Source organism: Pantoea sp. B270 (genome assembly GCF_018726825.1).
GTDB lineage: Bacteria > Pseudomonadota > Gammaproteobacteria > Enterobacterales > Enterobacteriaceae > Pantoea > Pantoea dispersa.
On record NZ_JAHCSX010000001.1, the window covers coordinates 2399670 to 2442500 of the forward strand.

The following is a 42831-nucleotide window of genomic DNA, read 5'->3' on the forward strand; positions in this document are numbered from 1 at the left end:
GCGGCCTACATCGCCCAGTGCCTGCAGGATTAAGGCCAGTAGCGCTGCAGCGCCTGCCACGCCTGACGCGCGGCCGCTTCCGGCGGCTGTGCTTTGAGGCGATCGTTAAACACTTCGATGCCCACCGGACCGCGATAGCCTGCGCTTTTCAGCTTATCGACAAAGCGTTCCACTTCAATGATGCCGTCGCCGGGCAGTAAGCGCTGATGGCGCGCATAGTCGCTCAGCGCCTGCTTTTCCTGCGGTGGCATCTGCGCCATATCGCACAGCTGCACTTCATAAATGCGGTCGGCCGGAATGCCGTCGAGCTGAGAGGCATCGCCACCGCGTGCGCAGATGTGGAACAGATCGACCACCAGCCCGATATTGGGCTGATCCAGCCGCTGCAAACGCTGCCACGCCAGCGGCAGCGTATTGTCGACGCTGCACCACGCCATCGGTTCATACATGATGCGCATGTTATAGCGCGCGGCTTCCGAGGCCAGCCAGCGCAGATCTTCATCAATGCGCTCCGCAACGCAGTCTTCGCGCGTGGTTGCCGGCGCCTGAATGGTATCGCAGCCCAGCGATTGCGCGACGCGAATGAAATCACGCAGTTCGGCGCGCTTTTGCAGCCGTTCGCTGTCCGGCGCGCCGGTAAAGTCACGCAGCACCTGCAGATTGGTAAAGCCCAGGTTTAGCTGCGCGGCCAGCGCCGCCGTATGCTCAGTAACCTCTTCCCGCCACATTTCAACCTGATCGAACCCGGCGGCACGCGCCGCCTGCAGCTTATGCGCCGATTCACCGTTTAACAGCACCAGGTTAAGGAATTTCGGGTTTGCAGACATCAACAGCTCCTTAATCGTCCGGATAAAGCGGTGACAGAGGCTGTGCGCCACCCGCACAGCATCCTGATCAGTATCCCCCTCTTAAGGGTGATTTCAAGCGTGTCGTTTAGCCCAGCAGATTCACCACGGCGAAACCGGCAAAGGTCATCAGCAATGAACCGATGACATGCACCATCACGCTCGACATTGCCCACAGGTATTTTCCTGATTGTAGCAACACCACGATCTCGGCCGAGAAGGTCGAAAACGTCGTCAGCCCGCCGCACAGGCCGGTGACGATCAGCAGTTTCCATACGGGATCGATGTGCGGATTGCGCACAAACCACGCCATCGCCGCGCCAATAATAAAGCCACCGACCAGATTAACGATCAGCGTACCTGGCGGCAGGTTGGGGAATAACGTATTGAAACGCAAAGAGATAAGCCAGCGCAGCGTGCAACCGATGGCACCACCGATCATGACCGCGAACAGCGACTTCAGCATAGTCTGGAGCTCCTGAATTGAGATACGCGCAGGGCCGCGGCAGGACAGAAACTACACCTGACACACCGCCGTCTCCCGCGCAGGGATAAGCAAGTTGTCAGGCGTCATCAGCCGTCTGTAACCAGAGGGCGGTTGGGTAAGGTGGCACGCCATCACCTCAGAGGCACGATAATACGCTGGCGCGGCGGAGGTGACAATATTCACCTGCCGTCAGCGTATCGTCGGGAACGATTATGTTTTACCGTGGCAGACATCATCAGCAAGGAGATTCCGATGCGTACCCTGATTTTTGATACTGATATCGGCGTGGATGACGCCTTTGCGCTGGCGTATGCGGCGCGCACGCAGCGGCTACTGGGCATCACCACGGTGTTTGGTAATGTCGCGGTTGGCCAGGCGGTAAAAAACGCCCGGCTGTTCTGTGCAAAGATGAACATCAGCGCGCCGGTGTATCGTGGCTGTTCGCGTCCGCTGGCGCTGGCCCCTTCCGCACCGGCCACCCTGCACGGCGCAGACGGTCTCGGCGATGCCTACGATAACCCGTATAGCGATGTCGCCGACAGCGCGGTGCAGTTCATCATCGACAGCGTACGCGCGCAGCCGCACGCGATTACCCTGGTGGCAATCGGGCCGCTGACCAATATCGCCTGCGCCATCAACCAGGCGCCAGACATCATTCCGCTGGTGAAAGAGCTGGTGATCATGGGCGGCGCGTTTGGCACCGACGGCCACGCCGGCAACGTGACGCCGTTCGCCGAGTTCAATATCTGGAAAGATCCGCATGCCGCCGATCAGGTGCTGGCCTCGGCGCTGCCGGTGGTGATGCTGCCGCTGGATGTGACGCACAAGGTGCTGATCAGCGGAGAGGAAGTGCGCCAGCTGAATCAGCCGGTGTTGAGTGCCATCTGCCGGCCTTATCTGGCTTACAGCCTGCAAAAAGAGGGGTTTGATGGCATGGCGCTGCACGATACCCTGACGCTGTCATGGCTGGCGCTGCCGCAGGCGTTCAGCGTGACAACAGCGCCGGTGCGCGTGGTGACCGAAGGCATCAGCCGCGGCCAGACGCTGCAGCGCGTGAGCACTCTCGCCTCGCGCGACGATCCGTTCGCCGGCCTGCGCGCCCAGCGGTTGTGTCTGGGCGTCGATGCCGAGGCGGTACGGCAACATTTTTTTGCCACGCTGCGCGCCTGACACTCTCTCTAGCGGGCGAAATGGATGACGCCTTTGATCAGCTCAGGGTTGTTGATCACCCCGGGCTCAAAAGTCTCGGCCAGCGTCGAGAAGTCGTAATGGCGGTTGAGCATCATATCGGCCCGCAGCTGACCGCTGGCCATCAGGGTGCGCACCTTGTCGAAGTCTTCCCGCGTGGCGTTGCGGCTGCCCAGCAGCGTGGTCTCCTTTTTGTGAAACTCGGTGTCAGGGATCACCAGATCGCCTTTGTGCAGGCCGACAAACACGATGGTGCCGCCGTGACGAATCAGCTGCACGGCGCTGTTCATCGCCGCCGGACTGCCGGTGGCGTCAATCACTTTCGCGGCCAGCCGCCCGCCAAACTCTGCACGCAGCGCGGCGATAAAATCATCGGCCAGCGGATCGATCGTCGCCAGCTGCAACTGCTGCGCAACGTGCGCGCGCCGCTGAGCGCTGGTATCGGCCACCACCACCTGTGCACCGGCTGCGGCGGCAATCGCCGCGACGCCCAGGCCAATCGGTCCGGCTCCGACCACCAGCACCTGCTCATCGGCGACCAGCGCCGCGCGTCGCACCGCATGGGCGCTGATGGCAAAGGGCTCGATCAGTGCCGCTGCTTCAGGCGCCACATCGTCAACCGCCAGCAAATTCGTGTCCGGCACGCTGAGAAACTCGCAAAAACCGCCGTCCTGATGCACGCCAATCACTGAAATCTGTTCACAGCAGTTGGTTTTGCCGCTTAAGCAGGCGTCGCAACGCTGACAGGCCACGTAAGGAATCAGCGCCACGCGCTGCCCTGGCTGAAATCCCTGCGCCGCCGCGCCCAGCGCCACCACTTCACCGCACAGCTCATGACCGAGCACGCGCGGATAGGAGAAAAACGGCTGATTGCCAGCCCAGGCGTGAATATCGGTGCCGCAAATGCCGGCGGCAATCGGTTTAATCAGGACTTCGTGCGCGGCAGGCGTCGGTACGCTGCGCTGCTGCCACACCATGCTGCGCGGTTCGGCGACCACCAGCGTTTTCATGTTCGTCATCGTTTCCTCCTGGGCTGTTCACGCAGTTATGGCGAAAATCGACCGCGGCGGGAGGTTGCGCTGTACGAAGTGTGAGTCAGCGCGATTTTTTTGGGCTTTGTGTGGTTTTTAATGCATAAAAAACCGGAGGGCCGTATGAGCCGAAGCCAGAATCTGCGCCAGAACGTCATCAATCAAATGCTGGAAGCTATTGCCCGCCGCCATGTGCGCTCGCCGCTGCCCCCGCAGGCAGCGCTGGCCGAGATGTTTAATATCAGCCGCACCACGGTGCGCCACACGCTGCAGCATCTGCATCAGCGCGGCGTGCTGGAAAAAGTGGCTGAGACCTACGTGATCGTGCGCGATCCCTGCGAGGAGGATGGGTTTAGCGTACTCAGCCCACCGATCGACCAACAGGCGGTGCAGTTTGAGCAGGCGTTTTTTAACCTGATTAACCAGCGTTTGCTGATGCCAGGCGACAGTTTCACCGAACTGCAGCTGGCGCAGCAGGTGCGGGTCAGCCCGGTAGTGGTGCGCGAGTTCCTGCTGCGCTTTATGCGCTATAACCTGCTGGAACCGGTTAAACGTGGCCACTGGCGGATGAAGAAATTCGATCAGGAGTACGCCGAAAAGCTGTTTGAACTGCGCGAAATGCTGGAAACGCACGCGCTGACCCGCTTTCTTAACCTCGCCGCCGGTGATGAACGCTGGGTGCAGGCGCGCGATCTGCTGGATCGTCATCGCGCGCTGCGCGACACCATCGCCAGCAACTACCGCCAGTTTGCCGCGCTGGATAAAGAGATGCATACGCTGATTCTCTCCGCCGCCAACAATCCGTTTTTCAACCAGTCACTGGAAATTATCTCTGTGATTTTTCACTCGCATTATCAGTGGGATGAAAGCGACCTGAAACAACGCAACATCGTCGCGCTGGAGGAGCATATGGCGATTCTCACCGCGCTCATCAGCCGCCAGGATGTGGACGCGCTGTGCGCGCTGCATGCGCATCTCAGAACCGCCAAACACTCAATGATCCGCTCTATCCGGCAGTACAATTAAAAACCGATTAAAAACCACAAAGCATAAGCGCCCGCACGAATCAGAAACATGTTTGCAACATCTCCCGCGGTTTACTTCTAGTCTCGAAGGCAGCCCCTTAGGGCAGCCCGTTTCGCTGCCGCAGGAACCCCAAGACTGATAACGATAAGTACCCGAACCTGGGAGGTTGCAATGGAAAATACATCAACGCGCGGCGGCACCACCGCGCCAGCACCCGAGCACGCCGGACAGGATTATGTGCCGGCGCGCGCCGATGTGGTGCGCTCTCCGCGCATCCGTAAGATTCAAATCACCGCCATGCTGTTGCTGCTGTTCGCCGCCATCATCAACTACCTTGACCGCAGCTCGCTGTCGGTAGCCAACATGACCATCCGCGAGGAGCTGGGTTTATCGGCCACCGAGATTGGCGTGCTGCTGTCAGCGTTTTCGCTGGCCTACGGTTTAGCCCAGCTGCCGTGCGGCGCGCTGCTCGATCGCAAAGGCCCGCGCATTATGCTGGCCATCGGCATGTTCTTCTGGTCACTGTTCCAGGCGGCGGCCGGGCTGGTGCATAACTTCACGCAGTTTGTGCTGGTGCGCATCGGGCTGGGCATTGGCGAAGCGCCGATGAACCCGTGCGGCGTGAAGGTGATCAACGACTGGTTCAACATCAAAGATCGCGGTATGCCGATGGGGATGTTTAACGCGGCGTCGATGATTGGTCTCTCGGTGGCACCGCCGATTCTGGCGGCGATGATGCTGGTGATGGGCTGGCGCGGCATGTTTGTCACCATCGGCGTGCTGGGCATGTTTCTCGCCATTGGCTGGTATCTCACCTATCGCGACCGGGATAACAACAAGCTGAGCGGTGAAGAGATTCACTATCTGCAGGCGGGCAGCGTGGCGTCACGCAAAGAGCCGCTGAGTTTCGCCGAGTGGCGTGGGCTGTTTAAGCAGCGCACCATGTGGGGCATGATGATTGGCTTCAGCGGCATCAACTATACCGCGTGGCTGTACATCGCCTGGCTGCCGGGCTATCTGCAGTCGACCTATCATCTGGATCTGAAAAGCACCGGCCTGCTGGCCGCCATTCCTTTCCTGTTCGGCGCGGCAGGCATGCTGCTCAACGGTTACGTGGTGGATGCGCTGGTGCGTCGCGGTTTTGACGCGGTGAAAGTGCGTAAAGTGTCGATTGTCAGCGGCATGCTGCTCTCCGCGGCCTTTACCACCTTCGTGACGCGCGCCACCGACACCACCAGCGCGGTAACGCTGATTGGTATGGCGCTGTTCTGCATTCACTTTGCCGGTACCTCATGCTGGGGCCTGATCCACGCTAACGTCACGGCGCGCATGACGGCGTCAGTCGGCAGTATCCAGAACTTTGCCAGCTTCGTTTTCGCCTCTTTTGCGCCAGTAATTACCGGCTGGGTGCTGGATACCACCAAATCGTTCAGCCTCGCGCTGATGATATGTGCTGGCGTCACGGTGGTCGGCGCGCTGGCTTACCTGCTGCTGGTCAGAAAACCGATCACCGATGGGGTGTAACACCAGGGTTTCTGCTTAATGCTCTTCTCCGGGTGCGCAGGTTATGCGCACCCTTTCTTCATCCGCCCGCCACACCTATTCCAGCCGCCGCGTTATCGCCTGATTCTGCATCTGATCAGATAAATTAAACTGCATGATGGCAATTACTATCCAGCACTATTAAGCCCGAAATAAGGAAAATATACTGCTAAACACGCCGGTAATAGTTATTATTTTAAGACAAAACTCAAAGACGAATATTATAAATCACCATCCTCAGCGCATTATTATCCATTAATGCATTAACGAAGGTTAATTAATTAGCCACAGTAAACTTTTGTGGATTAGATCAAAGTTTGACCGGATAATTTAACTTACCGTTCAGTCACTATTAATGTTCAGGTATGAGCGTGGTGACCAAATGGATTTACAACGCAAGGCCCTTTTTATCTCTTTTGATGCCGTGGCATTATCGGGTATTACGGTAGAAGCCACTAAAATTGCCGTTCGTTTACGCGAGCAGGGAATCACCTCCTTTCTTGATATCGGCTACGACATAAAAATTGACAAGGGAAACTTCGGACGCCCCTATTCCGAAAATGAAATCAATTCGCTGAAGCATCATTTTACATTAGTCCGGCATGATGAAATCCGTCAGGTGGAAGGTTATAACCCGGCCTTCCTGCAATATATTCATGACGTGCTGATTAACCATAGCCAGAAGCTGGATGCCGCCGCAGAAAAAATCCTGGTGCAGCAGACAGAAAAGATGGCACAGGCGGTGGCAAACGCGCTGTGCGCAAAATGGCAGGCGCTGGACATCAATTATTTAATCATTGAGAACGGGACGCTGCCGGATAATATTATTTTTACCCGCGCGCTCTATCTGGCGATTGCGCAATACGGCGCCGCAAAACAGCTCGGCCGGTTTGTGTTGTGGCGCGACCATGACCTGATGTGGAACAGCGAATCCACCTCATCGCGCTACGGCAACGCGCCCTGGCCACATGCCGTCAGGCCGCAGCCCTCGCCGCATATCACCTACGTCACGCTGAACCAGGCACTGGCCTCACAGCTGGCGGCCTGGTGCGAACATCAGGTCGAAATCGAGGTGATGCGTAATACCTATCCTTTTGACCCGAGCCATCCGCGCAAAGATTTACGCCGCCAGTTTGGGTTGCTGCCACAGGATAAGGTGATTGCCCGCACCACGCGGATTATTCCGGCTAAGCGGCTCGATCGCGATATTCACCTGTTGCATGCGCTGAACAGTGAACTTATTGCGCAGCATCAGCCGCAGCGCGTTTATTTAATGGTCGCCGGCGATCCGCTGGAAGACAGCGTGCATTATCACGCATTGAAGCAGTTAATTAGCCGGTTCCAGCTGGAGCGTTACGTCATCTTTTTTGGCGCGTTAAATCACGACTTTATGGAGCGTAATCCACAGGCCACCACCATTCAGGATCTTTATCACGCCTGCGATGTGGTGTCGTTTTTAACCGCATGGGATTACGACAGCTACGGTAATCCGATTGGCGAAGCGATTAGCCATCAGCGCTGCTATATCGCCACCCGCTATGAATATTATCACGAGGTATATGGCCAGTACGGTTTTGAAGGCGAACTGATGGCAATTTCCGCCAGCCATGATGGCCTTCCCGATGCCGATTTTATTCAGCGCGTCAGTGCCTTGTTACAGGATGACGCGCGCCGCGACGCCATCGCCACGCGCAATTATCAGAAAGGAAAATCCCTGCTGTCGGATCACATCTTCCGGCAGATATTTAATGTGTAGTTAAGGAGTGACTATGGATAACCGTTGTTTTATTTCTGTCGTGCTGCCGGTTTATAACGAGGCAGCACGTATTAACGCGGTGCTGGAATCAATATTGCAGCAGCGTTCACCCGGCGGATTGTTTAATTTTGATAATCTGGAAGTGATCATGGTGGATAATAATTCCACCGATAATTCGGTCGCGCTGATTGAAGCCTTTGCCGCGCAGCATCCGCAGCTGACGATTCATCAGCTGCAGGAGACGGTGCAGGGCGTCTCTTCGGCGCGGAAAAAAGGCATGGATTTCGCCTCACAGCGCGCCGGTCTGCGCGACGAGGCCAGCGGTTTTCAGCGCAAACATTACATTCTCTCTGCCGATGCGGACTGCACCGTTGATGCACTGTGGATCGACGAACTGGTCGGCACCATGATTGCGCAAAACGGCGATCTGGGCACCTGTAACTACTACTACGAAACCGCGGATTTCCACGAGCGCCCGCGGCTGTATGCGGAGATTGATAAAACGCTGCGCTGCCGCCACGCTTCCTTCTCCCTGTTTGGCGGCTTTCCGGACGGCAAAGGCTTTGGCGTCGAAAAGCAGCTGTACGACGAAGTGGGCGGCATTGAGATTTTTTATCAGCTGAAAAACGGTGAGTTTGTCGAGCATCTGTCAGACGACTGGGATTTTGGCATCAAGGTGATCGCGGCCGGCGGCAAACCGGTGTATGCGCCCAACTCCCGCGTGCAGATCAACAGCCGCCGGGTGGATAACCTGCTGCACGAAGTAATTGAAGGCGTGGCCTACGGCCATAACGGCATCATCATCATGAAAGATGTGCGACCCACGCTCACCGCGCTGACGCCGTTCACCGATGTCAGCGCAGAGCAGGCGCAGCAGGCGTGGCATTACTCGATTAAAGATTACGTGCCAAAAAATCTGGTGCTGCCGGTGTTGCTGAATCCGTCGCTGCTGCGCGACGATGCCGCGGTGATTGATTTCTTCACGCCAGAGGTGGCTGAACGCCTGTTCGCCCGCATTCACAGCATGATGCTGGAGATGAGCGTGACCGATTTCCTGCCGATTCACAGCTACAAAACCCCGGCGTTTCGCCTCTATTTTGAATTCCGCCATGAGCTGTTTGCCGCGCTGCGTCGTGCCGTCGGCGCAGAGATTGGCGAGCCACCGCCGCTGCCGGCCTGCTTTGCCCGGGTGACGGAAAATGATTTCGCCCGCTTTGTCTGGTATTACTGCGAAGATCGCGAATCCGGTGAGGCGCATAACTACTTTGCAAACGGCGGGGTGTTCTGATGCGTGCTGCCTGGCTGCAATCCCTGCAGGATATCGATCGTCACTATCCTCGCCCGGCCATATGCGAGGTGCTTAGCCGGCCGGAAAACGCCGATTTGCTGGAATACGTGGTGCATGATCCTTTTGGCTGCCATGTATTTCCCGGTGATATTGACGATTTCCCGCTGCCGAATTTTTTCCGCGCCATGCAGCACAGCCTGAGCCATGCGCCGCAAATTCATCTGTGGGCGTATATCCCTACCTGCCGCTACAAGTGCCACTTTTGCCAGTTTCCTACGGTGATTGTAAATCCGCAGTCGCCGCGCGCACCTGAGCTGTTCCGCGATATCGTCGATCGCAACATTCAGGAGGCGAAACTGTGGCTGGCGCAGCTGCCGGCACTGGGTGAAGTGCCGGTGGGTGAGTTCAACCTGTTCGGCGGCACGCCCTCGCTGCTGCCACCGGATGAGCTGCGGCGCTTAATGGATTTTTACCGCAACCATTTCAACTTCCGCGAGGCCACGCTGCGCTTCGAAGGCGAGCCCGGCACGCTGACGCGCGAATTCCTCGCGCAGTTGCGCGAACTGGGCTTCAGCAAACTGTCGTTTGGCGCGCAGTCATTCTCAGACCGCCTGATCAAAGGCTGTGGTCGCCTGCATAGCGCGGATGCCTGCTACAAGGTGATTCGTGATGCGCGCGAGCTGGGCTTCGCCCTGGTCAGCGTCGACCTGATGTATGGCCTGCTGGGACAAACGGTGGACGACGTGCGTGACGATCTGCAGCAGGCGCGCGCGCTTGACCTGTCGCATCTGGTGTTCACCAAGCTGCACATGAAGCCGTTCGCCGAGAGCCGCACCGGTGTGTCGGCGGAGGGAGAAAATGCCTGGCAGCGTAAGAATGCGGCGATGCCCAGTCTGGGTCAGCAGTATCAGATGCGCGCGCTGGCCGAGCAGTGGCTGGATGGCGATTACCTTGAACATCCCACCATGTATTTCCACCATCGCAGCGCACCGCCGGAGAAGTGGAAAGCGATCATTACCGATCTCGACCAGCAGGCACCGGAAGTGGCGATTGGCCTTGGCGGCAGCTCCAAATGTGCCGGCGCGGAGCTGATTAACCTGACCGACTACGCCGATTATCAGCGCGCACTGGATAACGGTGAGTTGCCGATCGCCTCAGTGCGCGGCATGTCGCCGGATCAGCAGGCCATCAACGGCTGCAAGATGGCGCTGTCAACGCTGATTCCGCTCGACGACGTGCTGTTTCAGCAGAAGTTTGGCGTCAGCCTGTTTGCCCAGCCGACCATCGCCCGTGCGCTGCGTGAGTTGCAGCAGCGCGAGTTAGTGCACAGCGATGGCCGCTACGTCACGCTCACCCCCGCCGGCCGCGTGCTGGTAGAAGCCATCATCAATACCCAGTTCGACTAAACCGCCCTTACCTCTCAACGGCACGCGACGGCGTGCCTGGAGCCTGTTATGTCCCAGTCTGTTTATAGCTTTTTTTATATCGCCATCGACACCGAAGCGGGCGTCACCGCTGAACAGTTTGAAACCTTCGTGCGTGAAAAAGGCGTGCATCTGCCCTGCTATCCCGGCTGGCGCTGGACGCTGTTTCGCGGTCTGCGCGGCGAGCGCGTCGATCAATACCTGATGCTGTTTGAAATGAAAGATGCGGCACAGCGCGCGCGCTTTATGCAGGATGACGGTGAACTTACCGCCGAGGCAGAGCACTTCTGGCATCTGCATCCCGACGCGGACGCGCTGCTCAGCGAGTGGCGCCAGCTGGCAACCTTCGCGCGGCGCCCGACAATTTTCACCCATTTCGATCTGCTGGCAGAGAATCCTCACAGTACGCTGCCGGGCGGCCCGCGCTTTGATGCCCGCAGCGGCACCGCGCGCATTCTCGGTACCCACTATCTGGCGCTGCGACCGGGCGTGCAGCCGCAGGAATTTGAGCAATTCATCGCGCAGAATGCCGCGCGCATCGTTGATTATCCCGGCTGGAAGTTTCATCTGCTGAAAGGCCACAGCGGCAACCGGCTGGACGGCTATGTGGTGATGATGGAGATTGAGAGTGAAGCGGCGCTGAATGTGTTTTATCCGCAGCCTGATATCGCCACCGCCAGCGCGGCTGACTTTGCGCGCGCGCACCGGGATACCAAACAGATGTATGAAGAGTGGAAGCAACTGGCGTCCTTTTCCGGTTCGCCGCAGCTGTATACCGATTATCTCGCCGTGGCGGAATGCGGCACGCTGAAGTGAGTGCAGGCGGCGCGTTCTGCTCATTGCTGAAACGCGCCGCCGGTTTTCTCCGTTACGACTGGTAATAATACACCGCTTCAAAAGGCCGCAGGTACGTCAATGCCCCAGGCGGCGATGCCTCATTGTAATTACTCATCAGCACCTGCCAGTTGCCTTCAACTTCCGGCAGCAGCAAGGGCTGCGCGCTGTGACTCAGGTTCGCCACCACCAGCAGGCTTTCACGCGGCGAATTGCGACGATAACACCAGATGTGTGACGCTTGCGGTGCCAGATCCTGATAATCGCCCTCGGTGAAGATAGCGTAACGCTTACGCAGCCGAATCAGCGTTTGGTAGCCATAGAACACCGAGTTGCTGTCGAGCAGCGCGTTGGCCGCGTTGATCAGCGTATAGTTATCCGCCACGCCTATCCACGGCTCACTCCGCGTGAAGCCGGCATTGGCGCTGCTGTCCCACAGCATCGGCGAGCGGCTGTTATCGCGCGATTTGCTGGCCAGTATCGCCAGGATTGCCGCCTCCGGCTTGCCCTGCGCCAGCCACGCAGCGTGGATGTTGTGGCTCTCGATGTCCTGATACTGCTCAATGCGGGTAAAATGAGGGTTGGTCATTCCCAGCTCTTCGCCCTGATAGATATAGGGCGTGCCCTGCATGCCGTGCAGCAGCATCGCAAAGCATTTTGCCGAGGCGATACGCAGCGCACCTTCATCACCAAAGCGCGTGACGATACGCGGCTGATCGTGATTACACCAGAACAGCGCATTCCACGCCACGTCGTGCATCCCGTGCTGCCACTCCGCAAAAATTGCTTTGAGCTGAACGAAGTCCGGTGCCGCCAGCGTCCATTTGTCGCCCTGGGGATAATCCACCTTGAGATGGTGGAAGTTAAAGGTCATCGACAGCTCGTTTTGCGCCAGCGAAGCATAGCGCTGACAATTGGCCAGCGTGGTCGAGGACATTTCCCCCACCGTCATCAGCCCGCGCGGCGTGAACACATCGCGGTTGAACTCCTGCAGGTAGTCATGGATGCGCGGGCCATCGGTGTAAAAGCGCCGCCCGTCATGGCCGGGCAGATCGTCGCTAAAATCCTGATGCTTCGACACCAGGTTGATCACATCAAGCCGCAATCCATCGACGCCTCGATCCGCCCAGAAGTGGCACACCTGCTTTAACGCCTCGCGCACCGCCGGGTTTTCCCAGTTGAGATCGGCCTGCTCCGGCGCGTACAGGTGCAGATAGTATTGCTGACGCCGTTCGTTCCACGCCCAGGCGCTGCCGCCAAACTTAGACTGCCAGTTGTTGGGTGGCGTACCGGGCACCCCGTCGCGCCAGATATAAAAATCGACGTACGGCTGTTCACCGGCTTCGGCACGCTTAAACCAGGCATGCTCGGTCGAGGTGTGGTTGAACACCATATCCAGCACCATGCGCATACCGCGCCGGTGCGTCTCCGCCAGCAGGTGGTCAAAGTCGGCCATGGTGCCGTAGGCGGGATCGATGGCGGTGTAATCCGCCACGTCGTAACCGTTATCGATCTGCGGCGACACATAGATCGGCGTCAGCCACAGCGCATCGACGCCCAGCTGCTGCAGATAATCCAGCCGCTGAATCACGCCGTTGAGATCGCCGGTGCCGCGCGCCCCGCTGTCCTGAAAACTTTTGGGATAGATTTGGTAGATCACCGCCTGGCGCCACCAGGGATATTCAGCGTGCCTGTTCATGTTGCACCTCGGCCTGGCTGATGATGGCGGTTGCCGCTTTTCGTTTGGTGATGATGATGGTCAGCAGCAGCGGAACCAGAATCGCCACCAGAATCGCCAGCGAGTAAACGGTCCAGTACTGTGGCTGAATCGAGAGGATGCCCGGCAAGCCGCCTACGCCGATGCCGTTGGCCATCACGCCGTTGAGACCGCACAGCAATGCCGCCAGCGCAGAGCCAATCATGGCGCACAGCATGGGGTAGCGGTACTTGAGGTTGACGCCGTACATCGCCGGCTCCGTTACGCCGAGCCACGCTGAAATGGCGGCCGGCACGGTGAGGTCGCGTTCAGCACGATCTTTGTTAGCGATAATGATGCCGACCACCGCTGCACCCTGTGCAATATTGGACAGCGCAATCAGCGGCCACACCGGCGTGCCGCCCATGCTCTGAATCATCTGCAGATCAACCGCCAGCGTGGTCTGATGCACGCCGGTGATCACCATCGGCGCATACAGGAAGCCAAACAGCGCGGCACCAATCGGCGCGAAGCTGCCGGTCATCAGGTGACGCACCGCAAAGGCGATGCCGTCGCCGATCAGACGACCAAACGGGCCAATCAGGCTGTGGGCGAGGAAAACCGACAGCAGCAGCGCACACACCGGCACCACCACCAGCGTCAGATAGGCGGGCACGATACGTTTTAGCGCCAGTTCGATTTTTGCCAGCGCCAGCCCGGCCAGCAGCGCCGGAATCACCTGCGCCTGGTAGCCGACCCGATCAATGCTGAACCAGCCGAAGTTCCACACTTCCGGCACCTGGCTGCCAATCAGATACGCATTCATCAGCTGCGGTGAAACCAGCGTAATGCCCAGCACAATTCCCAGGATTGGCGTACCGCCCAGCTTGCGCACCACCGACCAGCAAATCCCCACCGGCAAATAGAAGAAGATCGCTTCACCGATCAGCCAGAGGAAATCGTACAGCCCTTTCACACCGGGATAGAGCTGCACCAGGGTTTTATCATCCGCCACGGCAATATCGCCGAGCACGTTACGGAAACCGAGAATTAAACCGCCGCTAATTAACGCCGGTAATAACGGGAAAAATATCTCAGCAAAATGGGATAATAATGCCTCGTGCCATTTCATCTGGCTGCGCGCTGCAGATTTAATCTGCTCCTTAGAGGTCTCACTAATATTTAGTGCTTCAACTAACGCTTTATAATAAGTGTCAACTTCGGTTCCAATAATTACCTGAAACTGTCCGGCAGAATTAAAGCATCCTTTAACGCCGGGCGTGGCGCGGATGGCCTCTGGATCGGCCTTGTCGACATCCTGCAGCACAAAGCGCAGGCGGGTAATACAGTGCGAAAGTGACAGAATATTTTCCCGACCGCCCACGCGGTCAATGAGATCGTTAATGATCTCGCGACTGATGGTTTTCATTATCATCCCTTATTTCCATGCCGGAATCGGCAGTGGACGATAATACGCCGCTGCTTTTAATTTTAACTATAGCAAAGCGAGGGAATTAGTTGGCGATCACAAAAATATTTACGCAATACATCGCAGGAAAATTAACTTAACAATAATTATTTAACCTGATAACTAAATCTGCGCCATTTAAATATAAATTCGGGACATTTCGTATTGTTGAATAATTATTTAAGCGGTAGCGCGGTGGCAGTGCAACGTTCGCCACCGCGCAGCAAAACGTCAGACGATGCGGTGGCGCAGACGACCAATCTTCTCAATTTCCACTTCGATCTCATCGCCAGGGAACATAAACAGCGGTGGCGTACGCTTTTTCCCCACGCCGCCCGGTGAGCCAGTGATGATGACATCGCCCGGTGACAGCGGACTAAACGCCGAGATGTATTCAATGATCTTCGCCACCGGATGCACCATGCTGGCCGTGGTATCGTTCTGCACTTCGCGCTGATTCAGCCAGGTTTTGATCGCCAGCTGCTGCGGGTCCGGGATGTCGTCGGCGGTGGTCATCCACGGGCCAAAGCCGCCGGTTTGCTGCCAGTTTTTGCCTGCGGTAAACCAGGTGAACTGCATGTCGCGCACCGTGGCATCCATAAAGCAGCTGTAGCCCGCTATATGCTGTAGCGCATCGGCGGCTTTTACCTGATAAGCAGCCTTGCCGATGATCACCGCCAGCTCGCCTTCGTAATCAAATTCAGCCGTGGTCGCCGGTTTCAGCAGGGGCTGCTCGTGTGCTGCCAGCGAATCGGCAAAGCGTACGAACAGCGTCGGCGCGTCGAGCGTGGCGGCAAACTCCTGGCGCTTGTCGGCATAGTTCATACCAACGCAGAAGACTTTGCCTGGGTTTTCCACCACCGGCAGGAAGCGAATCGCGCTGAAGGCATAGTCCACCGGCTCGCTCAGGTACACCTGCAGGTCACTCAGGCCACCGCGCTGTAGCAGAGTTTTCAAATCCGGACAGCTGTCGCCCAGCCGCGCACCGAGATCGATCACGCCGTCGGGTTGCACGATGCCATAACTTTTTCTTGCCTGGTCAATAAGAGAAAAACTGCACAGCTGCATGATGGCCTCAATGTTATAGAGAATTTGCGCGCAGGTTATCAAAAGCCAGACGGAAAAGCGGTATGACCTGAGGGTAAAGTAATTAATGTTTGTGAGTTTTGGTGACAGAGGTGCGCAGAGGGGGTCGGCGCCGGGTGATAACCACAGGTCGATCCCTGACCGCGATTATCGAGGGTTTCTGGCGGAGCGCTTAGTTTAAGGCGCCCGGCGGTACGTGTTTGAAGGTCTCAACATAAGAGCGAAACACGGAGCGGAAAAAACGTTTCATGGTGCACCTGATACAAAAATTGTTGAAGAATTACGCGAAAATTATAACGCCCGCGCATTTTTCACGCAATTATTTTTGAACCAGATCACAAAAACGCGCCCACCCCATCGTGCCAGACGTTAACGGAACAGCCCTAAGTGCTCAATCAGGATGGTGCAGCCAATGCTGATCAGTACCACGCCGCCCAGCACTTCCGCCCATTTGCCCATTACCGGACCGATAAAGCGACCGACCAGCACACCGGTGGTCGCCATGATAGTGGTGGCCGCACCGATGGTGAGCGCGGTGAGCACAATGTTAACCTGCAGGAACGCGAGGCCAACCCCCACCGCCAGCGCATCGAGGCTGGTCGCTACCGCCGTCAGCGCCAGTACCATAAAGCCGTGGCGCTGCGGCGCTTCGCACGGCTCATCGGCCGTCTGACGGAAACCTTCCATGATCATCCGCCCGCCAAGAATGCCCAGCAGACCAAATGCCACCCAGTGATCCCACGCCATAATGTAGTGGCTGGCAGCCAACCCGATGGCCCACCCCACCAGCGGCGTCAGCATTTCAATGACGCCAAAAATCAGCCCTGTGCGTAATGCTTCTTTGAAACCCGGACGATACAGCGACGCGCCTTTGCCCAGTGCTGCAGCGAAAGCGTCCATCGACATACCAAAGGCCAGAATCAGGGTTGCGATAAATGTCATGGTTTTCAGTCAATGCGGTGAAATAAGACGATTAAGCCTGCACTTTGTCCGCATATCGGGTTCAGTAATGAAAAAGTGCGCGCAGTCTAGCACGCCAACCCGCCAAAAAAAAGACAACAAAATCATGGGTTTAAGTATAGCAAAGGCTATAACTCTTAACTGCCGCTATTTCTGCAGCTAAGTGGATGGAATAGAAGAAATTTCTTAGCGTACGCTGCTGCGGGGATTGCACCGCGCCGCAGTTTTATGCGCTAATGCCCGCGCTAACTGATTTGGAATGATGCGATGAAAAACCCATTTGAAACGCTGATCATCCCGGGCGGCATTCTGCTGCTGGGCTTTCTTTCGGCGCTACTGCTGCCCGCCCCTTCGTTTGGCGTGGCGCTGGCAAAACAGCTGCAGCAGGCTCTGCATCTGCAGGATGTGAATCAGCTGTACACCATGGTGTTCTGCGTCTGGTTTTTGCTGCTGGGTACCGTTGAGTTTTTCATTATCCGCTTCGTCTGGCGCCGCTGGTTCCAGCTGCGCTGAGCGGTGCGCGTGATGCATTTTTCTTCTGACGGGCGCCTGACACGGTGCCCAAATTAAAAGTCACACAAATGTAACATTATTTTTACACGATCTGGCGAAACATCAGGCAACATAAAATCCGCATAAAAAATCAATTTCGCTAAAACCTATCGTTTTCAATGCGTTAATTTGTGATCCAGCTCACCGTGTGAAATCAACCCTCTCCATTTCCCTCACACTGCCGCAACAACTACGTTACTATAACTGCCTGATTAGGGGATAAAAATCCCTTATGACAGCGCCGTCGGGCTGATTAATTCTTATGCTGAATCATTTCTGCATTTAAAAAATAAACAAACGTTTAATTCCGATACGAGAATGTTATATTCGAATGCATATGCATAACGTGCAGTTAACCGTTATCACACCTATGGCTTAAACCTGAGTCTTAACCTTTGAGAAATAGCGCAACGCGCTTGCAAAAAGCGTGGCTGTTTCGCCTGCGAACCTGTTGAGCTTCAGGGCAACAGAGAGGAGATGTCGCCTCATGAGCAACACTGCGGTAAATCTGGCGCTAGCCGCCGCTGGCATGGAAAGCACACACCTTCAGGAACGAAAAGACGTAGATGTCCTGCTGATCGGCGCAGGCGTGATGAGTGCTACCTTAGGCACCTGGCTGCAGGATCTCGAGCCAGACTGGTCGATTGAGATGGTCGAGCGGCTGGATGATGTCGCGGTCGAATCCTCTAACGGCTGGAACAATGCCGGCACCGGCCACGCGGCGCTGGCCGAGCTGAACTATACGCCCGAAAGAGCGGATGGCAGCATCGACATTGCCAAAGCGGTGGCGATTAACGAATCCTTCCAGATTTCCCGCCAGTTCTGGGCGTATCACGTACAGAAAGGCAACCTGAGTAATCCACAAAGCTTTATTCACAGCACGCCGCACATGAGTTTTGTCTGGGGCGAGGCCAACGTGGCTTTCCTGCGCAAGCGCTTCCAGGCGCTGCAGAAAAGCACCCTGTTCCGCGGCATGAACTATTCCGAAGATCGTGACCAGATCGCTGAGTGGATTCCGCTGGTGATGAATGGACGCGACCGCAAGCAGAAAGTGGCGGCCACCTGGACCGACATGGGCACCGACGTTAACTTCGGTGAAGTGACGCGCCAGCTGATTGCTGCGCTGGAGAAGAAAGAGAATTTCCGCCTGCGTCTGCGTCAGGAAGTGCGCGATATCAAGCGCCTGAGCGATGGGCGCTGGCAGGTAAGCCTGCACAACCTCGCCAGCGGTGAGTCGCGGGTGCTGACCGCGCGCCAGCTGTTTATCGGTGCCGGCGGTGCGGCGCTGCCGCTGCTGCAAAAAACCGGCATCCCGGAAGTAAAAGGCTACGCCGGTTTCCCGGTGGGCGGCTCGTTCCTCGTCACGGAAAACCCGGACGTGGTGGCGCAGCACATGGCGAAGGTGTACGGCAAAGCCAGCGTGGGCGCACCGCCGATGTCGGTACCGCACGTTGATACCCGCGTGCTGGATGGCAAGCAGGTGCTGCTGTTTGGCCCGTTTGCGACCTTCTCCACTAAATTCCTCAAGCAGGGCTCGCTACTGGATATGTTCGGCGCGATGAACAGCAATAACCTGCTGCCGATGATGCAGGTTGGGCTGAAAAGCTTCGATCTGGTGAAATATCTGGTCGATCAGGTGCTGCAGAGCGATGACGATCGTATGGAAGCGCTGCGCGCTTATGTGCCGCAGGCTAAACAGGAAGACTGGAAGCTGGTTACGGCCGGTCAGCGCGTGCAAATCATCAAAAATGATGAGAAAGAGGGCGGCGTGCTGCGTCTCGGTACCGAAGTGGTCACCTCGGCCGACGGCTCGATCTCTGCGCTGCTGGGCGCGTCACCGGGCGCCTCCACCGCAGCACCAATTATGCTGGAGCTGATGGCGAAAGTATTCCCGGAGCAAATGCGCTCGCCAGAGTGGCAAACCAAAATCCGCGCGGTAATCCCGTCGTGGGGCCGCAAGCTGAACGGCGACGTGGCGCTGACCGAGAAGGTGCTGGCCGAAACCAGTCGCGTGCTGCAGCTGGATTACGCACCGGTCATCACGCCGGAAGCCGCCAACGACGAAGGCCGTGAAACCGCCCATGTGGTGGGCAAGTAAGCGGCGACGCCTGTTCCTTCACCGGTAAATACAGACCTGACTGAGGCCGCAATCGCGGCCTCTTTTTTTGATTACGGTGTCGCCCTTTGGATGACGCAATCCCTGACGGTTCAGCCTGAGATTTATTCACCAGGAAGCGCACGTTTGTTAGCGGCACAATACATTGCACATTGCGCGATAAATCGCGCCGCTACATCAGGGTACGTCGTACGGCTTCGTTAACTGACCAGCCCCCCATATTGTGCCCCTGCTTACCGCGCCATCCAACGCCGTGGCATCAGCTCAATAGCAGCGCGTCATACAGCATCCAGCCGGTGGTTGCCACCAGCGACAGCGCCATCAGCGTGTTGAACGCCTGACGTTTCCACGCAATCTGCAGGTGATGGCGCAGCCGGTCGCCCAGCGCTGCCCAGATTAAAATGCACGGCAGGTTGAGGGCGGCGAAGCCGAGCAGCACCGCCAGCACACCGTTACTATTGGCGTACATCAGCGCCACGTTGGTGACCATCAGCCAGGCTTTGGGATTCACCGCCTGGAAACACACGCCGCCCAGCAGGGTCATCGGACGCGGACGTTCGCGCAGCTGCGGCGCACCGGCGCGGAAGATTTTCCACGACAGCCACAGCAGATAGCTGCATCCCACCACCGTCAGCGGCAACCGCACCGACGCCATCCAGTGCAACAGCAGCTCCAGCGCCACGCTCGCCAGCAGCATCTGTAACGCACAGCCGAGCAGGATGCCAAACAGCATCGGCAGCGTGCGCCGGAAGCCAAAATTGACGCCGGACGTGGCCAGTAACAGATTGTTCGGACCCGGTGTAATCGACATCACTGTAACGTAGCTAAAGAAGGATGGATCGAGCATGGTGCGTTTCCCTGAGAATCAACGAAACACCATGCTAATGCGCAAATTACAATGGCAACAGAGACACAAAATCACTATTGTGATGGATACAGTTAAGGCAATTTTAAATTGTACCTATCGCGCGCGGAGGCTTTTGTGTCCCTTCCTCTCTCATCCGGCCAGACGCTGTACCAGCAGCTGGCGGACAGTTTTGCCGAATCTATCCATCAGGGCACGCTGAAGCCGGGTAAGCGCCTGCCGGCCATCCGGCGCGTGGCACAGTCGCACCAGGTCAGCATCAATACCGTGCTAAGTGCCTGGCATATCCTTGAAGATCGCGGCCTGATAGAAGCCCGTCCGCAGTCGGGCTACTACGTGCGTGGCGTGCTGCCCGCGGTGACGCGACCGCTCAGGCCAATGAGCGCCAGCGTTAATGACCCCAGCACGCAAAAACTGGAACTGATCGAGCAGGTGTTCGCCGCGCAGAATCACCCCGACTACACCAATATTTCGCTGGCCTGCCCGCAGGATAGTGAGCTGTTTCCGGCGGCGAAACTGGGACGCATTACCGCCTCCCTTATTCGCCGCGATAACGACATCATTGGTCGCTACGCGCTTCCGCCGGGTAGTGAGCGCTTACGGGAGGAGATTGCGCGCCGTAGCCTGCACACCGGCCTGAATCTGACTGTCGCGGACATCACCCTGACCCACGGCTGCATGGAAGCGCTGCAGCTGGCGCTGCGTGCGGTGACGAAGCCGGGCGACTGCGTCGGGCTTGAATCGCCGACCTACTTCTTTTTGTTCCCGCTGCTGGCCTCACTCGGGCTGAAGGCGCTGGAAATCCCCACCGATCCGCAAAACGGCCTGTCGCTGGATGCGCTGGAGATGCTGCTACAGGAGCAGCGCATTCAGGCGCTGATCGCCATGCCGGGCGCGCAGAATCCGCTGGGCTACGTGATGCCGCTGGAAAATAAAAAGCGTCTCGCGAAGTTAGTGAACACTTACCACGTTCCGCTGCTGGAAGATGGGCTGTATGACGAATTGCAGTTTGACTGGCCGCTGTCGCCGCCGGTCAAAGCCTTTGACCGCGACGGCTGGGTGATTTACTGCACCAGCTTCACCAAAACCGTCGCGCCCGATTTTCGCGTGGGCTGGACGGCTGCCGGCCGCTTCCACCCGGCGATTGCGCGGCTGAAAGCGGTATCGTCGATGACCGAATCAAAACTGCTGAGCGAAACGCTGGCCGAATTTCTCGCCAGCGGCGGTTATGATCACCATCTGCGTTCGCTGCGGCGTCGCTATGCCGCCAATCTGGATGCGGCGCGCGGCATCATTGCCCGTCATTTCCCGCAGGGCACGCGCGCTACCCTGCCGCGCGGCGGCTTTGTGTTTTGGGTCGAGCTGCCGGGCAAGGTTGACACGGTGGAGATGTTCCATCGCCTGTTGCAGGAGCAGATTTGCGTCACGCCGGGCGCGCTCTATTCACTGAGCGATCGCTATCGCCATGCGCTGCGTCTCTCCTGCTGCTATCCGTTTGATGAGCGTTACACCTGGGCACTGAAACGCACCGGCGCGCTGGCCTGTGAAATCACCGGTATCGCGCCGGGTCAGGATCAGGGCTTACCGTTGCGGCCCCAGGTGGTGTAACCCTCGCGTTCGGTCAGCCGCTCGTAATAGGTTTGCACGGCGGGAAAGTCCGGATGGTCGAGCGGGGTTTCAAACCAGCGGTTCACCGCCAGGCCAACCGGAATATCGGCCAGGGTAAAGTTACGGCCCGCGACGTAGCGCCCGGTTTTTTCCAGCTGCTGATTAAGAATACCCATGGTGTGGCTCCAGCCTTTGACGGCGGCAGCCAGCAGGCGCGGATCCTGATGGGCTGGCGAATTGCGCACCAGCGACATAAAAGCATAGCGCCATGAGGTGTTGAGCTCGGTGGCCTGCCAGTCCATCCACTGATCGACCGGCGCACGCGCGCGCGGATTATCCGGGTAGAGCCATTCACCGCCGTTGCTGTTGGCGAGGTAGCGCAGAATCGCGTTGGACTCCCACATCACGAAGTCATCTTCGATGATCACCGGCACCATGGCGTTGGGATTGAGCGCCATAAACTGCGGTGAGTGCAACGACTGCGGGTCTTCGCCCCACGGCTCGTGCTCCCAGGCAATATCCAGCTCTGAACAGAGCCACAGCACTTTACGAACGTTGATTGACGAGTTACGGCCCAGAATTTTTAACATAGCGGACTCCGCTGGCAGAATTGTTAATCTATTCATAGTCCTGTTAGACGCCTTAAGCAATCTGCAGGATGTAAATCCGGATTTCAGACAACCTCAATGAGGAAAGGAGCAAACATGCAGGTGGCGTTTAAACAAGTGGATGTGTTCTCCACAGGCGCGTTCAGCGGCAATCCGCTGGCGGTGATCATGGATGCCCAGGGTCTGAGCGACGCACAGCTGGCGGCCATCGCACGCTGGACCAATCTGTCGGAAACCACCTTCGTGCTGCCACCACAGGATGCCACAGCCGACTATCGTGTGCGCATCTTTACGCCCGGCGGCGAGCTGCCGTTTGCCGGACACCCCACGCTTGGCACCGCGCATGCCTTGCTGGAAGCCGGCTGGCCCCTGAAAACAGCGGGTAAGATTGTGCAGGAGTGCGGCGTGGGCCTGGTTGAGGTGCAGATTGGCGCTGACGGTACGCTGGCCTTTGCCGCGCCGGACGCCAGCCTGACGCCGTTCAGCGATGCGCTGATGAGCAGCGCACTGCACAGTGACGCGTTCGATCTCAGCCAGACGCCAGCCGTGGCGGATATGGGGATTCGCTGGCTGTTGATTCCGATGAGCAGCGCGCAGGCGGTGCTGGAGGTGGTCACCCAGGCGGACGATTTACTGCGGCTGCAGCAGCATGCGGGTGTGAACGGCATCGCCCTGTTTGGCCCGCTGCCGCAGGATGCAGAGGCGCAGTACGAGGTGCGCGCGCTGCTGGTCGAGAACGGTAGCCTGGTCGAAGATCCGGTCACCGGCAGCGCCAACGCCTGTCTGGCACGCTATCTGGCGGCGCAGGGCCAGCGGCAGGATTACTGCGCGCGTCAGGGCAGCGCCATCCAGCGTGCCGGTCGCATTGTGGTGCGTTTTGCCGGTGAGACAATCTGGATCGGCGGGCAAACCCTCACCCTGATTGATGGCACGATTGAGGTGTAAAACGGGCGCTGCTCCGTTCGTTTACACGATCCGGTCGCAGCGCGATGTTTTTACAGTGCCTGACCGCCGGAGGCCTCGATACGCTGGGCGGTAATCCAGCCGGTTTCGTCGCTCAGGATCGCGCTGATGGCATCACCGATGTCATCCGGCAGACCAACGCGGCCCAGCGCGGTCACTGAAGCGATATGCGCGTTCAGATCTTTGGTGTCGCGCACGCGACCGCCGCCAAAGTCGGTTTCAATCGCCCCTGGCGCCAGAATGTTGACGCGAATGCGGCGCTCGCCCAGCTCTTTCGCCTGATAGCGCGTCAGCACTTCCATCGCCCCTTTCATGGCGGCGTAAGTACCTGAACCCGGCAGCGTCATGCGCGTCAGACCGCTGGAAATGTTCAGGATGCGTCCACCATCGGCGATCAGCGGCAGCAGTTTCTGCGTCAGGAAATACGGCCCTTTAAAATGCACATTCACCAGCGCATCAAACTCCTCTTCACTGGTTTCGGCCAGCAGCTTGTAATGACCGTGGCCAGCGTTGTTCACTAAATAATCAAAGCTATCGCGCTGCCAGGTCTCGTTCAGCGTTGCTTTAACCCGCGCCGCAAAGTCATCGAACTGCTTACTGTCGCCCACATCCAGCTGCAGCGCTACCGCACGCGCGCCCAGCGCCTCAATCTCCTTCACGACCGCCTGCGCTTCTTCAGCATGACCGCGCCAGGTAAACAGAATATCGACGCCCTTAGCGGCCAGTTTCAGCGCGCCATTCTTGCCCAGACCGCGGTTACCGCCGGTAATCAATGCAATTTTATGAGACATGTTTCGCTCCGGTTGGAAAATTGAACACGGATTAAGGATATTCGCGAATAATTGATCTATAAACGCAGGGGAATACACAGCACTGTTTCACTAACAACAACAATCGGTGAACAACATGGATAAAATTCACGCTATGCAGGTGTTTGTGCGGGTGGCAGAAATGGGCAGTTTTACCCGCGCGGCTGAGAGTCTGGGTTTACCCAAGGGCAGCGTGTCCCGCCAGTTGCAGGCGCTGGAAAATCAGATGGGTACACGCCTGCTGCATCGCACCACGCGCCGTGTGCATCTCACCCAGGATGGGCTGGTGTATTACGATCGCTGCCTGGATTTGCTGTCGATGCTGGATGATATGGACAGCCTGTTCCAGCACGATCCTGCCACGCTGAGCGGTAAGCTGCGCGTCGATATGTCGGTGGCGATGGCAACCGGTTTTATCCTGCCGCGCCTGCCGGAGTTTTTGCAGCACTATCCGGGCGTGGAGATTGAGCTGAGCAGCAGCGATCGCCAGGTTGATGTGATTCGCGAGGGCTTTGACTGCGTGTTGCGCGTTGGCGAACTGAAAGATTCCGGCCTGATTGCGCGAAAAATTGGCTCGCACGCCTTGATCAACTGCGCCAGCCCTGGCTACCTTTCCCGCTTCGGCATGCCGGTGCGGCTGGACGATCTCGGCCAGCACGCCATGGTGCACTATACCCAACAGCTGGGGCAGCCCTCGCCGGGCTTTGAGTACTTTGATGGCAAACAGTGCCACTACGTGCAGACCGGCGGCGTGGTGACGGTAAACAGCACTGAGACCTATCGCGCCGCCTGTATTGCCGGGCTGGGCATTATTCAGGTACCGGCGATTGGCGTGCAGCCGCTGCTGGAATCCGGCCAGCTGGTCGAAGTACTGCACCACTTCCCGGCCAAACCGATGCCGATTTCCCTGCTCTATCCTCACCGTCGCAACGTGGCGCGCCGCGTGCGGGTGTTTATGGAGTGGCTGAGTCAGGTGCTGCAGGAATACGTGACCTGAACGGGCAGGCTATAATTTTATTTTCGCTGTGAACAGGATGCAGAAGGTCTATGACGGACAAAACCACAAAAGCCTCAGCGGCTGAAGCTAAGCCGCTGATTGATATCAAAACCGGGAACAAAACGGTGGATGGCTCGATCAGGCGCGTCTCACGCTTTGCCGCCTGGTTTCAGGCGATCCCGGCAGTGGCGCACTTTCTGCGCGCGCTGGAGCGCTTTAACGATCGCCTCGGCAGCCAGTTTGGTGCGGCGATCACCTATTTTTCATTTCTTTCGCTGATACCGATTTTGATGGTCTCCTTTGCGGCGGTCGGCTTTGTGCTGGCGTCCAATCAGGACCTGCTTTCTGAGTTGATCAACAAAATCGTTAACAGCATCAGCGACCCGACGCTGGCCACCACGCTGAAAAATACCGTGAATACCGCAATTCAGCAGCGCGCGACCGTCGGCCTGACCGGTTTGCTGCTGGCGCTCTACTCCGGCATCAACTGGATGGGTAACCTGCGCGAAGCGGTACGCGCCCAGTCGCGTGACGTATGGGAACGCACGCCCGATGACCAGGAGAAGTGGTGGAAGAAGTATCTGCGCGACCTGGTTTCGCTGCTGGGTCTGATGCTGGCGCTGGTGATAACGCTGTCCCTGACCTCAATTGCCGGCGCAGCGCAGGCGGCGATCGTGAATGCGCTGGGGCTGGGCGATATCGAGTGGCTGCGGCCGGCGATGACCATCATCGCGCTGTCGATCTCCATCTTCGCCAACTATCTGCTATTCCTGTGGATTTTCTGGATCCTGCCGCGCCACAAGCCACGCAAAAAAGCGCTGCTGCGCGGTACGCTGCTGGCGGCGATTGGGTTTGAGGTGATCAAGTTTGTTATGACGCTGACGCTGCCGAAGCTGGCGACGTCGCCCTCCGGTGCCGCCTTTGGATCGGTGCTGGGGCTGATGGCCTTCTTCTACTTTTTCGCGCGTCTGACGCTGTTCTGCGCCGCGTGGATCGCCACCGCAAAATACAAGGATGATCCCGAGATGTCGCAGCCGCATCACTCTGCCTAACGCGACAATTCAGTTACATTTGCCGCAACAGCAAAAAATGTTTCCTGCTGGCTACTAAAGCAGCAAAAACCAGCAGGAAACGCTAAAGGGTCACTTTTATTTGGCCCTTTTGCAGAGAATCACGCCAGAAAAGCCGCGCTTCCCCTTCCCATCCGCCGCCGATTGCCGTAACTCAGAAATTATCCTCTTTTTCGCCGCCAAAGCCCGGTGTGACGCGGTTTTTCGTCATTGAATGCAGCAAAACAGGTGCGTAAGATTCTTTGTTTACATTTACAATTAAGAAACAGTTATGCAAGCCTCCATCTCCGAAACACCCGACCAACCACACGACGGCACACCGGTTAACTCACGCAGTAAAGTGGTAGTTGCCTCGCTGGTTGGCACTGCAATCGAATTCTTCGATTTCTATATCTATGCCACCGCCGCGGTAATCGTTTTTCCGCATATCTTCTTCCCGCAGGGTGACGCTACGGTTGCCACACTGCAGTCGCTGGCGACCTTCGCTATTGCCTTTGTTGCGCGCCCTATTGGCTCCGCGCTGTTTGGTCACTTTGGCGACCGCGTGGGCCGTAAAGCGACACTGGTTGCCTCGCTGCTGACCATGGGCGTCTCTACCGTACTGATCGGCCTGCTGCCGGGTTATCAGACCATTGGCGTGGCGGCACCGCTGCTGCTGGCGCTGGCGCGTTTTGGTCAGGGCCTGGGACTGGGCGGCGAATGGGGCGGCGCAGCGCTGCTGGCCACCGAGAACGCCCCGGCGAAGAAACGTGCGCTGTACGGCTCGTTCCCGCAGCTGGGCGCACCGATTGGCTTCTTCTTTGCCAATGGCACGTTCCTGCTGCTCTCGTGGCTGCTGACCGATGAGCAGTTCATGAACTGGGGCTGGCGCGTGCCGTTTGTGCTTTCTGCGGTGCTGGTGATTATCGGTCTGTATGTGCGCGTATCGCTGCATGAGAGCCCGGTGTTTGCCAAAGTGCAGAAAGAGAAGAAGCAGGTGCGGATCCCCATCGGTACGCTGCTGAGCAAGCATATGACGGCGACCATCCTCGGCACGTTTATCATGCTGGCGACCTACACGCTGTTCTACATTATGACGGTGTATTCGATGAGCTACGGCACCGCGCCGGCGCCGGTTGGTCTCGGTTATTCGCGTAACAGCTTCCTGTGGATGCTGATGGTGGCGGTGATCGGTTTTGGCGTGATGGTGCCGATTGCCGGCCTGCTGGCGGACCGTTTTGGCCGTCGCAAAACGATGATCACCATTACGCTGATGATCATCGCCTTTGCGCTGATGTTCCCGCTGCTGCTCGGCTCCGGCTCGCAGATTCTGGTGATGGGCTTCCTGCTGCTCGGCCTGAGTATTATGGGTCTGACATTCGGCCCGATGGGCGCGCTGCTGCCAGAACTGTTCCCGACCGAAGTTCGCTATACCGGTGCGTCGTTCTCTTACAACCTGTCGTCGATTCTTGGTGCCTCGGTAGCGCCTTATATTGCGACCTGGCTGAATGCGAACTACGGCTTGCAGGCGGTGGGCTTCTATCTGGCCTCCATGGCAGTGCTGACGCTGATCGCGCTGATCGCCTGTAAAGAGACACGCCATCAGACGCTGTATGAAGCGGTGTGATTGATTGCGTGTTGACAGAACCCGGCTCCGGCCGGGTTTTTTATTGGCGGTGTGGGGATGGTGCGGTGTGTCCCTCACCCTGGCCCTCACCCCGGCCCTCTCCCGTAAACGGGAGAGGGAGTATCCGCGCGGTGTTGATGGATAAGTGCAGAAACATCAGCCCGCACCAAACGGTTCCCTCTCCCGCCAGCGGGAGAGGGCTAGGGTGAGGGAAATAGTGAGAGAAACTCTTCTGCACTCAAACATAAGACATAAAAAAAACCCCGGCAAGCCGGGGTTTGATTGGGCTGAAAACTGTGTCTCGCGTGCCTTAGCCGGCGACGGCGATGCGTTTCATGTCGGTCATATAGCCACGCAGTTTGCGGCCAACGGCTTCGATTGGATGCTGGCGGATCGCTTCGTTCACGTCGCGCAGCTGCGCGTTATCCACCTGCGTGCCTTCCACCGCTTTGCCCAGATCGCCAGGCTGCAGCGTGGTCATGAACTCTTTCAGCAGCGGAACGGCCGCGAAGGAGAACAGGTAGTTACCGTATTCTGCGGTATCGGAAATTACCACGTTCATTTCATACAGACGCTTACGGGCGATGGTGTTGGCAATCAGCGGCAGCTCGTGCAGGGATTCATAGTAAGCTGACTCTTCGATGATGCCCGCGTCAACCATGGTTTCGAACGCCAGCTCAACGCCCGCTTTCACCATCGCGACCATGACCACGCCTTTGTCGTAGTACTCCTGCTCATCGATTTTGCCTTCGAACTGCGGGGCATTTTCGAACGCGGTTTTGCCGGTCTCTTCACGCCAGGTCAGCAGGTTTTTGTCGTCGTTCGCCCAGTCAGCCATCATACCGGAAGAGAATTCACCCGAGATGATGTCATCCATGTGCTTCTGGAACAGCGGTGCCATGATGGTTTTCAGCTGCTCAGACAGTGCGTAAGCGCGGATTTTTGCCGGATTAGACAGACGATCCATCATCAGCGTGATGCCGCCAAACTTCAGCGATTCGGTGATGGTTTCCCAGCCGAACTGAATCAGTTTCTCGGTGTACGCCGCGTCGTGACCTTCGGCCACCAGCTTGTCGAAGCACAGCAGTGAACCGGCCTGCAGCATACCGCACAGAATGGTCTGCTCGCCCATCAGGTCTGATTTGACTTCTGCCACGAAAGACGATTCCAGCACGCCTGCACGGTCGCCGCCGGTAGCTGCAGCCCAGGCTTTGGCAATCGCCATGCCTTCGCCTTTTGGATCGTTTTCCGGGTGAACAGCGATCAGCGTTGGAACGCCGAAGCCACGTTTGTACTCTTCACGCACTTCGGTACCCGGGCACTTCGGTGCCACCATCACCACGGTGATGTCTTTACGGATGGTCTCGCCCACTTCGACGATGTTGAAACCGTGAGAGTAACCCAGCGCGGCACCGTCTTTCATCAGCGGCTGAACGGCCTGCACAACGGCAGAGTGCTGCTTGTCCGGGGTCAGGTTAACCACCAGATCCGCCTGCGGGATCAGCTCTTCGTAAGTACCCACTTTAAAACCGTTTTCGGTGGCTTTACGGAACGACGCACGCTTCTCAGCGATGGCTTCAGCGCGCAGTGCGTAAGACACATCGAGGCCAGAGTCACGCATGTTCAGACCCTGGTTCAGGCCCTGCGCGCCGCAGCCGACGATGACCACTTTCTTACCTTTCAGGAAGCTAGCGCCATCCGCGAATTCATCGCGCGACATGAAGCGACATTTGCCTAACTGCGCTAACTGATTGCGCAGATTCAATGTGTTGAAGTAGTTAGCCATGGGTACTCCGCTCAGATGTTGTGTTTGCTTTTGTTCAGTAACGGCGCCGGATTTAGCGCCGCGAATGACCCCATCATATGACAGGAAATCTGTTGCTTAAATTGATATATTAACAACGTCACATTGCAGAATTTGCAACATCACGCTGAGGGCAAAACGCGCATGGATTTACGAGACCTGAAACTGTTTCTTCACCTGGCGGAAAGCTGCCACTTTGGCCGCACCGCGCGCGCCATGCACGTCAGCCCGTCGACATTATCACGCCAGATTCAGCGGCTGGAAGAGGATGTCGGACACGCGCTGTTCCTGCGCGACAACCGCACCGTGACGCTGACCGAAGCCGGTGAGCGGCTGCGTCAGTTCGCCCAGCAGACCCTGCTGCAGTATCAGCAACTGCGCCATGTCATGGACCTGAACGGTCCGTCGCTGAGCGGCGAGCTGCGCCTGTTCTGCTCGGTAACCGCCGCCTACAGCCATCTGCCGCCGATTCTCGACCGCTTTCGCGCGGAGCATCCGCAGGTGGAGATCAAACTCACCACCGGCGACGCTGCCGATGCCATTGAAATGGTGCAGTCCGGCGAAGCGGATCTGGCCATCGCCGGCCGGCCGGAGTCGCTGCCCGCCAGTATCGATTTTACACCACTGGGTTTGATCCCGCTGGTGCTGATCGCCCCGGCGCTGCCCTGCCCGGTGCGCAGCCAGGCGACGCAGGAACAGCCGGACTGGTCGCAGATTCCCTTTATCCTGCCGGATCAGGGGCCGGCGCGGCGCGGCATTGATTTATGGTTTCGCCGCCACCGGATTGCCAACCCGCAGATTTACGCCACGGTGTCAGGCCATGAGGCGATTGTGTCGATGGTGGCGCTCGGCTGCGGCATCGCGCTGCTGCCGGATGTGGTGCTGGAAAACAGTCCGGAACCGGTGCGCAATCGCGTGCTGACGCTGGAGAATGTCGAGTCAGTGGCGCCGCTGGAGCTTGGCGTATGCGTACAAAAAAAGCGGCTCGGGGAGCCGCTGATCAATGCTTTCTGGCACCTGCTGTAGTTTAGCCGGCGAGGAAGAAGCGAAACGCCGGATTGCTGGCCTCGTCGTGCCACTCATAGCCGAGCGCGTTGAGGTGAGTGTCGAAATCCGGCTCTTTGTCGTTGATCTCGAACGCCGCCAGCACGCGACCAAAATCGGTGCCGTGGCTGCGATAGTGGAACAGTGAAATGTTCCAGTGCGCGCCCAGCGTCTGCAGGAACTTCAGCAGCGCGCCCGGCGCTTCCGGGAATTCGAAGCTGAACAGCCGTTCGCGCAGCGGTTTTGACGGGCGTCCGCCCACCATGTAGCGCACGTGCAGCTTCGCCATCTCATCGTCTGACAAATCCACCACCTGATAGCCGCCTTCAGCCAGCTGGCTGATGATTTCGCTGCGCTCCTCAAGGCCGCGCGTTAAACGCACGCCAACAAAGATGCAGGCGTTGTCGGCATCGGCATAACGGTAGTTGAACTCGGTTACCGCGCGGCCGCCCAGCGTCTGGCAGAAACGCAGGAAGCTGCCCTGCTGCTCAGGGATGGTGACCGCCAGCAGTGCTTCACGCTGTTCACCCAGTTCACAGCGCTCAGAGACGTAGCGCAGACCGTGGAAGTTAACGTTGGCGCCCGACAGCACGTGCGCCAGCCGCTCGCCTTTGATGTCGTGCTGCTGGATGTACTTCTTCATGCCCGCCAGCGCCAGCGCGCCGGAAGGCTCCGCCACCGCACGCACATCCTCGAACAGATCCTTCATCGCCGCGCAGATGGCATCGCTGTCCACGGTGATAATGTCGTCGAGGTATTCTTTGCACAGGCGGAAGGTTTCGCTGCCGATACGCTTGACCGCCACGCCTTCGGCAAACAGCCCGACGCGCGGCAAATCCACCGGCTCGCCGGCATCAAGCGCCGCCTTCAGGCAGGCAGAATCCTGCGACTCGACCGCGATAACCTTGATTTGCGGCATCAGCTGTTTAATCAGTACCGCCACACCCGCCGCTAAGCCGCCGCCGCCTACCGGCACAAACACGCGATCGAGATGCGCATCCTGCTGCAACAGCTCCATCGCCAGCGTGCCCTGTCCGGCAATCACCGCCGGATGATCAAACGGCGGCACGAAGGTGTAACCCTGCTGCTCCGCCAGCTCAATCGCTTTGGCTTTTGCCTCATCAAAATTGGCGCCAAACAGGTAAGCCTCACCGCCAAACGCGCGCACTGCATCAACCTTGATGTCCGCCGTCGCCACTGGCATCACAATCAGTGACTTGATGCCGAGCGTGCTGGCCGAGAGCGCCACGCCCTGCGCGTGGTTACCCGCCGAAGCAGTAACCACGCCGCGCGCTTTCTGCTCTTCCGTCAGCCCGGCGATCATGGCGTAGGCACCGCGCAGCTTGAAGCTGTGCACCGGCTGGCGATCTTCGCGCTTCACCAGAATGGTGTTGCCAAGACGCGACGAAATTTTTTCCATTTTTTGCAGCGGCGTCACCTGGGCAATTTCGTACACAGGCGCACGCAGCACCGCGCGCAGATACTCCGCGCCATTGGGCGACGCGGAAAGCGGTTGAGACTCAGCCATCAGAGATTAGCCTCCCAGCTTAGACTTATCGCGCACCGCGCCCTTGTCAGCGCTGGTGGCGAGCGATGCATAAGCACGCAGTGCGAAGGAGACCTGACGCACACGACCGTGCGGCGTATAAGCCGCTTCGCCACGCGCTTCCTCTTCTTCACGACGGGCATGCAGTTCGTTATCCGGTACCGCCAGCTTAATGCCACGATTCGGGATATCGATTTCAATGATGTCGCCATCTTTAACCAGCGCGATGGTGCCGCCGTTCGCCGCTTCCGGTGATGCGTGGCCAATGGAGAGGCCCGAGGTACCGCCCGAGAAGCGTCCGTCAGTGATCAGCGCACAGCTTTTGCCAAGGCCCATCGATTTCAGATAAGTGGTCGGATAGAGCATTTCCTGCATGCCCGGACCGCCTTTCGGCCCTTCGTAGCGGATCACCACCACATCACCGGCGACCACTTTGCCGCCGAGAATCGCTTCCACCGCATCGTCCTGGCTTTCATACACTTTTGCCGGACCTTTAAAGGTGAGGATCTCTTTGTCGACGCCGGCGGTTTTCACGATGCAGCCATCTTCCGCCATGTTGCCGTACAGCACTGCCAGACCGCCATCCTGAGAGAATGCGTGTTCGCGCGTGCGGATACAGCCTTCCTGACGATCGTCATCCAGCGTATCCCAGCGGCAATCCTGTGAAAACGCCTGGGTAGTACGGATGCCCGCCGGGCCGGCGCGGAACATCTTCTTCACCGCTTCGTCTTTGGTCAGCATGATGTCGTACTGATCGAGCGTTTCGCGCAGGTTGAGGCCCAGCACGTTGCGTACGTCGGTGTGCAGCAGGCCAGCACGATCCAGCTCGCCAAGAATACCGATTACCCCGCCCGCGCGGTGCACATCTTCCATATGATATTTCTGTGTACTCGGCGCCACTTTGCACAGGTGCGGCACTTTACGTGACAGGCGATCGATGTCGGAAATGTTGAAATCGATCTCGCCTTCCTGCGCGGCGGCCAGCAGGTGCAGCACGGTATTGGTGGAACCGCCCATGGCGATATCCAGCGTCATGGCGTTTTCGAACGCAGCTTTGCTGGCGATGTTACGCGGCAGCACGCGCGCATCATCCTGCTCGTAATACTGTTTGGTCAGGTTAACGATGCGCTTGCCGGCGTTGATGAACAGGTCTTTACGATCGGCGTGGGTTGCCAGCAGCGAGCCGTTGCCCGGCTGCGACAGGCCCAGCGCTTCGGTCAGACAGTTCATGGAGTTGGCGGTGAACATGCCGGAGCACGAGCCGCAGGTCGGGCAGGCGGAACGCTCAATCTGCTCGCTGTCGGCATCGCTGACGTTCGGGTTCGCCCCCTGAATCATCGCGTCCACCAGATCCAGCTTGATGATTTTGTCTGACAGCTTGGTTTTACCGGCTTCCATTGGACCGCCGGAGACAAAGATCACCGGAATGTTGAGGCGCAGCGAGGCCATCAGCATGCCGGGGGTGATTTTGTCGCAGTTGGAGATACATACCATGGCGTCGGCGCAGTGGGCGTTCACCATATATTCCACGGAGTCGGCAATCAGCTCGCGTGAAGGCAGTGAATACAGCATGCCGCCATGACCCATGGCGATACCGTCATCCACCGCGATGGTGTTGAACTCTTTGGCTACACCACCCGCGGCTTCGATTTGCTCAGCAACCAGTTTGCCAAGATCGCGCAGGTGCACGTGGCCCGGTACGAATTGGGTGAAGGAGTTAACCACGGCGATAATCGGCTTACCGAAATCGTCGTCGGTCATTCCGGTGGCGCGCCACAGGGCACGGGCACCCGCCATGTTACGACCATGGGTGGTGGTGGCGGAACGGTACTTAGGCATGCTCTATTTACTCCAGTCTGAAAAATGACGCGGGCGCTGCTGCACCCGCGTTACTGTCTTGTTATGGATTCACCTGATCCAGCCAGCCGTACTTGTCTTCGGTTTCGCCGGTGAACAGGCCAAAGAATGCCTGCTGGATTTTGGTGGTCACCGGGCCACGTTTGCCCTCACCCACCTGGATGCCGTCCACGCTGCGTACCGGCGTGATTTCTGCGGCAGTACCGGACATGAACACTTCATCCGCCAGGTACAGCGATTCGCGTGACAGCACCTGCTCGCGCACTTCGATACCGAGATCCTTCGCCAGCTTGATGATTGCGTCGCGGGTGATGCCCGGCAGCGCTGAAGAGGTGAACGGCGGGGTGAACAGGATGCCGTCTTTCACTTCAAACAGGTTTTCGCCAGCCCCTTCGGAGATATAACCCTGGGTATCCAGCGCGATACCTTCCTGATAGCCGTGGCGGCGCGCTTCGCTGCCAACCAGCAGGGAAGAGAGATAGTTACCGCCTGCTTTCGCCGCGGTTGGCAGGGTATTTGGCGCCACGCGATTCCAGGAAGAAACCATGGCGTTAATGCCCTGCTCCAGCGCTTCGGCGCCCAGGTAAGCCCCCCACGGGAACGCAGCGATGATCACATCGGTGGTGAAGCCGTCTGGCGGGTTAACGCCGAGGCCCACGTCGCCGACAAAGGCCAGCGGACGAATGTAGGCACTCTTCAGTTTATTGACGCGGATGACTTCGCGGCACGCTTCCATCAACTCATCCACGCTGGCTTTGATCGGGAAACGGTAAATTTTGGCGGAGTCGTGCAGACGCTGCATGTGTTCACGGTGACGGAACACCACCGGACCTTTGTGTGAGTCGTAGCAGCGAACGCCTTCGAACACAGAGGTGCCGTAATGCAGTGCGTGAGACATAACGCTAACCTTGGCGTCTTCCCACTTAACCATCTCTCCATTGAACCAGATAAAGTCTGCTTTCTTCGTACTCATTGTTATTTCCTTTGGCGACTAGGCGCGGATTTGTTGTGTTGTCTGTTGCTGGATCTCGACACAGGCGACATCCATAAGTTTGCTTAACTGCGAAGACAGTAAATCGACAGAGCGCTGGCTGGCAACGGTCATTTCGATATTAATGTTCTCCGCATTGACGGCGGACGCCATATTCATCGCGCAGACCTGGAAGCCACGGTGACGCACGACGCGCAAAATGCGCTCCAATATTTCAGGGCGAAAGCGGGCTTCGATAGACAATTGATGCTGGTTCATACGGTTTTCTCCATCATGTTTGCGTTGCTGGCACCCGGCGGTACCAGTGGCCAGACGTTTTCATGCTCATCAATCGCAACATGCAGGAAGTAAGGACCTTCACTGTTCAGCAGAGCATCAATCGCGGCGTCGACCTGATCTTTACGGCTAATGCGCTGGCCCGGAATATCAAAGGCGCTGGCCAGCGTGAGGAAATCGGGGTTATCGGTGAGGATGGTTTCACTGTAGCGACCATCAAAGAACAGCTGCTGCCACTGGCGAACCATGCCAAGACGCTGGTTATCCAGCAGCAGGATTTTTACCGGCAGCTGCTTACGCTTGATGGTGCCCAGCTCCTGAATATTCATCATGATTGAGCCGTCACCGGACACGCAGATAACGGTGTCATCCGGACGGGCAACCTGCGCGCCTACCGCAGCCGGCAGCCCAAAGCCCATGGTGCCCAGACCGCTGGAGGTGATGAAGTTTTCCGGCGCGCTGAAGCGCATGTGCTGCGCCGCCCACATCTGGTGCTGGCCAACGTCGGTAGTTACCACCGCGCTGTCAGGTTTACGATCTGACAACTGCTTCAGCAGCAGCGGCGCGTAGATCGCCTCGCCGGGATGGTCGTAACGCCACGCGAACTCCGCGTTCATCGCTTTAACTTCAGTACGCCAGCCGTCGATCTGCAGCGGCATGCTCAGCGCCGGCAACACCTGGTTGAGATCGCCCTGCAGCGAAACGTGAGCGCGACGCAGTTTGTTCAATTCCGCCGGATCGATATCGATATGAATGACGCTGGCGTGCGGCGCGAAGGTATCCAGCTTACCGGTGACGCGGTCGTCGAAGCGTGCGCCGACGGCAATCAGCAAATCACAGGATTGCACCGCCAGGTTGGCCGCTTTGGTGCCGTGCATGCCGAGCATACCGAGATAGAGATCGCTGCTGGCTTCGGCGCTGCCCAGTCCTTTCAGGGTAGAAACCATCGGGATGCCGGTCTCCTGCGCCATAGCCCGCAGCGCCGGGACGGCCTGCGCCATGCCGACACCGCCGCCGATATACAGCATCGGTTTTTGCGCCTGCGCCATCAGCGCGCGCGCTTCGGCAATGTGCTGCGGTGAGTGGCTCAGTGCTTCTTCAACCGGCAGCAGGTGCGGCGTCAGGTCACCGCTGGCAATCTGAATATCTTTGGGAATGTCGACCAGCACTGGTCCCGGACGGCCGGACTGCGCGATGGCGAAAGCTTCCGCCATCACCGAGGGTAAATCATCCAGCGATTCAACGAGGAAGCTGTGTTTAGTGCAGGCTAATGACAGGCCAAGAACGTCGATCTCCTGAAAGGCGTCGGTACCGATAAACGCTGAAGAGACCTGCCCGGTGATGGCGACAACCGGAACGGAATCCATCATCGCATCGGCCAGTCCGGTGATCAGGTTGGTGGCGCCCGGTCCGGAAGTCGCAATGCAAACCCCGGTTTTGCCGGTCGCACGCGCATAACCGATCGCTGCCATCACCGCACCTTGTTCATGACGACACAGTAGATGTTCCACGCCGCCATCGTAGAGCGCATCGTACACTGGCATGATTGCTCCGCCAGGATAACCAAACACTGTGTCGACACCCTGCGCGCGTAAAGCCTGAACTACCCACTGTGCACCTGTCATGGTTATTCTCCTGTATTCCTGCTGGAACAACAGAATTTTATGCTACTGCTCATAATCTGTTCCTCGCTGATTCGCTGATATTTCGTCTGGTCGAAAAAAAACCCCCGGACCTTACGGTGCGGGGGTTTTTCGAATTCCAGGCTTGATTTTTAAGCCTTTCTTTCTCCAAGCGTAGCCCCGCACGGTGGGTTAATAATCACCACCACGCTAATCACGACTAGGCTAATCACTTGTAGAAGGGCTTTCATGTGTCGTCTGTTTTTTCGTTAGTTCGAAGTAATACCTACAGAGTTACCATAGTTAGCAGGGGATTTACAATAATTTTCATCGGGAAATTTTATGACGCGCGCAGCTGGCGTGCGTTATCGCTTTGTAAGTAAAAGGTTATTCGCATTTGTGATAATTATTCATTACGCCCGCGACGCAACCGTTATTTTGCTTTTGCGATCTGGCTGCGAAAATTAATGAACAGGATGAAAAGCGCAGCGATTTTCCTGAATACCGCTTCAGGATGATAGTTTCAGCGGTCGCCGTGTGGATTTTTTTCAGCAAGGATAAAGGCAACAAGGAGCGGTTATGTCTTTATCGAAAGTATTAACACGCGCGGCGCTCGGAGTGCAGGCTCCACTGGTGACGATTGAAGTGCATATCAGCAACGGTCTGCCAGCATTGACGCTGGTTGGTCTGCCGGAAACCACCGTCAAAGAAGCCCGCGAACGCGTGCGCAGCGCCATTATCAATAGCGGTTTCACCTTTCCGGCGAAGCGCGTCACCATTAATCTCGCGCCAGCTGATTTACCTAAAGAGGGTGGGCGCTACGACCTGCCGATCGCTATCGCCATTCTCGCGGCCTCAGAGCAGCTGCCAGGCGATAAGCTGGCCCATTATGAGTTCCTGGGTGAGCTGGCGCTAAACGGCGCGCTGTGTGGCGTTCAGGCCGCGATTCCTGCTGCCATGGCGGCGCTGCAGGCCGGACGTCAGATGGTCTTAGCGGAGCAGAATCAACAGGATGTCGGCCTGATACAACAGGGTGAAACGCTGGTGGGCAAGCATCTGGTGGAGATCTGCGCTTTCCTGCATAACCAGACGGCGCTGACGGTCGCCCATTACCAGCCTGAAACGGTGCCGCACGAGCAGCAGGACCTGAGCGATATTATTGGCCAGCAGCAGGGACGGCGCGCGCTGGAAATTACCGCCGCCGGTGGCCATAACCTGTTGCTGCTGGGCCCGCCCGGCACCGGTAAAACCATGCTGGCAACCCGGTTGCCCGGCATTATGCCGCCGCTGGATGACCAGGAAGCGCTGGAGTGCGCCGCAATTGCCAGCCTGGTCAGCAGCGGTACGCTACATCATCAGTGGCGTAGACGGCCGTTCAGAGCGCCTCATCACAGCGCATCGCTGTATGCGCTGGTCGGCGGAGGATCCCTGCCGCGGCCGGGCGAAATTTCGCTGGCGCACAATGGGGTGCTGTTTCTTGATGAACTGCCCGAGTTTGAGCGCAAAGCGCTGGATGCGTTACGCGAGCCGATTGAGTCCGGTGAAATCGCCATTTCCCGTTCCCGCGCCAAAGTCACTTTCCCTGCGCGCTTTCAGCTGATTGGTGCAATGAATCCCAGCCCGACGGGTCATTATCAGGGGAATCATAATCGCTGCACGCCGCAGCAGGTGCTGCGCTATCTCAGCCGGCTGTCTGGCCCGTTTCTGGATCGCTTCGACCTGTCGCTGGAGATTCCGCTGCTACCGGGCGGCTCGCTCAGCCAGAAGCAGCAGCACAGCGAAACCAGCGCGCAGGTGCGCGCCCGCGTACTGGCCGCCCGGGCGATACAGATGGCACGCGCGGGCAAAGTGAATGCGCAGCTGTCGAATCCGGAGATCGCCCGTGATTGTGTGTTACAGCAGCAGGACGCGGAATGGCTGGAGGAGATCCTGAATGCACTGGGATTATCGGTGCGTGCGTGGCAGCGCATCTTAAAGGTGGCGAGAACCATCGCAGATTTAGCGGGTGAACGGCAGATTACGCGTCAGCATCTGCAGGAGGCGGTGGGATATCGCAGTATCGATCGTTTACTGATTTACCTGCATAAAAGCCTGGAATGACAACGGGGCTGAAATCAGCCCCGTCATGTTAATCGTCGCTATCGCTGAAGTCTTCCACCGTGTCCATCTGCGGTTTACCGCCGGACAAGGTATGAAAACGTTTCGGACGCTTGATACGTGCAGTGTATTTTGACCAGACACGTTCAGCCTCAGTCTGCGGCTCACGCAGACCACGACAGACTTCAATAAACAGACGCTCTTCTTCGGTCTCCGGATCGCGCTTAGCGAGATCCAGTTCGTTGAAAGCGTATCCGTGGCGTTCCAGAAGCTGAGCTTCTTTAATGGTGAAGTCACCATGACGCGAAAAACCACGAGGGTAATGTTTGTTATCAAAGAAACGATTAGTTGTTGCGAAGCTGTCCGCCATCTTACACGCTCCTGATTCTCATATGGCCGTGCTATTTATGGCGCGGAGTATTAGATAGGCTTGACAGAGTGTAAAACAAAACATTTAAATCAGTACGACAAACATTTTTTGGGAGAATGCTGTGGATACGGAATTACTGAAAACTTTCCTCGAAGTGAGCAGAACGCGTCATTTCGGGCGTGCTGCTGAAGCGCTTTACCTCACGCAATCTGCCGTTAGTTTTCGCATCCGTCAGCTGGAAAATCAGCTGGGCGTTAATCTTTTTACCCGTCACCGCAATAATATCCGGCTGACTTCAGCAGGCGAGCGCTTATTGCCCTACGCTGAGAGCCTGATGAGTACCTGGCTGATGGCAAAGAAGGAGGTTTCGCATACCCAGCAGCACCATGAGCTATCAATCGGTGCCAGTGCATCGCTCTGGGAAGCGTATCTTACGCCCTGGCTGCAGACGCTATACGAGAACCGGGAGAGCCTGCATCTGGAAGCACGTATTGCTCAGCGCCATTTGCTGGTCAAGCAGTTACATGAGCGCCAGCTTGATCTGCTGATCACCACCGAAGCGCCAAAAATGGATGAACTCACCAGTCAGCAGATCGGTCATATTTCACTCGCACTCTTTCGCGCACGCAAAACTGAAAAGCGTGAAAAATATGATTACATCAAACTCGAGTGGGGCGCGGATTTCCATCAGCATGAAAGTTATCTTTCCAGTGATGACGTACCGGTATTAACTACCACTTCAGCACATGTGACCCGCGAATTGCTGCATACCACGGGAGCCTGCGCTTTTTTACCTGATTTCTGGCACGGCATTTATAGCGATTTGATGGTTATTCCAGACACACCTGTCGCAGTGCGACCGTTATATGCAGTATGGCTGCAGAATAGCGATCAACAGGCACACATTCGTCAGCTGCTTAAATATCCGGTCCTGACTCACTGAAGCAATAATTGAGGGAGTTTGAGTGGAAGAAATGAAACTCAGGCTCTTGCCTGTGCCGAATTTCAGGCAAAAAAAATCCTTTGCCGAAGCAAAGGATTATTTTCTGGCAGGGGCGGAGGGACTCGAACCCCCAACACCCGGTTTTGGAGACCGGTGCTCTACCAATTGAACTACGCCCCTAATTAGGGTGGCGGAACGGACGGGGCTCGAACCCGCGACCCCCTGCGTGACAGGCAGGTATTCTAACCAACTGAACTACCGCTCCACCGATTCTGTACTGATATCAGACCGTCGCTGATTTCAGGTATTTCGCCCTTTCCGCGTCACCGGGAAGGTCACGACCCGATTAGGGGTCTTAAATTGATGCCTGGCAGTTCCCTACTCTCGCATGGGGAGGCCCCACACTACCATCGGCGCTACGGCGTTTCACTTCTGAGTTCGGCATGGGGTCAGGTGGGACCACCGCGCTGTTGCCGCCAGGCAAATTCTTTGTGCGCGAAACGAATCTTTTTCACTGATGCCGCGTTGCCCGTCCTCGCGCTACTCAGTCACATACTTCTGTATGCTCCCTCGTACCGTCTCGTCCGGCGCCTTGCCTCAGCGCAAAATCTTTCGTTTCCGCTAATTTTTCCGTCACAAGCTGAAAATTCTTTCGGTCTCTCGGACCAAAACGCCTCTGGCGTTGTAAGGTTAAGCCTCACGGGTCATTAGTACCGGTTAGCTCAACGCATCGCTGCGCTTACACACCCGGCCTATCAACGTCGTCGTCTTCAACGTCCCTTCAGGACCCTCAAGGGGTCAGGGAGAACTCATCTCGGGGCAAGTTTCGTGCTTAGATGCTTTCAGCACTTATCTCTTCCGCACTTAGCTACCGGGCAGTGCCATTGGCATGACAACCCGAACACCAGCGGTGCGTTCACTCCGGTCCTCTCGTACTAGGAGCAACCCCCCTCAATTCTCCAGCGCCCACGGCAGATAGGGACCGAACTGTCTCACGACGTTCTAAACCCAGCTCGCGTACCACTTTAAACGGCGAACAGCCGTACCCTTGGGACCTACTTCAGCCCCAGGATGTGATGAGCCGACATCGAGGTGCCAAACACCGCCGTCGATATGAACTCTTGGGCGGTATCAGCCTGTTATCCCCGGAGTACCTTTTATCCGTTGAGCGATGGCCCTTCCATTCAGAACCACCGGATCACTATGACCTGCTTTCGCACCTGCTCGAGCCGTCACTCTCGCAGTCAAGCTGGCTTATGCCATTGCACTAACCTCCTGATGTCCGACCAGGATTAGCCAACCTTCGTGCTCCTCCGTTACGCTTTGGGAGGAGACCGCCCCAGTCAAACTACCCACCAGACACTGTCCGCAGCCCGGATTACGGGCCTACGTTAGAACATCAAACATTAAAGGGTGGTATTTCAAGGTTGGCTCCACGCAGACTGGCGTCCACGCTTCAAAGCCTCCCACCTATCCTACACATCAAGGCTCAATGTTCAGTGTCAAGCTATAGTAAAGGTTCACGGGGTCTTTCCGTCTTGCCGCGGGTACACTGCATCTTCACAGCGATTTCAATTTCACTGAGTCTCGGGTGGAGACAGCCTGGCCATCATTACGCCATTCGTGCAGGTCGGAACTTACCCGACAAGGAATTTCGCTACCTTAGGACCGTTATAGTTACGGCCGCCGTTTACCGGGGCTTCGATCAAGAGCTTCTCCTTGCGGATAACCCCATCAATTAACCTTCCGGCACCGGGCAGGCGTCACACCGTATACGTCCACTTTCGTGTTTGCACAGTGCTGTGTTTTTAATAAACAGTTGCAGCCAGCTGGTATCTTCGACTGGCCTCGGCTCCGGGAGCAAGTCCCTTCACCTACGCGCCAGCGTGCCTTCTCCCGAAGTTACGGCACCATTTTGCCTAGTTCCTTCACCCGAGTTCTCTCAAGCGCCTTGGTATTCTCTACCTGACCACCTGTGTCGGTTTGGGGTACGATTTCGTGTTACCTGGAGCTTAGAGGCTTTTCCTGGAAGCAGGGCATCAGTTACTTCACCGCCGTAGCGGCTCGTCATCACGCCTCAGTGTTAAAGAAGACCGGATTTGCCTGGTCTTCACACCTGCACGCTTAAACCGGGACAACCGTCGCCCGGATAACCTAGCCTTCTCCGTCCCCCCTTCGCAGTAACACCAAGTACAGGAATATTAACCTGTTTCCCATCGACTACGCTTTTCAGCCTCGCCTTAGGGGTCGACTCACCCTGCCCCGATTAACGTTGGACAGGAACCCTTGGTCTTCCGGCGAGCGGGCTTTTCACCCGCTTTATCGTTACTTATGTCAGCATTCGCACTTCTGATACCTCCAGCATGCCTCACAGCACACCTTCAGCGGCTTACAGAACGCTCCCCTACCCAACAACACATAGTGTCGCTGCCGCAGCTTCGGTGCATGGTTTAGCC

Annotated in this window: 36 protein-coding genes, 2 tRNA genes, 2 rRNA genes, 1 pseudogene and 1 riboswitch (2 of these 42 running past the window's edge); of the genes and pseudogenes, 18 read left to right on the forward strand and 23 right to left on the reverse strand. The window is 57.3% G+C overall.

The annotated features are described in order from the left end of the window. Positions 1 to 33: pseudogene (locus tag KOL70_RS11530) on the forward strand (alpha/beta hydrolase); it begins 572 nt to the left of the window's first position. Here the strand turns inward: KOL70_RS11530 and KOL70_RS11535 are convergent. Next, positions 30 to 827 (reverse strand): sugar phosphate isomerase/epimerase, encoded by a 798-nt coding sequence (locus KOL70_RS11535; RefSeq protein ID WP_058775150.1) that lies wholly within the window; start codon positions 825 to 827, stop codon positions 30 to 32. The pseudogene KOL70_RS11530 and the gene KOL70_RS11535 sit on opposite strands and share 4 nt — an antisense overlap. A gap of 106 nt (positions 828 to 933) precedes the next feature. Beyond that, positions 934 to 1311 carry a fluoride efflux transporter CrcB gene (gene crcB, locus KOL70_RS11540; protein WP_021507890.1) on the reverse strand — a complete coding sequence of 126 codons (378 nt, stop codon included), beginning with the start codon at positions 1309 to 1311 and terminating at the stop codon, positions 934 to 936. 91 nt (positions 1312 to 1402) lie between these two features. Beyond that, a riboswitch (Fluoride riboswitch) is annotated at positions 1403 to 1477 on the reverse strand. A 107-nt stretch (positions 1478 to 1584) separates the two neighbouring features. Between crcB and KOL70_RS11545 the strand changes: the two genes are divergently transcribed. Next, entirely contained in the window at positions 1585 to 2502 is a 918-nt protein-coding gene (locus tag KOL70_RS11545; protein ID WP_215480684.1) for a nucleoside hydrolase, read from the forward strand. An 8-nt stretch (positions 2503 to 2510) separates the two neighbouring features. Here the strand turns inward: KOL70_RS11545 and KOL70_RS11550 are convergent, their stop codons facing one another. Further along, complete coding sequence (locus KOL70_RS11550; RefSeq protein WP_150059613.1) at positions 2511 to 3539, reverse strand: zinc-binding alcohol dehydrogenase family protein; 1029 nt, start codon at positions 3537 to 3539, stop codon at positions 2511 to 2513. Between the two features lie 135 nt (positions 3540 to 3674). Between KOL70_RS11550 and KOL70_RS11555 the strand changes: the two genes are divergently transcribed. The 6 genes from KOL70_RS11555 (at position 3675) to KOL70_RS11580 (ending at position 11403) form a co-directional block, all read left to right on the forward strand. Continuing rightward, on the forward strand, positions 3675 to 4577 hold the full coding sequence (locus tag KOL70_RS11555; protein WP_021507893.1) for a GntR family transcriptional regulator: 903 nt from the start codon (positions 3675 to 3677) through the stop codon (positions 4575 to 4577). Between the two features lie 171 nt (positions 4578 to 4748). Further along, positions 4749 to 6101, forward strand: coding sequence for an MFS transporter (locus tag KOL70_RS11560; protein WP_021507894.1), 1353 nt, complete (start codon positions 4749 to 4751; stop codon positions 6099 to 6101). A 400-nt stretch (positions 6102 to 6501) separates the two neighbouring features. After that, positions 6502 to 7875, forward strand: coding sequence for a glycosyltransferase (locus tag KOL70_RS11565; RefSeq protein WP_215480685.1), 1374 nt, complete (start codon positions 6502 to 6504; stop codon positions 7873 to 7875). Between the two features lie 13 nt (positions 7876 to 7888). Further along, positions 7889 to 9163 (forward strand): glycosyltransferase, encoded by a 1275-nt coding sequence (locus tag KOL70_RS11570; RefSeq protein ID WP_215480686.1) that lies wholly within the window; start codon positions 7889 to 7891, stop codon positions 9161 to 9163. Continuing rightward, positions 9163 to 10569 carry a radical SAM protein gene (locus tag KOL70_RS11575; RefSeq protein WP_021507897.1) on the forward strand — a complete coding sequence of 469 codons (1407 nt, stop codon included), beginning with the start codon at positions 9163 to 9165 and terminating at the stop codon, positions 10567 to 10569. The genes KOL70_RS11570 and KOL70_RS11575 overlap by 1 nt, the downstream gene beginning before the upstream one ends. Positions 10570 to 10617: 48 nt before the next feature. Further along, entirely contained in the window at positions 10618 to 11403 is a 786-nt protein-coding gene (locus KOL70_RS11580) for a hypothetical protein (RefSeq protein WP_058759370.1), read from the forward strand. Positions 11404 to 11455: 52 nt separating this feature from the next. Here the strand turns inward: KOL70_RS11580 and treC are convergent, their stop codons facing one another. The 5 genes from treC to mntP form a co-directional block, all read right to left on the reverse strand. Next, positions 11456 to 13120, reverse strand: a complete 1665-nt coding sequence (gene treC, locus KOL70_RS11585) for an alpha,alpha-phosphotrehalase (protein WP_215480687.1) — start codon at positions 13118 to 13120, stop codon at positions 11456 to 11458. Then, the gene (gene treB, locus KOL70_RS11590) at positions 13104 to 14546 is read right to left on the reverse strand and encodes a PTS trehalose transporter subunit IIBC (protein ID WP_058770908.1); all 1443 of its coding nucleotides are present in this window, start codon (positions 14544 to 14546) and stop codon (positions 13104 to 13106) included. Before treB ends, treC begins: the two co-directional genes overlap by 17 nt. Before the next feature lie 270 nt (positions 14547 to 14816). Then, a complete protein-coding gene (locus KOL70_RS11595; protein ID WP_058770907.1) occupies positions 14817 to 15653 on the reverse strand; it encodes a fumarylacetoacetate hydrolase family protein in 837 nt (278 codons plus the stop codon). Between the two features lie 190 nt (positions 15654 to 15843). After that, the gene (azuC, locus tag KOL70_RS23805) at positions 15844 to 15921 is read right to left on the reverse strand and encodes a stress response protein AzuC (RefSeq protein ID WP_125310475.1); all 78 of its coding nucleotides are present in this window, start codon (positions 15919 to 15921) and stop codon (positions 15844 to 15846) included. Positions 15922 to 16040: 119 nt separating this feature from the next. Then, positions 16041 to 16613, reverse strand: a complete 573-nt coding sequence (mntP, locus tag KOL70_RS11605; protein ID WP_021507902.1) for a manganese efflux pump MntP — start codon at positions 16611 to 16613, stop codon at positions 16041 to 16043. 285 nt (positions 16614 to 16898) lie between these two features. On the opposite strand from mntP, the gene KOL70_RS11610 reads away from it, so the two are divergent. Together KOL70_RS11610 and mqo are read left to right on the forward strand one after the other, a co-directional pair. Then, positions 16899 to 17144, forward strand: coding sequence for a DUF1158 domain-containing protein (locus KOL70_RS11610; RefSeq protein ID WP_010615729.1), 246 nt, complete (start codon positions 16899 to 16901; stop codon positions 17142 to 17144). Positions 17145 to 17670: 526 nt separating this feature from the next. Next, positions 17671 to 19281, forward strand: coding sequence for a malate dehydrogenase (quinone) (gene mqo, locus KOL70_RS11615; protein ID WP_215480688.1), 1611 nt, complete (start codon positions 17671 to 17673; stop codon positions 19279 to 19281). A gap of 277 nt (positions 19282 to 19558) precedes the next feature. On the opposite strand, the gene KOL70_RS11620 is transcribed toward mqo, so the two are convergent. Further along, the gene (locus tag KOL70_RS11620; RefSeq protein WP_058759374.1) at positions 19559 to 20146 is read right to left on the reverse strand and encodes a LysE family translocator; all 588 of its coding nucleotides are present in this window, start codon (positions 20144 to 20146) and stop codon (positions 19559 to 19561) included. A 135-nt stretch (positions 20147 to 20281) separates the two neighbouring features. On the opposite strand from KOL70_RS11620, the gene KOL70_RS11625 reads away from it, so the two are divergent. Continuing rightward, positions 20282 to 21772, forward strand: a complete 1491-nt coding sequence (locus tag KOL70_RS11625; RefSeq protein WP_058775178.1) for a PLP-dependent aminotransferase family protein — start codon at positions 20282 to 20284, stop codon at positions 21770 to 21772. Here the strand turns inward: KOL70_RS11625 and KOL70_RS11630 are convergent. Then, positions 21739 to 22362 carry a glutathione S-transferase family protein gene (locus KOL70_RS11630; RefSeq protein WP_058780243.1) on the reverse strand — a complete coding sequence of 208 codons (624 nt, stop codon included), beginning with the start codon at positions 22360 to 22362 and terminating at the stop codon, positions 21739 to 21741. The two genes, KOL70_RS11625 and KOL70_RS11630, sit on opposite strands and share 34 nt — an antisense overlap. Positions 22363 to 22476: 114 nt before the next feature. Here KOL70_RS11630 and KOL70_RS11635 point away from each other — a divergent pair, with 114 nt between their 5' ends. After that, the gene (locus KOL70_RS11635) at positions 22477 to 23325 is read left to right on the forward strand and encodes a PhzF family phenazine biosynthesis protein (RefSeq protein WP_059011335.1); all 849 of its coding nucleotides are present in this window, start codon (positions 22477 to 22479) and stop codon (positions 23323 to 23325) included. Between the two features lie 50 nt (positions 23326 to 23375). On the opposite strand, the gene KOL70_RS11640 is transcribed toward KOL70_RS11635, so the two are convergent. Further along, positions 23376 to 24134 carry an SDR family NAD(P)-dependent oxidoreductase gene (locus tag KOL70_RS11640; RefSeq protein ID WP_021507908.1) on the reverse strand — a complete coding sequence of 253 codons (759 nt, stop codon included), beginning with the start codon at positions 24132 to 24134 and terminating at the stop codon, positions 23376 to 23378. Between the two features lie 115 nt (positions 24135 to 24249). On the opposite strand from KOL70_RS11640, the gene KOL70_RS11645 reads away from it, so the two are divergent. The 3 genes from KOL70_RS11645 (at position 24250) to KOL70_RS11655 (ending at position 27825) form a co-directional block, all read left to right on the forward strand. Further along, positions 24250 to 25149 carry a LysR family transcriptional regulator gene (locus KOL70_RS11645; protein WP_031279769.1) on the forward strand — a complete coding sequence of 300 codons (900 nt, stop codon included), beginning with the start codon at positions 24250 to 24252 and terminating at the stop codon, positions 25147 to 25149. A 50-nt stretch (positions 25150 to 25199) separates the two neighbouring features. Further along, positions 25200 to 26201: an inner membrane protein YhjD gene (gene yhjD, locus KOL70_RS11650; protein ID WP_058759376.1), complete on the forward strand. Its 1002-nt coding sequence runs from the start codon at positions 25200 to 25202 to the stop codon at positions 26199 to 26201. 289 nt (positions 26202 to 26490) lie between these two features. Next, positions 26491 to 27825, forward strand: coding sequence for an MFS transporter (locus KOL70_RS11655; protein ID WP_021507911.1), 1335 nt, complete (start codon positions 26491 to 26493; stop codon positions 27823 to 27825). Positions 27826 to 28135: 310 nt separating this feature from the next. Here the strand turns inward: KOL70_RS11655 and ilvC are convergent, their stop codons facing one another. Further along, positions 28136 to 29611, reverse strand: a complete 1476-nt coding sequence (gene ilvC, locus KOL70_RS11660) for a ketol-acid reductoisomerase (RefSeq protein WP_021507912.1) — start codon at positions 29609 to 29611, stop codon at positions 28136 to 28138. Between the two features lie 162 nt (positions 29612 to 29773). On the opposite strand from ilvC, the gene ilvY reads away from it, so the two are divergent. Next, complete coding sequence (ilvY, locus tag KOL70_RS11665; RefSeq protein ID WP_021507913.1) at positions 29774 to 30655, forward strand: HTH-type transcriptional activator IlvY; 882 nt, start codon at positions 29774 to 29776, stop codon at positions 30653 to 30655. 1 nt (position 30656) lies between these two features. Here ilvY and ilvA read toward each other — a convergent pair whose 3' ends face one another. The 6 genes from ilvA to ilvL form a co-directional block, all read right to left on the reverse strand. Then, positions 30657 to 32201, reverse strand: coding sequence for a threonine ammonia-lyase, biosynthetic (ilvA, locus tag KOL70_RS11670; protein ID WP_058759907.1), 1545 nt, complete (start codon positions 32199 to 32201; stop codon positions 30657 to 30659). Positions 32202 to 32207: 6 nt separating this feature from the next. Next, complete coding sequence (gene ilvD, locus KOL70_RS11675) at positions 32208 to 34058, reverse strand: dihydroxy-acid dehydratase (RefSeq protein ID WP_021507915.1); 1851 nt, start codon at positions 34056 to 34058, stop codon at positions 32208 to 32210. A gap of 61 nt (positions 34059 to 34119) precedes the next feature. Beyond that, positions 34120 to 35049: a branched-chain amino acid transaminase gene (locus KOL70_RS11680; protein WP_021507916.1), complete on the reverse strand. Its 930-nt coding sequence runs from the start codon at positions 35047 to 35049 to the stop codon at positions 34120 to 34122. Between the two features lie 18 nt (positions 35050 to 35067). Further along, positions 35068 to 35325 (reverse strand): acetolactate synthase 2 small subunit, encoded by a 258-nt coding sequence (gene ilvM, locus KOL70_RS11685; RefSeq protein WP_008106624.1) that lies wholly within the window; start codon positions 35323 to 35325, stop codon positions 35068 to 35070. Next, the gene (gene ilvG, locus KOL70_RS11690; RefSeq protein ID WP_021507917.1) at positions 35322 to 36968 is read right to left on the reverse strand and encodes an acetolactate synthase 2 catalytic subunit; all 1647 of its coding nucleotides are present in this window, start codon (positions 36966 to 36968) and stop codon (positions 35322 to 35324) included. Before ilvG ends, ilvM begins: the two co-directional genes overlap by 4 nt. 149 nt (positions 36969 to 37117) lie before the next feature. Then, positions 37118 to 37216, reverse strand: coding sequence for an ilv operon leader peptide (ilvL, locus tag KOL70_RS11695; protein ID WP_071813600.1), 99 nt, complete (start codon positions 37214 to 37216; stop codon positions 37118 to 37120). Positions 37217 to 37544: 328 nt separating this feature from the next. Here ilvL and KOL70_RS11700 point away from each other — a divergent pair, with 328 nt between their 5' ends. Next, positions 37545 to 39065: a YifB family Mg chelatase-like AAA ATPase gene (locus KOL70_RS11700; protein WP_021507918.1), complete on the forward strand. Its 1521-nt coding sequence runs from the start codon at positions 37545 to 37547 to the stop codon at positions 39063 to 39065. Positions 39066 to 39093: 28 nt separating this feature from the next. On the opposite strand, the gene KOL70_RS11705 is transcribed toward KOL70_RS11700, so the two are convergent. Continuing rightward, positions 39094 to 39432, reverse strand: coding sequence for a DUF413 domain-containing protein (locus KOL70_RS11705; protein WP_021507919.1), 339 nt, complete (start codon positions 39430 to 39432; stop codon positions 39094 to 39096). A gap of 121 nt (positions 39433 to 39553) precedes the next feature. Here KOL70_RS11705 and hdfR point away from each other — a divergent pair, with 121 nt between their 5' ends. After that, positions 39554 to 40375 (forward strand): HTH-type transcriptional regulator HdfR, encoded by an 822-nt coding sequence (gene hdfR / locus KOL70_RS11710; protein WP_031279770.1) that lies wholly within the window; start codon positions 39554 to 39556, stop codon positions 40373 to 40375. A gap of 104 nt (positions 40376 to 40479) precedes the next feature. On the opposite strand, the gene KOL70_RS11715 is transcribed toward hdfR, so the two are convergent. The 4 genes from KOL70_RS11715 to KOL70_RS11730 all read right to left on the reverse strand — a co-directional run. Next, a tRNA-Trp gene (locus tag KOL70_RS11715) sits at positions 40480 to 40555 on the reverse strand. 8 nt (positions 40556 to 40563) lie between these two features. Then, a tRNA-Asp gene (locus KOL70_RS11720) sits at positions 40564 to 40640 on the reverse strand. A gap of 100 nt (positions 40641 to 40740) precedes the next feature. Beyond that, positions 40741 to 40856 (reverse strand): 5S ribosomal RNA (rrf, locus tag KOL70_RS11725). Between the two features lie 205 nt (positions 40857 to 41061). Further along, positions 41062 to 42831, reverse strand: a 23S ribosomal RNA gene (locus tag KOL70_RS11730) (it continues 1135 nt past the right edge of the window).

Coding starts and splice junctions, on each gene's coding strand:
- KOL70_RS11555 (WP_021507893.1), top strand. CDS start 3,675: ATGAGCCGAAGCCAGAATCTGCGCCAGAACGTCATCAATCAAATGCTG.
- crcB (WP_021507890.1), bottom strand. CDS start 1,311: ATGCTGAAGTCGCTGTTCGCGGTCATGATCGGTGGTGCCATCGGTTGC.
- KOL70_RS11610 (WP_010615729.1), top strand. CDS start 16,899: ATGAAAAACCCATTTGAAACGCTGATCATCCCGGGCGGCATTCTGCTG.
- KOL70_RS11560 (WP_021507894.1), top strand. CDS start 4,749: ATGGAAAATACATCAACGCGCGGCGGCACCACCGCGCCAGCACCCGAG.
- ilvL (WP_071813600.1), bottom strand. CDS start 37,216: ATGAAAGCCCTTCTACAAGTGATTAGCCTAGTCGTGATTAGCGTGGTG.
- KOL70_RS11565 (WP_215480685.1), top strand. CDS start 6,502: ATGGATTTACAACGCAAGGCCCTTTTTATCTCTTTTGATGCCGTGGCA.
- ilvM (WP_008106624.1), bottom strand. CDS start 35,325: ATGAACCAGCATCAATTGTCTATCGAAGCCCGCTTTCGCCCTGAAATA.
- ilvY (WP_021507913.1), top strand. CDS start 29,774: ATGGATTTACGAGACCTGAAACTGTTTCTTCACCTGGCGGAAAGCTGC.
- ilvD (WP_021507915.1), bottom strand. CDS start 34,058: ATGCCTAAGTACCGTTCCGCCACCACCACCCATGGTCGTAACATGGCG.
- KOL70_RS11680 (WP_021507916.1), bottom strand. CDS start 35,049: ATGAGTACGAAGAAAGCAGACTTTATCTGGTTCAATGGAGAGATGGTT.
- ilvG (WP_021507917.1), bottom strand. CDS start 36,968: ATGACAGGTGCACAGTGGGTAGTTCAGGCTTTACGCGCGCAGGGTGTC.
- KOL70_RS11595 (WP_058770907.1), bottom strand. CDS start 15,653: ATGCAGCTGTGCAGTTTTTCTCTTATTGACCAGGCAAGAAAAAGTTAT.
- treB (WP_058770908.1), bottom strand. CDS start 14,546: ATGAAAACCATCAGTCGCGAGATCATTAACGATCTCATTGACCGCGTG.
- azuC (WP_125310475.1), bottom strand. CDS start 15,921: ATGAAACGTTTTTTCCGCTCCGTGTTTCGCTCTTATGTTGAGACCTTC.
- KOL70_RS11645 (WP_031279769.1), top strand. CDS start 24,250: ATGGATAAAATTCACGCTATGCAGGTGTTTGTGCGGGTGGCAGAAATG.
- KOL70_RS11640 (WP_021507908.1), bottom strand. CDS start 24,134: ATGTCTCATAAAATTGCATTGATTACCGGCGGTAACCGCGGTCTGGGC.
- KOL70_RS11580 (WP_058759370.1), top strand. CDS start 10,618: ATGTCCCAGTCTGTTTATAGCTTTTTTTATATCGCCATCGACACCGAA.
- KOL70_RS11630 (WP_058780243.1), bottom strand. CDS start 22,362: ATGTTAAAAATTCTGGGCCGTAACTCGTCAATCAACGTTCGTAAAGTG.
- mntP (WP_021507902.1), bottom strand. CDS start 16,613: ATGACATTTATCGCAACCCTGATTCTGGCCTTTGGTATGTCGATGGAC.
- yhjD (WP_058759376.1), top strand. CDS start 25,200: ATGACGGACAAAACCACAAAAGCCTCAGCGGCTGAAGCTAAGCCGCTG.
- mqo (WP_215480688.1), top strand. CDS start 17,671: ATGAGCAACACTGCGGTAAATCTGGCGCTAGCCGCCGCTGGCATGGAA.
- KOL70_RS11545 (WP_215480684.1), top strand. CDS start 1,585: ATGCGTACCCTGATTTTTGATACTGATATCGGCGTGGATGACGCCTTT.
- KOL70_RS11570 (WP_215480686.1), top strand. CDS start 7,889: ATGGATAACCGTTGTTTTATTTCTGTCGTGCTGCCGGTTTATAACGAG.
- ilvC (WP_021507912.1), bottom strand. CDS start 29,611: ATGGCTAACTACTTCAACACATTGAATCTGCGCAATCAGTTAGCGCAG.
- KOL70_RS11635 (WP_059011335.1), top strand. CDS start 22,477: ATGCAGGTGGCGTTTAAACAAGTGGATGTGTTCTCCACAGGCGCGTTC.
- ilvA (WP_058759907.1), bottom strand. CDS start 32,201: ATGGCTGAGTCTCAACCGCTTTCCGCGTCGCCCAATGGCGCGGAGTAT.
- KOL70_RS11705 (WP_021507919.1), bottom strand. CDS start 39,432: ATGGCGGACAGCTTCGCAACAACTAATCGTTTCTTTGATAACAAACAT.
- KOL70_RS11655 (WP_021507911.1), top strand. CDS start 26,491: ATGCAAGCCTCCATCTCCGAAACACCCGACCAACCACACGACGGCACA.
- KOL70_RS11535 (WP_058775150.1), bottom strand. CDS start 827: ATGTCTGCAAACCCGAAATTCCTTAACCTGGTGCTGTTAAACGGTGAA.
- KOL70_RS11575 (WP_021507897.1), top strand. CDS start 9,163: ATGCGTGCTGCCTGGCTGCAATCCCTGCAGGATATCGATCGTCACTAT.
- KOL70_RS11550 (WP_150059613.1), bottom strand. CDS start 3,539: ATGACGAACATGAAAACGCTGGTGGTCGCCGAACCGCGCAGCATGGTG.
- treC (WP_215480687.1), bottom strand. CDS start 13,120: ATGAACAGGCACGCTGAATATCCCTGGTGGCGCCAGGCGGTGATCTAC.
- KOL70_RS11700 (WP_021507918.1), top strand. CDS start 37,545: ATGTCTTTATCGAAAGTATTAACACGCGCGGCGCTCGGAGTGCAGGCT.
- KOL70_RS11620 (WP_058759374.1), bottom strand. CDS start 20,146: ATGCTCGATCCATCCTTCTTTAGCTACGTTACAGTGATGTCGATTACA.